Below are 56,589 nucleotides of genomic sequence, written 5' to 3' on the forward strand. Positions count from 1 at the left end.
GGGTTTCGGGGCCCGTGCTTCGAGCGCCGGCGAGGCTGGGTTTCGGGGCCCGTGCCTCGAGCGCCGGCGAGGCTGGGTTTCGGGGCCCGTGCCTCGAGCGCCGGCGAGGCTGGGTTTCGGGGCCCGTGCCTCAAACGCCGGCGAGGCTGGGTTTCGGAGCCTGCGCTTCGAGGGCCTGCGCCTCGAGCGCGAGGCGGGGCGGCCGGGTGCGGTGGGGTACGAAAAGGGGCAGAAGTGCATAATCTGGGGTGATGGGAGTTGACGCGCGACTGCGGGCCGTGGTGGGACTCGCGCAAGCCATGGCGGCCGCGCACGCACCGCGCGACAGCGTGCGCGCGGCGGCCCGGGGCGCACGGGTCGCGATGGACGGCTCCTTCGCCGCCATCTCCGCGTGGGAGCGCGAGCGCGGCCGCCTGCGCGTCCTCGTGAACGAGGGCGAGCTCCGCGACGGCGAGGAGGAGTTCCCCGCCGACGAGTCCTACCCCGTGCACGACTTCCCCGAGATCACCGAGTTCCTGCACGAGCGCTGGGTCGGCGGCGCCGGCCCGCACGCCTGGGTCGAGAGCGCCGTCGGCGACCGCCCCGGCCGCCGCGGCGAGGCGCTGCGCCGCCGCGGCCGCGGCACCTGCGTCGTCGCGCCCATCGTGCTCAGCGGCCGCGCCTGGGGCGAGCTGTACATCGCCCGCGACGAGGGGCTCCCGGACTTCGACGAGGACGACGCCGAGTTCGCGACCGTGCTCGCCGCCGTGGTGGCCGCCGGCCTCGCCCAGAACGAACGCCTCGAAGAGGCCCGCGCACTCGCCTTCACGGACCCCCTGACCGGCCTGGCCAACCGCCGGGCCGTCGACATGCGCCTCGACGAGGCGCTGGAGGAGCACCGCGGCAAGGGCGCCGTGGTCAGCCTGGTGGTCTGCGACCTCAACGGCCTCAAGCGGGTCAACGACACCCTGGGTCACGCCATGGGCGACCGGCTGCTGGAACGCTTCGGGTCGGTGCTGAGCCTGTGCGGGGCGATGCTGCCCGGGGCGCTGGTGGCGCGCCTCGGCGGGGACGAGTTCTGCCTGGTGAGCGTGGGCCCGACGGCCGACGAGGTGGTCCGGGTCACCGAGGAGCTGTGCCTGCGGGCCGCCGAGCTGGAGCTGGGGGAAGGGGTGGCCTGCGGGGTCGCCTCGACCGGGGACGACATCGGCCCGGTGAAGTCCTCGCGGCGCCTGTTCCGGCTGGCGGACGCGGCGCAGTACAAGGCCAAGGCGGCCCGGCTGCCCAAGCCGGTGGTCGCCGGTCGGGACACGGCCGTGATGCGGCTCGCCGACACCCCGCCGGCCGGTTCGGGCGAGCGCCGCCGCTTCCGCGGCAGGTGACCGCGCCGCGACCTAGTGACATGTTGGGATTCAGTCCGTAGGGTGCTGAATATGGATATGCACACTGTCGTGATGGGGACGTCCGGGACCACCGCCGAGGACGTCATCGCCGTCGCCCGCCAGGGCGCTCGCGTCGAGCTGTCCGCCGAGGCGGTCGACGCCCTCGCGCGTGCCCGCGCCATCGTGGACGCCCTCGCCGCCAAGCCCGAGCCCGTCTACGGGGTGTCCACGGGCTTCGGCGCGCTCGCCTCCCGGCACATCAGCCCCGAGCTGCGCGCCCAGCTCCAGCGCAACATCGTCCGCTCGCACGCCGCGGGCATGGGCCCGCGCGTCGAGCGCGAGGTGGTCCGCGCCCTGATGTTCCTGCGCCTGAAGACCGTCGCCTCCGGGCACACCGGGGTCCGTCCCGAGGTCGCCCAGACCATGGCCGACGTCCTGAACGCCGGGATCACCCCGGTCGTCCACGAGTACGGCTCCCTCGGCTGCTCCGGCGACCTCGCCCCGCTCTCGCACTGCGCGCTCACCCTGATGGGCGAAGGTGACGCGGAAGGTCCCGACGGCGTCGTGCGCCCCGCCGGCGAGCTGCTCGCCGAGGCCGGGATCACGCCCGTAGAGCTGCGCGAGAAGGAGGGCCTGGCCCTCCTCAACGGCACCGACGGCATGCTCGGCATGCTGGTCATGGCCATCGCCGACCTGAACAAGCTCTACACCTCGGCCGACATCACCGCCGCCCTCACCCTGGAGGCGCTGCTCGGCACGGAGAAGGTGCTCCAGCCCGAGCTGCACGCCATCCGCCCGCACCCCGGGCAGGGCGCCTCCGCCGCGAACATGGCCGCCGTGCTGAAGGGCTCCGGGCTCACCGGGCACTTCCAGGAGGAGTCGGCGCCGCGCGTGCAGGACGCGTACTCCGTGCGCTGCGCCCCGCAGGTCGCGGGCGCGGGCCGGGACACGATCACGCACGCCGCCCTGGTCGCCTCGCGCGAGCTGGCCGCCGCCGTCGACAACCCGGTCGTCCTGCCGGACGGGCGCGTGGAGTCCAACGGCAACTTCCACGGCGCGCCCGTCGCCTACGTGCTGGACTTCCTCGCCATCGTCGCCGCCGACCTCGGCTCGATCGCCGAGCGCCGCACCGACCGGCTGCTCGACAAGAACCGCTCGCACGGGCTGCCGCCCTTCCTCGCGGACGACGCCGGCGTCGACTCCGGCCTGATGATCGCCCAGTACACGCAGGCCGCCCTGGTCAGCGAGATGAAGCGGCTCGCCGTACCGGCCTCCGCCGACTCGATCCCGTCCTCCGCGATGCAGGAGGACCACGTCTCCATGGGCTGGTCCGCCGCCCGCAAGCTGCGCACCTCGATCGAGAACCTGAACCGGATCATCGCCATCGAGCTGTACGCCGCCACCCGCGCCATCGAGCTGCGCCACGGGCTGACCCCGGCCCCGGCCAGCCGGGCCGCGATCGCCGCCGCGCGGGCGGCCGGCGTCGAGGGTCCCGGGCCGGATCGTTTCCTCGCGCCCGACCTGGCGGCCGCGGACGCGTTCATCCGTTCGGGTGCTCTCCTGGAAGCCGTGGAACCGGTCACCGGCCCCCTCGCCTGAGTGACCTGACCGACCCGACCTGACCGTCGTACGTCAAGGGCCGCCCCTCGGGGCGGCCCTTCGGCGTAAGACGCCCTAGTCCTCCGTGCGGGCCCGGCGCACCGAGAAGGCGACGAAGCCGGCTCCGGCGGCGAGGCAGAGCGTGCCGCCGATCAGGTAGGGGCCGGTGTCCACGCTGCCGGTGTCCGCGAGCAGGAGCTGGGGCCGGGCCTCGGGCGCGGACCGGGAAGCGGAAGCCGCGGCCTCGTCCTCGTCCGGCAGACCCTCGCCGGCCTGCGCGTTCGCGTTCGCGGGGGTGCCCGGGGCGGCGTCGGAGGGGGTGGCGGAGGTGGCGCCCGCGTTGGGGACGAACCAGAGGGCGCCGAGCAGGGTGGTCGCCCCGAGGGCGGTGAGCAGCGGTCGACGTGCGGACACAGTTCGATCCCCCTTGTGGCAGCAGCGAATTGGCCGTGTGGGCAGATGCTAGTTAAAGGGGCGGGTCGTGGGAAACTCGGGGGTTCTTGAGCCTTACCCTCCGTCGTATGAATGCTTCTGAAGAATCACGGTACGTACGGCTTCGGGTTGATTTGGTGCTGGAGGTTCCGGATCCGGAGGCTCTCACCGGAGCCGCCCTCGCGCACATCAAGGCCGACGAGTTCATGCCCGACGAGGAGCGCGGGCACGCGGAGTCGGCGGTGCGCGAGGACGCGTCGGAGGCCCTGGCGTACCTCATCGACCCCACCGACCTGGTCGCGGAGATCCCCGGGGTCGAGCTGGCGCAGGCTTCCTGGAGCACCGAGCCGGTCGAATACGACCCCGAGTCGATGGAGTGGGACATCGACGAGGAAGATGGGGTATTCGACGAAGAGGACGACAACGCCTGACCGTGCGGTGGCCCACATTCGAACGGATGTGGAACCGGACCGGCACGTTAACGCGTTGTATGGATGAGGCAGGGTTTCTGGCAGGGGGGCTTGCCTCCCTGCCCTGCTGATGCTCGGTGATCCGGCAACGATGGAGTGGCGTGTGAGGACGGACAGCAAGCGGCGCAGGCGGGGCCTCGCGGCCGCAGCGGCGGTGCTCGGTGGGGTACTGGTGCTCTCGGCGTGCGGCGGCGGGGACGACAAGGCCGCCGGCAACGGCGACAAGACCAGCAAGTCCCAGGCGGACGTGGACGCGGCGGCCGCGAAGGACACGTCCAAGGCGCGAATAGTCATCGCGCCCAAGGACGGCGCCACCAACGTCGGTCTGAACAACGCCACCGTGACGGTGACCGAGGGAACGCTCACCAAGGTGGAGCTGAAGACCTCCGAGGGCGCCGCGGTCGAGGGCAAGATAGCCGCCGACGGCAAGAGCTGGAAGCCCGAGGGCGCGCTCAAGCGCTCCCAGAAGTACTCGCTGGCCGCGTCCGCGAAGGACACCGCGGGCAAGGAGGCGCACGAGAACGCCTCCTTCACCACGGTCTCGCCCGAGAACAGCTTCATCGGCTCGTTCACGCCGGAGGAAGGCGCGAAGGTCGGCGTGGGCATGCCGGTCTCCATCGACTTCAACAAGCCGATCAAGGACAAGAAGGCCGTCCAGGCCGCCATCAACGTCACCTCCAGCAGCGGCCAGGAAGTCGTCGGCCACTGGTTCGGCGACCAGCGCCTGGACTTCCGTCCGGACCAGTACTGGACCGCCAACTCCACCATCACGATGAAGATGAAGCTGGACGGGGTCCAGGGCGCCCCCGGCGTCGTCGGCGTGCAGGACCGCACCGCGACCTTCCAGATCGGCCGCAGCCAGGTCTCGACCGTCGACGTGAAGACGAAGAAGATGACCGTCACGCGCGACGGACAGGTCATCAAGACCATCCCGATCTCCGCCGGCTCCCCGGCGAACCCGACGTACAACGGCCAGATGGTGATCTCCGAGAAGTTCAAGGAGACCCGGATGGACGGTGCCACCGTCGGCTTCAAGGACGGCGACGGCAAGGGCGAGTACGACATCAAGGACGTCCCGCACGCGATGCGGCTGTCCACCTCCGGCACCTTCATCCACGGCAACTACTGGGGCGACGACTCCATCTTCGGCAGCGCCAACACCAGCCACGGCTGTGTCGGCCTGAACGACGCCAAGGGTGCCAACGACCCGGACCAGCCCGGTGCGTGGTTCTTCGACAACTCGCTCGTCGGCGACGTCGTGAACGTGGTCAACTCCCCGGACAAGACGATCAAGCCGGACAACGGCCTGAACGGCTGGAACCTCAGCTGGGCGGACTGGAAGGCCGGATCGGCCGTCTGAGCCGGCCGGCTGAACCGGACACCGCGAACGGCGGGGGAGCCCCAGGGGCTCCCCCGCCGTTCGCGTTCTCATCCGACTCTTATCCGCCACTTATCCAGCCATCACGGCCCGTGCCTAGCTTCGCCCCCATGTTCTTCACCTACCTCCGGCGCGAGCTGCGCCGCCGCAGGAAGGCGGCGCTCGTCGTCGCCTCCGGGCTCGCGCTGGGCATCGCCCTCGTCATCGTCGTGACCTCCGTGTCCGCGGGCATGGGGCAGGCGCAGGCCAAGGTCCTCCAGTCCCTCTACGGCCTCGGCACCGACATGACCGTCACCAAGGCACAGACCCCGCCGGGCGAGGGGGGCGCGCCGCAGCGCCAGCGCTTCAAGTTCGACGCCAAGGACGGCGCCGACGGCGCCGCCGGTGCCGAGCAGAGCCACGACATCGTGATGCCCCAGGGCTTCCAGACCCTGGACGCGACCACCGTCGCCGAGGTCTCCGGCCAGCGCGGGGTCGCCGACGCCGTCGGCGGCCTCAGCCTCCAGGTGATGAAGGTCAACGGGCAGTTCCGGCGCGGTGAGTTCAAGCGCACCGAGGGCGCCGGCCAGGGCGGCGCGCAGGGCGGTCGCAGCGCGGGAGGCCAGGGTGCCGGCGGCGCGGGCGGCTCCGTCCAGGGCGGCGGCGCCGACTTCGACGTCAACTCCTTCACCGTCTACGGCACCGACGTCACCAAGCCGGAGCTGGGTCCGCTGACCACCTCCAAGCTCACCTCCGGGCGCACCTTCCAGGCCGCCGAGACCAATGCGGCCGTGGCCGTGGTCGACAGCGCCTACGCCACGAAGAACAAGCTGGCCGTCGGCTCCGACGTCACCGTCAAGACCGCCACGTTCAAGGTCATCGGCATCGCGACGGCCGACAGCGGTGACGCGGCCGCCAACCTCTACGTCCCGCTGAGGCAGGCCCAGACCCTCGCCGAATCGCCGGACAAGATCACCACGGTCTACGTCCAGGCCAAGGACTCCCAGGCGATCGACTCGGTCAAGACGGCCATCCAGGCGAACGTCCCCGACACCACCGTCACCACCTCCGCGGACCTCGCCGACACCGTCTCGGGCTCGCTCTCCACGGCCTCCTCGCTCGCCTCGACCGTCGGCACCTGGCTCTCCTACACGGTCCTCGCCGCGGCCTTCCTCGTCGCCGGCCTGCTCACCTCCTCGGCCGTCAGCCGCCGGGTGCGCGAATTCGGCACCCTGAAGGCGCTCGGCTGGAAGAGCAGCCGCGTCACCGGCCAGGTCGCCGGCGAAGCCGTGGTCAACGGCCTCATCGGCGGCGCCCTCGGCATCGGGCTCGGGCTCGGCGCCGCCTACCTGATCACGGCCATCAGCCCCACCCTCACCGCGCAGCTCGGCGGCGGCGGTGGCGGCGGTGCGCGCGGCGGCCGGGCGGGCGGCTTCGGCGGCGGCGGCGGATTCGGCGGCGCCCGCCGCACCGCGGCCAAGGCCCTGGACGTCGCGCTCACCGCGCCCGTCTCCCTGTCCACCATCGGCCTCGCCGTCACCCTCGCGGTGGCGGGCGGCCTGATCGCGGGCGGCTTCGGCGGCTGGCGCGCGTCCCGGCTGCGCCCGGCGGACGCCCTGCGCCGCGTCGAGTAGGCCGGTCGGGCGGGCCCTGCCCCTGCACGGCCCGCCCGACCTCCCGGTCGACGACCGGCCCCGCGCACTGCCGAACGTACGAGAGGAACCCACGCACGATGTACCAACTCACCGGTGTCACCAAGAACTACCGGCGCGGCAAGGACACCGTCGCCGCGCTCGCCGGGGTCGACCTGACCATCGAGGACGGCGGCAGGCTCGTCATCCAGGGCCCCACCGGAGGCGGGAAGTCCACGCTGCTCCAGATGCTCGGCGGCCTCGACCGGCCCACCGCCGGCTCCGTCGTGCTGGACGGCCAGGACCTGGCGACCCTGTCGGAGGCCCGGCTGACGACGGTCCGGGCGCAGAACATCGGCTTCGTCTTCCAGTCCTTCAACCTCATCCCCACCCTCACCGCGCAGGAGAACGTCGAGACGGCGCTCGTCCCGCTCGGCCTCAAGGCGAAGGACCGGCGCGAACGGGCGGCCGAGGCGCTGGATTCGGTCGGCCTGGCCGAGCGCGCGGGCCACCTGCCCGGCGAGCTCTCCGGCGGCCAGCAGCAGCGCGTCGCCATCGCCCGGGCCCTGGTGAAGAAGCCGAAGGTGCTGCTCGCCGACGAGCCGACCGGCAACCTCGACGAGTCCACCCGGGACGAGGTGATGGACCTGCTGGAGGGGCTCTGGAAGGAACACGGCCTGACCTTCGTCATGGTCACCCACGACAGCGCGCTCGCGAAGCGGGCGCCGCGGCTGGCGACGATCCGGCGGGGCCGGGTCACGGTGACGGAAAACGTCTGAGCGCGGCGGAAAAGCCTTGGCGGCCGATCGCGGGCCGGAGCTACGGTCGCCGCATGACCGAACCCCTGCACGCACCCGGCCACGAACCCGCGCCGGCCGCCTCCGCCGCCCCCGTCGTCTTCACCCTCGCCGCACCGCCGACCGATGACGAAGTCGCCGGCTGGGTCGATCTGTTGGGCGCCGTGTACGCCGCCGACCTGCCCGGAGTACCCGCGCCCGGCCCGGTGGAGGTCGCCGGACGGCTGCGGGTCCCGTCGATCCGGGGGCGCTCCGTGCAGTGGGCGGTCCGCGGCGCGGACGGCGGGCTCGACGGGGCCGCGGCGCTCTTGCTGTTCACCGACGAGGGCAACACCCACGGCGCGTACCTGGACGTGCTCGCGGTCCGCCCGTCCGCCCGCGGCCGGGGTCTCGGGCGGGCCCTGTGGGAGGTGGTGCGCGCCGAACTCCTCGCGCAGGAGCGCACGTCGGTGGCCTCCAGCGTCGAACCGGGCACGCCGGCGGCCGAGCTCGCGGCGCGGATCGGCTTCGAGAACGTCCTGCCGATGGGCTGGCACGTGCAGCGGGTTCCCGCCGAGCCGGTCGCGGTCACCGAGGGCGACTCGGGCTACCGGCTGGTGAGTTGGAGCGGTGAGACCCCGGACGCCTGGGCCGAGGCCTCGGCCGTCGCGCACGGCGCGATGGAGGACGCGCCGATGGGGGAGTTGGACGAGCGGGCGCCGACCTGGACCGGGGAGCGGGTGCGCCAGGCGCAGCGGCTGGTCGTGGACCGGGGCGGGGTGATCCTCTCGGTGGCCGCGCTGACCGGGTCCGGCGAGATGGCGGCCTACACGGAGGTGGTGCTCGCCGATCCGGCGGACACCCGGGCCATGCAGTACGACACGGTCGTCGTCCCCACCCACCGGGGCCGGGGCCTCGGGCGGCTGGTCAAGCAGCGGATGCTGGCGGACGTGGCGGCGGCGTACCCCGGGGTGCGGGAGATCGCGACGACCGTCGCGGACGAGAACGGGCCGATGGTCGCCGTGAACGAGGCCCTGGGCTACCGCCGCGAGCGCGACGTGGCCCTGTTCCAGCTCAAGCTCTAGTTCCGGCTCACGCCGTGGCGGAGGGGGACGCGGGCGAGGAGGGGGACGACGACGGCGCGGGCGCGGCCCAGGAGCCGAGCAGGCGCAGCGCGTCCGCCGAGGCCGATCCCGGCTCCGCGTGGTAGGTGACCAGCGACTGCACCGGATTGTCCGGGAAGGTCAAGGTCTCGAAGGAGAGGGTGAGCGGCCCCACGACCGGGTGGCTCAGCTCCTTCGTGCCGTGCGACTTGTCGTGCACGGTGTGCTCCGCCCACAGCTGCCGGAACTCGGCGTTCTTCACGGAGAGTTCGCCGACGAGCGCGGACAGCTGCGGGTCGTCGGGGTACTGGCCCGCATACAGCCGCAGGTTGCTGACCACCTCGCAGGCCCGGCAGTCCCACGCGTCGTACAGCCGCGCGGTCGCCGGGTCGAGGAAGACCATCCGCACCAGGTTCCGTTCCTGGGGCGGCAGCGCGCCGAAGTCCCCGAAGACGGCCGCCGCCATCCTGTTCCAGCCCACGACGTCCTGGCGCCGGCCGAGGATGTAGGCCGGTACGCCGTCCAGCGCGTCCAGCAGCTGCAGCAGCTCCGGCCGGACCTTCTCGGGGCGGTGGCTCTGGCTCTGGCGGCGCTTGCGCGCCTTGGGCCGGGCCAGGTGCGTCAGGTGCGTGTACTGGGTGTCGTCCAGGCGCAGGGCGCGGGCGAGGGCGTCGAGGACCTCCGCCGACACGTTCTGGCCCTGGCCCTGCTCCAGCCGCGTGTAGTAGGCCACGGAGACCCCGGCCAGCTGGGCCAGCTCCTCGCGGCGCAGCCCCGGGACGCGGCGGTGGCGTCCGTAATCGGGCAGGCCCACGTCCTCCGGGCGCAGCCTCGCGCGGCGGGAGCGCAGGAACTCGCCGAGCTCGGTGCGCAGGTCGCTCCGCCGGTCGGGTCGCTGGTCGTCGGCCTGGTCCATCCCTCCAGTATCCCCGGGTCGGGGGGAGGGGGGAGGCCGGGAGCCTGACCCCGCCAGGGGTAGGTTCGCCAGTCCTAGCTCCGACAGGGGTCTGGGTGCGCGGCCGGATGAGAGGCATCGTTTCTGCGGTAACGCTTTCCGCTTTCCGATCCTCCGCTGTTCCCCGTCCAAGGAGCCCTTCCCGTGTCGCACCCCACCGCTGCCGTGTCCGCCCCCACCCGGGTCGCCGCCTACGCGGCCCCCTCGCCGAAGGCCCCGCTGGAGCGCACCACCGTGCCGCGCCGCCCGGTCGGCGAACACGACGTCCTCATCGAGATCAAGTACTCCGGGATCTGTCACTCGGACATCCACCAGGCCCGCGACGGCTGGGGCGAGGGAATCTTCCCGATGGTCCCGGGCCACGAGATCGCGGGCATCGTGACCGCGACCGGCGCCGGCGTGACGAAGTTCGCCGTCGGCGACCGGGTGGGCGTCGGCTGCTTCGTCGACTCCTGCGGCGAGTGCGCGAACTGCGTACAGGGCCAGGACCAGTTCTGCGAGCGCGGGGCCACGGGCACGTACAACGCGGTCGGCACCGACGGCGAGCCGACCTACGGCGGTTACTCCACCCACATCGTGGTCGCCGAGAGCCACACCCTGCGCATCCCGGACGGCATCGCCCTGGACGTGGCGGCGCCGCTGCTGTGCGCGGGCATCACCCTCTACTCGCCGCTCAAGCGCTGGGGCGCGGGCCCGGGCAAGAAGGTCGCCATCGTCGGCCTGGGCGGTCTCGGGCACATGGGCGTCAAGATCGCCGCGGCGCTGGGAGCCGAGGTGACCGTCCTGTCGCAGACCCTGCGCAAGAAGGCGGACGGGCTGGAGCTCGGCGCCGCGCACTTCCACGCGACGAACGACCCGGCGACCTTCACGGAGCTGGCCGGCACCTTCGACCTCATCGTCTCGACGGTCTCGGCCCCGCTGGACCTGGGCGCGTACCTCGGCCTGCTGAAGGTGGAGGGCGCGCTGGTGAACGTCGGCGCCCCCGAGGAGCCGGTCTCGCTCAACCTGTTCTCCGTCATCGGCGGCAACAAGACGCTGGCCGGTTCGATGATCGGCGGGATCCCGCAGACCCAGGAAATGCTGGACTTCTGCGCGGCGCACGGCCTGGGCGCGGAGATCGAGCTGATCGGCGCCGACCAGATCAACGAGGCGTACGGCCGGGTCGAGGCGAGCGACGTGCGCTACCGCTTCGTCATCGACGCGTCGACGATCTGACGTCGTAGATCGACGGGCGGCCCTCGCGAAGCTGGGGGAGGATGTCCTCAATGCCCCATTCAGTCGGGGCAGTCGAGGATGTGATGGACAGTGGTACTGCAGTGGACCGACGCGTTGGACGAGCTTCCGGAGACCGGCTCGGGGGTGTTGGGGGCGGTGGCCGGCCGCTACGCGAGGGGGCCGGGTTCGGACTTCTGGGTGGTGTTGCCGATGAGGTTCCTCGCACACCACGTGAGCGAGCCGGACGGCCGTGAATACCGTGATTGCTTCGTGGACCGGGGGGCCGTGATCCGCTTCCCCTACACGGGGGTCGGCCCGGACCCGGAGGGCGTCACCCACTGGGCCTACCTCCCCGCCCTTCCGGGCACGGCCTTCAACCACCTCGTGGGCCACACGGTGGCCCCCTCCCTCCAGGCGGCCTTCGGCCTCCTGTGAGCCACCGCGCGGCGGCGCCCCCGCCCGCCCCCGCGCCTCAATCGCCGGCGGGGCTGGGTTGGGCCACTGGTCCGGCCCCTTCCAGCCCGCCCGGCGTTTGAGGGCGCCCGCCGGTGGCGGGTTGTGGGGGAGGGGGCTGCGCTGGGCTCTCGGGCTCTGCCCGGACCCGCGCCTCAAACGCCGGCGGGGCTGGGTTGGGCCGCCCCATCTAGCCCGCCCGGCGTTTGAGGGCGCCCGCCGGGGGCGGGTTGTGGGGGAGGGGCTGGGCTGGGCTCTCGGGCTCTGCCCGGGCCCGCGCCTCAAACGCCGGCGGGGCTGGGGTGGGCCGCTGGGCCAGTCCCATCTAGCCTGCCCGGCGTTTGAGGGCGCCCGCGGGGAGTGAGGGTCAGGCGTTCGTCGACGGCGGCTTCGCCGTGCCGATCGGGCAGGAGACGCCCGTGCCGCCGATGCCGCAGTAGCCCGTGGGGTTCTTGTCCAGGTACTGCTGGTGGTACGGCTCCGCGGGCCAGAACGGGCGGTCCGCGGCCGGGAGGACGGCCGTGGTGATCGCGCCGTAGCGGGACGCGGTCAGCTCCTGCTGGTAGGCGTCGCGGGAGGCTTCCGCGACGGCCTGGTGGGCGGGGGAGTGGGTGTAGGCCGCGGAGCGGTACTGGGTACCCACGTCATTGCCCTGGCGGAAGCCCTGGGTCGGGTCGTGGTTCTCCCAGAACACCTTCAGCAGGGACTCGTACGGCAGCACGGCCGGGTCGAAGACGACGCGGACGACCTCCGTGTGGCCCGTGCCGCCCGAGCAGACCTCCTCGTACGACGGGTTCTGGGTGGAGCCGCCCTGGTAGCCGACCAGCGTGGTCCACACGCCCGGGGTCTGCCAGAAGATGCGCTCCGCGCCCCAGAAACAGCCCAGCCCGAAGTCCGCGACCTCCAGGTGGTCCGGGTAGGGACCGGCCAGCGGGTTGCCCAGCACCGTGTGGCGCGACGGAAGGTCGAACTGGGGGGTGGGGCGGCCCTTGAGGGCCTCCTCCGGGGTGGGGAGTTCGGGGCTGCGGCGGTAACTGAACACTGGGTCCTCCTCGGCGGCGGTCGCACAGGGGACAACAGGGCGGGGCGGGCCGGGATTCCCCCCACCTGGAAGGATCCGACCCGCCCCGCCCCCGGGCGAGCGCCCTCAGGCGCCCGGCGTCACCTGGCCCACGCTGTAGTCGCGCGCCTTCAGGTAGCGGGCCGCGGGGTCGCCCGAGTAGGTCCACGGCGCCGTGCCGATGTAGCCGTCGATGTGGTGGAACTGCTCGATCGCCTCCGGGTAGCGGTCCTGCCAGTACAGGAACCACGCCAGCATGTGCCGCAGGCGCAGCGCCCGCCGGTCGTCCGGGGCGGCCGCCGCGAGGTCCGCCAGCGCCGCCGTCGCGGCGGCCACGACCTCCGGCTCCTTGAAGTAGACGTCCGGGTCGAGGTCGTCCTCGTGCGTCTCCTGCTCGAAGTACGCGTACAGCGGCAGCAGGGTCAGCAGGTCGCCGGGCCCGCCGAGCGCGGCCGCCTCCCGCGCGTAGGCCATGGCCTCCTCGTGCGAGCCGTGCCACTTGGCGCACCAGTACTGGAGCGAGCGCACGTGCGCCGACAGGTTCTTCGGGTCCCGCTTGGTGATCTCCGCGGAGAGCGCGCGGTAGCGCTCGTTCGAGTAGCCGAGGCCCAGCGCGATCGGCTGCTCCAGGACGTACGGGGTGGGGTCCGCCGGGTCGGCGAGCGCCTGCGCCTCCTCGACGAGGACCTGCGCCTTGCGCTGGAGCTCGTGGAAGACGCGGAACTGCTCCCGCGAGGTCTGGTTGGCCCGCAGCGCGCCCCGCACGTTCGAGGCGACGGTGAGCGCCGAGTCCGCGTCGATCGCGGCGGCGGCCGGGTCGGCGGGCCGGGCCGCGCGCCAGGCGCGCAGCCAGGCGTCGTCCTCCGCGGCCTCCTCGCCGAGGACGTAGACGCGCGTGTAGCGCTCCTCCCAGTCCTGACCCGCGGCCTCGACCCAGGCCGCGCCCGCCTGCCAGTCGCCGGAGCGGACGGCGGCCAGGACGACGCCGTGCTCGGCGGGTACGGGCCCCGAGCGCTCGGTGTCGAGGCGGTCGGCCGGCAGGAAGCCCTGCGCGGTGGAGCGGGCCGCCGCGCGGGCGCCGATGGCCTCGACCTCGGCGGTCAGCCGCTTGGCCTTGCGGATGTAGTAGACGCCGCGCAGCACGTAGCCGGCGACGGCCAACAGGGCGAGCCCCAGCACGCCGAAGAAGATCATCATGCCTGTGCCAGCTTTCGCAGTGGTGCGGTGTCGCCCTGGTCGGCCACGGCCGCGTCCAGGGCGGTGTCCAGTTCGTCCCGGAAGCCTTCGCGGGAGTAGTCCAACGACGCCGAGTCCGACCACGACAGCTGCCAGCGGGCCGCGCCGCGGGCCGTCAGCTCCACCGTGACCAGCTGGTTCAGCGCGCGCCGCAGCCCCGGGCGGGCGAACTCGCGGGCGGCGCGACCGGTGGCCGCCGCCGCTTCCTCGGACTTCGGCAGCCGGTCCGCGACCCGCCACAGGGCGGCCGGGTCGGTGTCGATCAGGTCCAGGAAGTCGCCCAGGTCGCCCTGGGTCCCGGGGCGCTCGGCGGCCACGGCCGCGCGGATGTCCTCGGCGCCCTGGGCGACGTAGAGGCTCATGCTCTCGTGCACCAGGTCGGACCAGTCGGCGCGGCGCAGGCCCAGCGCCTCGGAGGTGAGGACCTCGTGCTCCAGCGCGGCGAAGGCGCCGCCCGCGGAGACCAGGACGTCCAGCGCGGGACGGGTGGCGGCGGCGCCGCGGCCGTCGTCCGGCAGGGCCTCGATCCGGGCCACCCGGTCCGCGATGGGCGGGTGCGAGTCGTAGGGGGAGGCGGGGCGCTCGGGCAGCTCCTCGCGCATCTCCGCCAGCTCCTCCTCGCGGGCGCTCAGCAGCTCGCCGAAGCCGCCGAAGACCTGGCCGGGGGCGGGCAGCAGGCCCGCGCCGACGCCGAGGGTGGCGTAGGAGTCCATGTAGAAGGTGTGCGCGGAGAGCAGCGCGGGCAGCTCGCGCAGCGCGGACGCGTAGGCGTCGCGGCCGGCGATCCGGGCCGCGGCGAGGTCGGCGGCGTACTCCTGGCGGCGGAAGCCGGAGAGGGTGGCCCGCATGAAGAAGGAACCGTAGGCGGTGTAGATCTTGGCCATCGAGCGGTACATGACGCCCGAACCGGCGGTGTTGACCTCCTTGGCCTTCTTCCCCTTGGCGATCCGCTTGCCGGCCTGCTTCTCCTGCTTGGCGCGTTCCTTGGCGACCGTGTTGTCCGCCCGCTCGTGGAAGTGCGCGATGGTCCGGCCGATCTGGGCCTTGCCGCGCACGATCAGCGGGGTGAAGCGGGTGTCGGCGTTGCTGTAGTGGCCGAGCTCGTGCGCCAGGACGGCGCGCAGCTGCATCTCGTCGAGCCCCGTCATCAGCGGCAGGCCGATGTACATGCGGCGCGGGCCGGGCAGCAGGCCGAGCAGCCGGGGGTCCTCGCTGACGGCCGCGTTGACCTCGTCGGTCAGCACGATCTCGTCCGGTGCGCGGGTGCCGACGGCGGCGGCCAGCTCGCGGACCATGGCCCACAAGTGCGGTTCCTGCTGCTCGGTGGGGCGCAGGCCCGCCATGGGCTCGGCCTTGGGCGTGCGGAGCATGAACATGCCGCGCACGACCGGGAAGGCGAGGACCAGGCTGACGATGACGAGCTTGGCGACGACCGGGCCGTGTCCGCCCGAGGCGATCACGGCGTAGTCGATGCCCGCCAGGACGGCGAGCAGCACGAAGCCGAGCAGATAGAAGCCGGACAGGAGTACGAGCGCGCGCAATGCGCGCAGCGAAGCGCCCATTTGGAAGGATCCCCCCACGGGATGTGACGTGTGGGTCACGTGATGTGACCTGTGTGTGCGAGGCGGTCGTCGCGGGTGCGCAGGAGTCGGCGCGGGCACCGCGGGCGCCTCAAGAGAGAGCAAAGTATGCAGGGTCCGTCGGCCGCGGGGCGGCGTCGGGGTACCCCTGGGGTCCCACGGGCCTCTGGGGCCTCTAGGGCCTCAGGCCCTTCAGGCCCCCAAGACCCCTAGGGCATCGGGCCGCTCAGGCCCGTGAGCCGTACGCCGCGCGCCCGCGCGCGTGGTCGAAGGCGGCCGACGCGCCCGCGTCGTCCTGGGACCAGGGGGCGGCGCCGCAGTAGGGGCCGATCCGCCGGAACTGCTCCAGCGCCTCCCGGTCCATCCCCGCGGCCAGCAGGTGGTGGGCGAGCTTGTGGCGCAGTCGCGCCAGGCCCTCGCGGGTCTCCGGCACGGTGTCCAGGCGCCGGGCCACGTCCTCCAGCCGGGCCTTGACGTGCTTGTCCGCCCGGGTCCCGCGCAGCCCGCCGCGCTTCTCGACCTCGTCGAGGGCGTGCAGGTACAGCCCCGCCAGGGTGCTGCCGGCGGGGGAGGTCCCGACGGCGCGCACGGCGAAGTCGAACATCAGCGTGTCGGAGCCGAACCACTTGTCGCACCAGTACTGCAACGCCTGCCAGTGCGCGGGCCCGTGGTGCGGGGCGCGCAGCTGGAGGTTGCGCCACAGCTCGGCGAACTGGCTGTGCGAGTACTGCATCCCGCGCGCCGCCGTGACCATCACGACCCAGGGGCCCGGGTCGTGCGGGGCGCGGTCCGCGGCCTGCTGGGCCGCGGCCATGGCGGCCGGGAGCAGCTCCTTGAACTGCCGCATCCGCTCGGCCGGGACCTTGTTCGCGTACTCGGTGCCGCGGATCTCCCAGGCGCGGTGCAGGAGCACCTGGGCGTACACCGTGCCCGCGTCGCCGTTGTCGGGCTGGGCGCCGCGCCAGTCGTTCAGCCAGCGGTCGTCGCTCTCGGCGATCTGGATGAGCAGCTCGATCCGCGACCACCGCTCGTCCCAGTCCCGCCCGGCGGCCTCGCAGTACGCGGCGGCCACCCGCCAGTCCCCGTCCCAGGCCGCGTCGGCGACCTCCTGGGCCCGCGCCCGCGCGTCGGGATCGAGGACGGGGCCGCCGCGGCTGGGGTCGAGCTGCTCGCGGGGGACGAGGCCGAAGGCGGCCGGGTCGTACTGCGTGCGTATCCAGCGCTCGGCCCGCGGGCCGGCCGGCTTGCCCTTGGTGCGGGCGAGGTACACGACGACACCGAGCGGGACGAGGAGCATGAGGAGGACGAGTACGAGGTTCACGGCCGGATCATGCGGCCTGAACTGCGCTTATAGCAACCTTATAAGCGCAGGTGGATCCGGTGCGGGTCAGCGCGGCAGGGTCGACGGGGAGCCGCCGTTCGCCTCGTAGCCCGCCACGGCCAGCGCCCGGTAGACCGCGTACTGCGCCGCCGGATCCGCGTTGTGCGACCACGGCAGGGCGCCAACGTACCCGTCGACGTGCCGCACTTGCTCCATCGCCTCGGCCCACCGCTCGCCGTTGACCAGGAACAGGATCAGCAGGTGACGGACGTGCGCCAGCATCGGATCGTCGGCGCGGGCCGAGTGCACGGCGTACAGGGCGCCCTCCACGGCCCGGGTGACCACGGCGCTCTGGTAGAAGCTCTGCACGGTCGTGAACTCCGGCAGGTGCTCGTACACCGCGAACAGCGGCAGCGCGGCGAGCAGCGAGCCCTGCGGGGCGCGCGCGGCCGCGGCGTGCGTGAAGGCGTCGGCCTTCTCGCGGGAGCCGTGCCACTTCTCGCACCAGTAGTGCAGCGCCGCCAGGTGCGCGCCCATGTGCTGCGGCGCCCGGTCGATGATCTTCGCCCACAGGGCGTCGAACTCGGCCTCGGAATAACCCAGTCCACGGGCGACGGCCAACTCGGTGATGTAGGGGACGGGGTCGCCGGGGGCCAGCGGCGCGCTGCCGGCGATCGCCGTACGGGCCTCCTCCAGGATGATCCTGTGGTCCGTCGAACCCACGCCGCCCGACTGCCGCCACGCCTGCTGGACCAGCAGCTCGGCGTGCACCTGCGCGCCGCCCGCGTCCTTCGGGGCCTCCAGCCGCCACGCCTTCAACCACGGCGCACCGATGCCCGGCCGCTGCGCCAGGTCCAGCGCGGCCGCCCCGGCGAAGGCCTGCACGCGCTGCCAGCGCACCTCGCCGTCGCGCGGGGTGCCCGCGAGCAGCATGGACGCCGCCTGCCACTGGCCGCTGCGCTCGACGTTGCCGAGGGCGTCCATCAGGTCCTGGTCGGGTCCGGGGATCCGGATGTCGAGCTCCTCCTGCCGGGCGAAGCCGTATTCGGCGGGGTCGGCGGCGTCGGGGTTGCCGGCCGCGACGAGGCGGACGCCGGAGCGCCGGCGCCGCACGTACGGCCCGACGACGGCGATGAGCATGCCGATCGCGATCAGGAACCACAGAATCTCCATGCACCCAAGCGAACCAGACGCACGCCTCCGGACGCGAATGAGGGGTGCCCCCGGCCACCAGCCGGTTCACCCCGAACAGCGCTTAGGCTCTGCTCATGAGCGACGACAGCCACGAGCACCAGAGCTTCGAAACCCGTGCCATCCACGCGGGGAACAAGGCGGACCCCCTGACCGGCGCGGTCGTGCCCCCGATCTACCAGGTCTCCACGTACAAGCAGGACGGCGTCGGCGGCCTGCGCGGCGGCTACGAGTACAGCCGCAGCGCGAACCCGACCCGTACCGCGCTGGAGGAGAACCTGGCGGCGCTGGAGGGCGGCAGCCGCGGCCTGGCCTTCGCCTCGGGCCTGGCGGCCGAGGACTGCCTGCTGCGCACGCTGCTCTCGCCGGGCGACCACGTGGTCATCCCGAACGACGCGTACGGCGGCACCTTCCGCCTCTTCGCCAAGGTCGTCTCCCGCTGGGGCGTCGACTGGTCGGTGGCCGACACCTCCGACGCGGCGGCGGTCCAGGCGGCCATCACCCCGAAGACCAAGGTCATCTGGGTCGAGACCCCCTCCAACCCGCTCCTCGGCATCACGGACATCGCGATGATCGCCGGCATCGCGCGGGCGGCGGGCGCCAAGCTCGTCGTGGACAACACCTTCGCGTCCCCCTACCTCCAGCAGCCCCTCGCGCTCGGCGCGGACGTGGTCCTGCACTCCCTCACCAAGTACATGGGCGGCCACTCGGACGTCGTCGGCGGTGCGCTGATCACGGCCGACGCCGCCCTCGGCGAGGAACTGGCCTACCACCAGAACGCGATGGGCGCGGTGGCCGGTCCGTTCGACTCCTGGATCGTGCTGCGCGGCATCAAGACGCTGGCCGTCCGCATGGACCGGCACTCGGAGAACGCCACGCGCGTCGCCGACATGCTGACCCGCCACGCGAAGGTCTCCAAGGTCCTGTACCCGGGCCTGCCGGACCACCCGGGCCACGAGATCGCCGCGAAGCAGATGAAGTCCTTCGGCGGCATGATCTCCTTCCAGGTCGTCGGCGGCGAGGAGGCGGCGGTCGAGGTCTGCAACCGCGCCAAGCTCTTCACCCTGGGCGAGTCCCTGGGCGGCGTCGAGTCCCTGATCGAGCACCCGGGCCGGATGACCCACGCCTCGGTGGTGGGCTCGGCCCTGGAGGTCCCGGGCGACCTGGTCCGGCTGTCGGTGGGCATCGAGGCCGCCGACGACCTGATCGCGGACCTGACCCAGGCGCTCGGCTAACCACCGACCGGGAGACGGTCGCCAGGTGGTACCACGACGGACGTGGCTACCAGCCCCGCAGGGGCGGGGCCACGTCCGTCGGCGGTATCTCCCACGGGTGCGCGAGCGAGGCCCACACCGCGAAGGCGACCGCCAGCGCGAACACCACGGCCCACCCCGAGCGGCGCAGCGCCCGGCGCCGCCGCAGCAGCCGCGTGCCGCGGGCGGCGGCGACGGCCGCGAGGTCCACCGGCACCACCGGGTGCGGGCCCTCCAGCAGCCGCCGGACCTCGGCCTCCTTGCGGTCGGGCGCGCCCATCACGCGACCCGCCCGGGCGGCGGCGGACCCGCTGCGGCGGCCGCCCGCAGTGCGGTCATCGCACGGTGGCACACCGCCCGCACCCGGTCCGCGGGGATCCCGAGCAGCGCGGCCGTCTGTTCCTCGGCCACGCCCTCGTACACCCGCAGGACCACGACGAGACGTTCCTGCGGACTCAGCCGGGCGAGCACCCCCGCGTCCGGCCGCGGGCGCCCGTGATGGCGCCAGGCGGAGCGGGCGAAGGCGGCGCACAGTTCGGCGCGGGTGGCGGCGTACGGGTCGTCCCCGCGCAGCCGCCGCCAGTCCGCGAACGTACGCGCCAACGCGCCCGACAGCAGCCGCCGGGCCAGCGGCGCCGCGCCCTGCGGCTCGGCGGTCAGCAGGACGGCGACGTGCAGGAGCCGGCCCGCCGCACCCGCGACGAAGGCCTCGAACTCCGGATGGGAGCGCGTGCGGGAGGCGGGGAGTCCGGCGAACTCCCCGCGTCCGTCAGCCGATTGGTGGTCCACAACCCACATAGTGCGGGCAGTCGGACCACCCTGGTCAAGAGGTCGGACCGCCCTCGGCGACCGCCGCCATGAGTTCTGACAGCGAGAGGTTGAAACGGGTGAGGAGCGAGGTGAAGGCCTCGCGCTCCTGCGGCGACCAGCCCTCCGTGACCCGGGACATCAGCTCGCGCCGCGAGGAGCGGACCTCCTCCAGCCGCGCCAGCCCGCGCGGGGACAGCGCGAGGACCACCGCGCGCCCGTCCTCCGGGTGCGAGGTGCGCTTGACCAGGCCCGTGTCGACCAGCGGCGCGACCTGGCGGGTCACGGTGGAGGAGTCGATGCCCATGCCGCTCGCGAGCGCCTTGACCCCCATCGGGCCTTCCAGGTCGAGGCGGTTCAGCAGCAGGTACGCGGCGCGGTCCATCGAGTTGCGGGCCTGGCCGACCCCGCCGAGGCGGGTCTGCTCCGCCCGCCGGGCGAAGACCGCCACCTGATGCTGGAGCGCGTCCAGGAGACCCGCCCCGGCGGGCGCGTCCGGCGCCGCCGGGAGGTCGGAATTGGCCGGAGTGGAAGGCATGGCCGTGGGCTCTCTTCGCATGGGGGCCGACAAGGATGGGGGACAGAGTACGCGGCTGCGCTGCGGCTCGTACGCCTCGTGCGAGAACTGGTACGGCGGGACGGGGACGGGGACGCGACGCCCTCCGTACGGGTCTCGGATGGCGAGATTTCGCCCCCGCCCCGGATCCGGGACGCGGGCCGTCCGTGGGCCGTCCGCGAGCTGTCCGCCCCGCGGACGGCCCGCGCCTGGCTCCCGCACAACTGCGAGACTGGGAGCCATGAACTACCGCGTGCCGGAGCCCGTCCCCCAGGTCATCCTCGACGACGTCCGGGGGGCCCAGAAGATGCTGTCCGGCGTCTCGCGGGTGACCGCCATGGAAGGCAGCCGGCACCTCACCTCGCTGGTCGGCGCCCCGGTCCACTTCAAGTGCGAGAACCTCCAGCGCACCGGCTCCTTCAAGCTGCGCGGGGCCTACGTCCGGATCTCCTGCCTGCGCCCCGAGCAGCGCGCCGCCGGCGTCGTGGCGGCCAGCGCCGGCAACCACGCGCAGGGCGTCGCCCTCGCCTCCTCGCTGCTCGGCGTCCGCTCCACCGTCTTCATGCCGGTCGGCGCCCCGCTGCCCAAGGTCGCCGCGACCCGCGAGTACGGCGCCGAGGTGCGCATGCACGGGCAGGTCGTCGACGAGACCCTCGCGGCCGCCCAGGACTACGCGGACCGCACCGGCGCCGTCTTCATCCACCCCTTCGACCACCGCGACGTCATCGCGGGCCAGGGCACGGTGGGCCTGGAGATCCTGGAGCAGTGCCCCGAGGTCCGCACGATCGTCGTCGGCATCGGCGGCGGCGGCCTGGCCGCGGGCATCGCGGTCGCCGTCAAGGCGCTGCGCCCCGACGTGCGGGTCGTCGGCGTCCAGGCGGCGGGCGCGGCCGCCTACCCGCCCTCGCTCAAGGTCGGCCACCCCGTCTCCATCGACGCCCCGACCACGATGGCCGACGGCATCAAGGTCGGGCGCCCGGGCGACGTCCCCTTCAAAATCATCGGCGAACTCCTCGACGACGTGCGTACGGTGTCGGAGGACGCGCTCTCCAGCGCGCTGCTGCTCTGCATGGAGCGGGCCAAGCTCGTGGTGGAGCCGGCGGGTTGCAGTCCGGTCGCCGCCCTGATGAGCGAGCCCGAGCGGTACGGCGACGGCCCGGTGGTCGCGGTGCTGTCCGGCGGCAACGTGGACCCGCTGCTGCTCCAGCGGATCCTGCGGCACGGCATGGCGGCCGCGGGGCGGTACCTGTCGCTGCGGCTGCGCGTGACGGACCGGCCGGGGGCACTGGCCGGTCTGCTGGGGGTGTTGTCAGTGGTGGATGCGAACGTGTTGGACGTGAGCCACGTACGGACCGACCCGCGGCTCGGGCTCACGGAGGTGGAGGTGGAGCTGCACCTGGAGACCAAGGGGCCGGAGCACTGCGCGGAGGTCGCGCGGTCGCTGCACGGCGCGGGGTACAAGGTCATGGGCTGAGGGGCGAGCACGCCGATCGCCCGATGTTCGTTCGATCGCCCGATGTTCGTTCGTTCGATCGGTCCATACGGCTGCGCATCGCGATATGACGCGATAGCGTGTGCCCGGTCTCCGCGGGGTCACCCGTTCGGCCGGGCGAGGTCGGCCTGGCGACCCTAGGATTTGCGTAGGAAACATCCTTTTTGCTAGGAGAATCCATATGCCAGGCGCCATCTACGCCGAAGGTCTGGTCAAGACCTTCGGTGACGTACGGGCTCTGGACGGGGTGGACCTCGATGTCCCCGAAGGCACCGTCCTGGGTCTGCTCGGCCCCAACGGGGCGGGCAAGACCACCACCGTGCGCGTCCTGACCACCCTCCTCCAACCCGACAGCGGCAAGGCCGTCGTCGCCGGCATCGACGTCCTCAAGCACCCCAACGAGGTGCGCCGCGCGATCGGCCTGTCCGGTCAGTTCGCCGCGGTCGACGAGTACCTCACCGGCCGCGAGAACCTCCAGATGGTCGGCCAGCTCTACCAGATGAGCGGCAGGGCGGCGAAGGCGCGGGCCGCCGAACTGCTCGAACGCTTCAACCTCGGCGACGCCGCGGACCGCACCGCCAAGACCTACTCCGGCGGCATGCGCCGGCGCCTCGACCTCGCGGCCGCCCTGGTCGTCAGCCCGCCCGTGATGTTCATGGACGAGCCGACCACCGGCCTGGACCCGCGCAACCGCCAGCAGCTGTGGGGGATCATCCAGGAGCTCGTGGCGGGCGGCACCACCCTGCTGCTCACCACCCAGTACCTCGAAGAGGCCGACCACCTCGCCCACGACATCTGCGTGGTCGACCACGGCCGGGTCATCGCCCGCGGCACCTCCGACCAGCTCAAGGCGCGGACCGGCGGCGAGCGCGTCGAGGTGGTCGTGCACGAGCGCGAGCACATCGCCACCGCCCGCGAGGTCCTCGCCGCCTTCGGCAAGGGCGAGACGACCGTCGAGGACCACACCCGCAAGCTCACCGTGCCCGTCACGGGCGGCGCCAAGCTGCTCGCCGAGGTCATCCGCGAACTGGACGGCCGGGGCATCGAGATCGACGACATCGGCCTGCGCCGCCCGACCCTCGACGACGTCTTCATCTCGCTGACCGGCCACGCCGCCGAGCTGGCGGAGGAGGACGCCGAGGCGGACCCCGGCGCCGCCAAGGGCGGCCGGGGCAGTAGGAGCGGCAAGGCCGCCAAGGCGCGGAAGGAGGAGGTCAAGTGAGCATCACCTCCCGCACGCCCGAGCTGGCCGCGCCGCGCCCCCGCGGCGGCATCGTCCAGTCGATCAACGACTCGTTGGTGATCGCCAAGCGCAATCTGATCCGGATGTCCAGGATTCCCGAAATGATCATCTTCGGGGTCATCCAGCCGGTCATGTTCGTGGTGCTGTTCAGCTACGTCTTCGGCGGCTCCATCAGCGTCGGCGGCAACACCTCGCCCGCCGCCTACCGCGAGTTCCTGATGGCCGGCATCTTCGCCCAGACCGTCACCTTCGCCACCGCCGGCGCCGGCGCGGGCATCGCGGACGACATGCACAAGGGCCTCATCGACCGCTTCCGCTCGCTGCCCATGGCGCGCGGCGCGGTGCTCACCGGGCGCACCCTGGCCGACCTGGTGCAGACGGCCCTGACCATCGTGGTGCTGGCGATCGTGGCGGTGATCGTCGGCTGGCGCACCCACGAGAACCTGGGCAAGGTGCTGGCGGGCTTCGCCCTGCTGCTCCTGCTCGGCTACGCCTTCTCCTGGATCGGGGCGCTCATCGGGCTCTCGGTGCGGACCCCGGAGGCGGCCACCTCGGGCGGGTTGATCTGGCTCTTCCCGCTGACCTTCATCTCCAACGCGTTCGTCCCCTCCGACAACATGCCGACCTTCCTGCGGCACATCGCCGAGTGGAACCCCTTCAGCGCGACCGTCCAGGCCGCCCGCAAGCTCTTCGGGAACCTGCCGCCCGGCTACGAGGCCCCGGCCGCCTGGCCGATGCAGCACCCGATCCTGGCGTCCGTCCTGTGGTCCGTCGTGATCATCGTGGTCTTCCGGACCCTGGCGGTCCGCAAGTACCGCTCGGCGACCGCGTAGGGCATGCGCAAGGGCCCCCGCCGGAACGTGTCCGGCGGGGGCCCTTCGGCGTGCGCGACCCGAGGGGTCAGCCGTTGAACGGCGTCACGGCCAGGATCTTGACCAGGGCCTTCTTGCCGTTCGGCAGCTCGTACTCGGCGTCCTCGCCGATCGCCTTGCCCATCACGCCCGAGCCCAGCGGGGACTGGGGCGAGTAGGTCTCGAAGTCCGAGGAGGCGTACTCGCGGGAGGCGAGCAGGAACTCCAGCGTGTCGTCCGGGTCGCCGTCGAAGGCGATCGTCACGAGGGTGCCGGGCGCGACCACGCCGTCGGACGCGGGCGCGGTGCCGACCTTGGCCTTCTCCAGGAGCTGCGTGAGCTGGCGGACGCGCAGCTCCATCTTGCCCTGCTCCTCCTTGGCCGCGTGGTAACCGCCGTTCTCGCGCAGATCGCCCTCCTCGCGGGCGGCTGCGATCTTGACCGCGATCTCCGTGCGTGCGGGACCAGAGAGGTAGTCCAGCTCGGCCTTCAGCTGGTCGTACGCCGCCTGGGTCAGCCAGGTGACGTTCTCGCTCGTCTGGGTCACAGGTGCTCCTCGTCGGTACAGGGGGACTAGGGGGACAACAAAGTCGCCGGCAATGGGCGAAACCACGAGCCTAACAATTCGGGAAGAAAAGAGGGAGGACACCAACTGTGTGAACTGCGTCAGGGCCCGGGAGCACGGTCCTGCGGCCACCCCATGATCACCCGTACGGCGGCCCGCAAGACGGCCGTACGGCGGCCCGTAAGGCTCGGACGGCCGTGAGGCCCGTACGGCGGCCCGGGCGCGTCCCGCGCGTCCCTAGTGCTTGTCGCCCTCGGCCGGCTGGCAGCCGATCAGCTCGATCATCGTGGCGCGGCCGGTGGTCTTCAGCGTCAGCATCTGGTCGACCCGGCTCGACGCCTGGTCGAAGGTGTAGTCCGCCCGGCCGACCTCGCCGTGCTCCTTGTCCTGCGAGCTGAGCGTGCAGATCCCGGTGACGGAGGCGTCCTTGCGGACCTCCAGGTGCACCTGCACCTCGGAGTCCGAGACCACCTGGAACTTGATGATCTCCCCGCTGACGCTCTGCCCGCCGACGTAGTCCCAGCCGATCCAGCCGACCACGCCCAGCAGCACCGCCCCGAGCACCCCGCCCACGATCTTGAGCTTGCGGTCGGTCCGCTCGTCCGCCGACCGGCCGTACCGGCCCTCGGGCAGTCCCTCGCGCACCGCGCTCATGATCGTTCCTCTCGCAAGGGTTCGCCGGGCGGACCCTTCCGGTCCGCGATTCGGCCGCCTGACCATTGGAGGATCCCACGCCCTTCAGACGGGAGCGGAATCGGGGTTCCCGCGCGCCGCTCGCGCGGGCAGGCTGCGAAGGTGGACGAGAAGGCCGCCCGGCAGCGTCAGGACACGGCCCGTAAGTGGGCCAAACGGGTAACGGCCGACTTCGACCGGATCGCGGTGGAGGACTTCCGCCCGAAGTTCCTCGCCAAGACGGCCATGGCCCGCAAGGCGGCCGACGCGGCGATCGCGTCCGCGAAGAGCCAAGCACGCACTACCGTTGTCGGAACGCACGTATACCTGCGATGCGTGCGGAGCGGCCTCTCCGAGGGACCGGAACTCCGCGCGCGTGATGCTCGTCCGGGCTGGTCTCGACCCGGTTGGCGCTGATCGCGTAAGACCCGTTGGACCGCCGGTCCACCGCGCAGCGTGAGCCAGGAATACCCCTCGCAAGACGCTTGCTGAGGGGGAGGAGTCAATATAGAAGGCCACGCCCGACCCAAAGAGGATCCTGTCTTGACCGAGCAGCTTCGACTGATGGCCGTCCACGCGCACCCCGACGACGAGTCGAGCAAGGGCGCGGCCACCATGGCCAAGTACGTGTCCGAAGGGGTGCCCGTACTGGTCGTGACCTGCACCGGGGGCGAGCGCGGCTCGGTCCTGAACCCCAAGCTCCAGGGCGACAAGTACATCGAGGAGCACATCCACGAGGTGCGCGCCAAGGAGATGGACGAGGCCCGCGAGATCCTCGGCATCGAGCAGGAATGGCTCGGCTACGTGGACTCCGGCCTGCCCGAGGGCGACCCGCTGCCGCCGCTGCCCGAGGGCTGCTTCGCGCTCGCGGACGTCGACGAGGCCGCCGGCGAGCTGGTGAAGAAGATCCGCGGCTTCCGGCCGCAGGTCATCACCACCTACGACGAGAACGGCGGCTACCCGCACCCCGACCACATCATGACCCACCAGATCTCCATGGTGGCGTTCGAGGGCGCGGCCGACACCGAGAAGTACCCGGAGGACGAGTTCGGGCCGGCGTACCAGCCGCTCAAGCTCTACTACAACCAGGGCTTCAACAAGCCGCGCACCGTCGCCCTGCACGAGGCCCTCCTCGCGCGCGGCATGGAGTCCCCCTACGGGGAGTGGCTGGAGCGCTGGAAGGAGTTCGAGCGCACCGAGCGGACGCTGACCACGCACGTGCCGTGCGCGGAGTTCTTCGAGATCCGCGACAAGGCCCTCATCGCGCACGCCACGCAGATCGACCCGGACGGCGGCTGGTTCCGCGTGCCCATGGACGTCCAGAAGGAGGTCTGGCCCACGGAGGAGTACGAGCTGGCGAAGTCGCTCGTCGACACTTCCCTCCCCGAGTCCGACCTCTTCGCGGGCATCCGGGAGAATGCGTAGCTATGAGCGCTACGCAGGCAGCACTGACCCAGCTCCTCCCGCTGGCGGGTGACACCTTCGACAAGAACAAGGTGACCCCCGGCCTCCTCGGCTTCCTCGTGTTCGCGGCCCTCGCCGTCGGCGTGTGGTTCCTGATGAAGTCGATGAACCGCCACATGGGGCGGGTGAGCTTCGAAGAGGCCCCCGACCCCGCCGCGGCCGGACCCGCCACCACGGCGACCGAGGCCCCGCGGGCCTCCTAGGCACCGCGCGCCCGCCGCCCGTCCCGCAGGGGGCGGTGCGGCGGGTTCCGCGCGCCCGCGCGAGCGCCCCGCGGCTACGCCGAGGGCGCCGGGACCGCGACGCCCATGATCTCCCGCGAGTGCCGGTCCGGGACCATCGACAGCCGCCACGCCTGCCAGCCCTCCGCCGGGTCCACCCCGCGCGCCAGGATCAGCCCGTACGGCTCCAGGCAGTCCTCCAGCTTCCCGTCCCGCGCCGGGTGCGGCTCCGCCGCCAGGGCGGCCAGCTCCGCGCGGGCCGCCGCCAGGCCCTCGGGGCCCGGGGTCGCGTACGCCAGCATCGTGCACCGCAGGAAGCGCGCCCAGTCCCCGCCGCGCAGGTCCCCGTACGAGGCGAACAGCCGCCCCGCCTCCTCGCACAGCCCGACCGCCTGGGCGAGGCGCCCGTTGCCCGCGTCCACCACGGCCAGCTCCAGGCAGGTCCAGCCCTCCCCGTGGGCCAGCCCGATCCGCCGGAAGTCCGCCCGGGCGTCCACCAGCAGCTGCCGGGCGAAGCCGGAGTTGCGCAGGTTGCCGGTCTGGGCCGCGCGCTGGTCCCGGGTCACCCGCCCCGAATGGTGGCGCGCGCACGCCAGCCCGTACACGTCCCGCATCCGCGAGAACATCGTCCGCGCCCGCTCCAGCTCGCGCACCGCGGGATCGCGCTCCCCGTTCTCCTCCAGCGCCTGCCCCAGGTAGTACAGCGTCCACGCCTCGCCGCGCGCGTCCTCCGCCTCCCGGTGCCGGGCCAGCGCCTCGCGCAGCTGCTCGACCGCCGCCGCCGGCTCGCCGTCCACCACCCGGGCCCGCCCGAGCTGGGTCAGCGCCCACGCCTCGCCGCGGGCGTCGTGCGTGCGCCCGTACAGCTCCAGCGCGAGCCGCAGCTCCGCCTCCGCGCGCGGCACGTCGTCCATCCGCAGGCACACCTGCCCCAGCTGGAAGTGCGCCCACGCCTCGCCGTGCACGCTCTCGTTCTCCCGGTGCAGCACCAGCGAGCGCTCCAGCAGCGCCAGCGCCTCGGCCAGGTGCGCCCGGTCCCGCTCCACCGCCGCCAGCGCGTGCAGCGCCCACGCGCGGTCGCCCGCCAGCTCCGGCGGCTCCTGGAGCGCGATCGCCTGCCGGATCCGCGCCGCGGCCTCCGGGAGGTTCCCCTGGTGGTGCAGGGTGATCCCCAGCGAGACCAGCGCCATCGCCGCGCCCGCCTCCTGGTGCGCCTCCATGTACTGGTCCACCACCGACGTCAGCGTCGTGCGCGCCTTGTCCAGCTCACCGAGCTGGCGGGCCGCGATGCCCGTGCGCCACTGCACCGAGCGCACCAGCCGGCCCTGGTTCACCGCCTGCGCCAGTTCGTTGATCTCGCCGAGGCGGTAGAGGTCCCCGCGCAGCAGGCAGAAGTCGCACAGCGCCCCCAGCAGGTCCAGCACCGCCTGCTGGTCCACCCCCTCCGACTGCCGCAGCGCCGAGGTGATGAAGCTCGACTCCTCCTCCAGCCAGTTCAGCGCCGCGTCCAGGGAGGCGAAGCCGTGCCCGTCGAAGTGGTTCGCCCGGGTCGAGGTCTTCCCGTCGACCATCCGGATCACCGAGTCCGCGAGCTGCGCGTAGTTCCGGATCAGCCGCTCGTGCGCCGCCGTCGCCGAAGCCCGCTCCTCGTCCGCCGCCAACCGGGCCGCCGCGAAGGCGCGCACCGCGTCGTGCATCCGGTACCGCTCCCCGCGCACGTGGTCCAGCAGCCCCGCCTTCGCCAGCTCCCGCAGCAGCCGGACCGCCTCCGCCCGGTCGGCCCCGATCAGCGCCGCGGCCGCGGCCGCGCCCAGCGAGGCCCGCCCGGCCAGCGCGAGCCGCCGCAGCAGGCGCCGCCGGTCCTCGGGCAGCCGTACGTACGCCAGCTCCAGCGACCGGTCCAGCAGCCCCCCTTCGCCGGCCCGTACGCCGCCCAGCGGGGCCAGTACGCGCAGCGCCAGCGGCAGCCCCGCTCCGAGCCCCAGCAGCCCCGCCGTCACCTCGTCCGTGTGCGGCCCGACGCCGGCCGCCTCCGCGCCCGCCCGCACCACCTCCGCGGACTCCGCCGCGCCGAGGCGCTCCACCGCCAGGTGGTGCACCCACGCCGGTGTGTCCGCGGGCAGCTCCAGCGCCTCCCGCGCGGTCACCAGGACCAGGCTGTCCGAACGCTCCGGCACCAGCGTGCGCACCTGCGCCGCGTCCGCGGCGTCGTCCAGCACCACCGTGACCGGCATGCCCTGGAGGTGCTGGTGGTACAACTCCGTCAGTCGGCGCACCTGTTGGTCCGCCGAGGAGCGCTCCCGGAAGAGCAGCTGCTCGCGCGGCGCGCCCAACCGGTTCAGCAGGTGCAGCAGCGCCTCCCGGGTCGGCAGCGCCGCCTCGCCGCCGCTGCCGCTGGCGCCGCTCCCGCCGCTCCCGCTGAGCGCCACCACGCAGGCGCCCCGGTACTGGTCCCGCAGGTGGTGCGCCGCCCGCACCGCGAGCGCCGTGCGCCCCACGCCCGGCTCGCCGTGCAGCACGACGACCACCGGGCGGGTCTGCGTACTGGCCCGCGCCGCCTGCACCCACTGCGCGATCTGTCCGATCTCCGCGCGTCGACCGGTGAACGCGCCGACCGGGTCCGGCAGTTGCCCGAAGGACTGCTCCAGCACCCGTCGCTGGCGCGCCTCGGCGCTGCGGTCCGCCCCGCGCAACTGAGGCGCGCGGGGCGGCCGTTGGGTCCGCGCGGCCGTCGTCACCTGCCGCTGCTGCGCCAGGAAGGGGCGGATGCCCCGCACCTCCAGCGCCGACAGCCACTGGAGCTTCAGCTGCTCGGGGCCGCCCGGCTGGCCCAGGGCGCCGGCCCGGCGGCTGGCCGCGGGCAGGTGGGTGCCGGTCACCTTCGCGACGGTCGCGAGGGCGCCCGCGACCAGTGCGGCGGCCCCCGTGGCCGCCGCCGTCGCCGGCGCCGTGTCGAGCGCCATGTCCATCCCGAAGGCGGCCGCCGCCGCCACCGTGCAGGCCAGTACCGCCGTCGAGGCGCTCTGCCGCCGGAACGCCTCGCGCAGCGAATGCTCCCCGGCGGCGGCCTCGTCCAGGGCGCTCACGTACGCCGCGTACTCCTCGGCGGCGCTGGCGGCCAGCGCGTCTAGGGCCTCCCGCCCCCGCGCGAGCAGCGCGGCCTTGTCCCCGGCCGTTCCGGACCGCGACGACTCCTCGTCGACGGCCCGTTCCAGCAGACGCTCGGCCTCATTGCGATGGCTGACCCGCATCCGCATCCTCCTCCGAAGAGCCCGGCACGAGCCCCAAGTGTCCTTCGCGGTGGGCCCGAGCGCGAGAGAATCTGAGCGAGTTCAGAGCTATCGGCCGCTCTTCGCCACCGAATTGACGACCCGTCGACTCCGCCGATGACCGAGAATCACGTGCATGGAACGACGCGTGAGGGCGGCGACCGCGGTCGCGACGATCCTGCTGACCGGCTGCACCGCCCCGTCCCCCGCCCCGCCCGCCACCCGCACCGGCTTCACCGTCCGCTACGAACCCCCGGCCGCGAACGACCGCACGGAGGCGGCCCGGCTGCGCGCCGGCCGCGGGGCCGAGGACGCGGCCGCCCACCTGAACGCGTTCCTCGACCTGCCCCGCGAGGTGGTCTCCACCGAAACCCTCTTCCACGAGGCGTGCCCCGCCCTCGTGGACCTCCTGGACCCACCGGCCGAGGGCAGGGCCGAGGAGGGCGCGACCCGCGAGGCCCCCCGCTTCCCAGTGCACCACCACCCGCGACGCCTGGCTGTGAAGGGCCTGACCCCGCTGCTGCGGCGATGACCTCCGGACACGGCGGCCTCGTCAGGCCTGGTGACGGGCCAGCAGGGATTCCGGAACGGTCGACAGGATCGCCGGCTCCTGCGGGCCCCGATGGGCCAGGTGGAGATCCTCGCGCGCGCGGGTGCAGAGCACCAGGAGGCGCAGGCGGGCCTCCAGACCGGTCGGGTCATCGGTATAGGAGTCCAGATCCGGCACGAAGACGCTGTCGAACTCGAGCCCCTTCATGCTGGCCGTGGTCACGATCCTGATGGGACGTGTCGAGAAGTCGATCGTCCGCCTGTGACGGTCGTCGTGCACGTAGGCCTGTGTCTGGGCGGCCAACCCCACGCCGGTGAGCCGGCTCTGGATGTCCCGTACGAGGAAGGTCGACCTGCAGATGATTCCGATGGTCCGGTCCCGGTGGGCGTTGAAGTACTGGGACATCCCGATGACGAGATGGGCGAGGGAGGGAATCCTCATCACGACCGGGGTCGGGCCGATGCGCGTCGGTAGCGGGATCTCCGTACGGGTATCGACGCGGAACTCGGCCGCCAGCATCGCGATCTCCCGACTGTTCCTCCGGTTCTCCGGCATGACGAGAGGCTCGTCCGGTGCGTCGAGCGTCCGTCGTATCTCGGACAGCGAGCTCTGTTCGTCGCCGATGCGTTCGTATTCGTCCGCGAAGACCGTGACATCGACGCCGAGGACACGGCACATCCGGTAGAACCCGAGCGGGAGGTTCTGCCCTTCGTCGATCACCAGATGCGCGGTCGTCCGCACGCTCCGGAGGATGCATTGGCGCTGCATCCCGACCCAGTCGGGGCGCCGATCGTCCTCCTCGGACGTCGGAGGATCGGTGCCGAAGCGTGTGCGCCAGAGGTCTCCGATCCAACCTCTGCAGGTGGTGACGACGACGGCTTCGGTGAGGTTCGGTGCCAGCTGTGAGAGATGTTGATGCAGCAGGTTGAAGCGCGTGATGAGGACGACGTCACGCCCTGCGGTCGCCAGGGCCCAGGCGCGATAGACGGCTGCCACGGTCTTGCCGCCGCCGGGCGGTCCCGTGACGATGTGGCGTCCCTGGAAGGGCAGTTCCATGACCTTCTGCTGAGCGATCCCGAGCTCCAGGAGGGACGGGATCCTCACGAAAGGACCACGGTCTCGACCGATTCCTCCTGCGCGGCGCGGAGAGCTTCCTGGAAGAAGCCCGGGACCTCGCCGTCGCCGATGAGCAAAGTCCTGTCCAGGATGGAATTGTCGATCTCGCAGCAGGTCTCGGGGAGAAGGGTGCACGCATGGCAGGCGGCACGGTTGAGATTCGCCAACGAACGCCCGGTCGAATCCGCGCACAACGGGTCCTGGGAACACCATTGGGCCGATTCGAGCAGACGGATCAAGGTCTCGGCGAGGTACGGGGGACGGCCCTGACGGACGAGCCCGCCCAGAGTCCCCTCGGCGTCCCCGGCAGCCGTGTAGACGAACACACCTGCTTGCGGCGGATGCCCACTGCCCGGTGAATGGCTCCTGGCATAGACACGTTCCCGGAGCGAGGCGGCGTTGTACCCGCTGTCGTAGGAGAGCTGCCGGATGAAGTGGTGGGCCAGGGTGTGCAGCATCACGAACCGCGGGAGGAGCACCGGGCCCGACTTGGCCCTCAACCGGTCGACCTTGAAGGAGGCGTCCAGATCTTGCTCGATCCGGCGCGTCCACTCACGTACCGACGGAAGGCTTTCCCAGGCAGTCAGGCGGTCCTCGTCCACGGCGATGAAGATCCCCTCGCCGTAGGTCTCCACGGCGGGGAGCCACTTGGCCCGGCGAGCCGTGTTGACCGATACGAGTCGGCCGCCCTCGCCGTCCTCGTCGGGCGTGGGCTCGTAGCGGGAGAACCCCTCCAGCACGCGGACTTCGCGTACCCGCTCGGCTACGACCACGGCAGAGATGGTCGAGTCCAGTTCCCGCATCGAGCGAGGAGCCGTGTGGTCGATCTTGAGAACCGTCCGACGCACGGAGAACGTCTTCGAGCCGGCTACGGACTCCGGGACGGAGAACGCCGCCCACTCGGCGATACTCAGGTCGTCGGCCGGGTCGAACAAGGGCGTCGAGGCGGCCTGATCGGTTGCGCGGCGGCAGACCGATCGCACGAACTCCGGGTCGACGTTGCACTGCCCGGCGATGAGCTGCGTCAACTGGTCGGCGAACGGGCCGTCAGGGGCGCTGACGAGATCTGGCCAGAGCTTGTGGTCGACGACCGACTGCACGCTTTCGTCTTCGTCGTCCTCATGAAGATCCGCAGGCGCAGGGATGTCGATCGCCGAGTGCGTGACCGGGAAGTAGACATTGGAGGCGCCGCGCTGCACCACCTGTGGAGTCTCCTCGCAGGCGTCTGCTTCATCCCCGTTGTGCCAGGGGTGGGTGCCGGGACACCTCCTCTGCAACTGCTTGAGGACGTTCTTCCGACTGATCCCGGCCAGGCTACGGCCGGCCAGACAGACGACGCAGGTGACCTTCAGCGCCTCGAGGCCGGAGGACTCGGGGCTGGCGACGAATCGGAGCCGACTCACCTGGCATTGGCGTTGGGCATGGCTCTGGCTCTGTGAATGTGCCCATCGGCGCCAGTCGATGTCGGCCATATGGCCCGCGCGGCAGATCTGGATGAAACGCATCGGGGCCGTCTGGGGCTTGCTGGCGCAGCTCCCGCACACGGGATGCTTGCCCTTCTCCTCGCGGATCGCCTGCCAGAGCTCCATTTTTCTGCACTGGGGGCAGAACAGCCACTTGGGGAAGCGCACGTACGACGGGCCGCTGCGGGAGGCGAAGGCGGCCTTTCCGGAGGGGATGACAGGGGCGGAGCGGAAATCCTCGACGCGCAGTTTCGCGGCGAGCCGCGGTGATTCGACCCGTTCGGCATTCTTGGACCAGCTGCGGATGTCGGCAGCCACGAACGATTCGCCACGGAGGTCGATGATCCCGCCGACGCCGAAGGGGACGATGGTCTGCGTCCTGCGGACCTTACGACGGACATCCTTCATGCTGTTCATGCTCCCCTGACGACGATGAGGCATTCGCGGTCGACGTTGCGCATCGATTGCGGCGTCGGCCACCGACCTTCCTGCTTGCCGAAATCGGTGAGGAGCGCGCTCTGTGTCCTCCCCTGGGACTTGTAGTAGAGGCGCTGGCCCTCGCCCCGTGCGACCGTCGCCTCCTCCGTCCATTCCTCGATCAGGACATCCAGGTCTCTGGCCGTCGCCTCGACCTCGTCGGGATCGGCACGTCGCACGTGATCCATCACAAGTCTCCGGACCCGCGCGACGGCGTCCGGGTGGTCGAGAATCTCTCCGGCCTGGTTCTCCGCATTGAGGCCGGCGCCGTGCCGCATGAGAATGGTGAGCACCGCATGGAGGGCCCGGCCGCGGGAGGGCAGGGACCACGGCGTCACGCTCGTGGGCTCGACATGCCGATAGAGCGAACGATGGTAGACACCGAACGATTCGTAGTGGGAACGGTCGCGTGGTTTGCTCGAGCGGAACAGGGCGACGATCAGTCCGGGCACGTCGCGTCGGCCGACACGGCTGGTGGCCTGAATGTACTCCGATGTGGTCTTGGGCTGGCCGTTCATGACCATGAGCCCGAGCCGTGGCACGTCCACGCCCACGGAGAGCATGTTGGTCGTGGCGAGGAAGGAGACACTGCCCGGGTCCTTGAACCTCTTCCCCAGGCGTTCGAGGAGCCGTGGTTGGTCGGCTCGCGGGACGTTGCTGGTGAGCTCGACCACGGAGCCGTCGCCCAGGTCGCGACGTCGGGAATCATCCTTCGTCAGATGTTCGAGACGCGCGGGGATGTCGTCCCTTGCGATCGTGACGGTCCTGCCGAGCTCCCGCAGGCTGTTGTGGTAGGCCACCATGGTCCAGTACGCATCGCGCAGAACCTCGTCGGCACCGAGTTCCATAGGCGCCTGCAACCCCGCAGCACCCACATGGACGGTCGCCGTCGAAGCCGTATGCCCCTGTGCCATGACACCGACGTACAGACGTCCGGGCTTCTCCTTGTCGGGTGAGGCGAAGTACGAATGACCCGCCCTGAGCCCTGCCGGGGGGAAGAGATGTACGGGGCGGCCGTAGAGGCCCCGGATCTGGTCCTCCGAACGGCGGATGGTCGCTGTCGAGGCGATGACCTTCGGTGGGACGCCGCTCCAGCCGCACAGTTCGAGGACGGCCGACTCGTAGAGGCCCACCGTCGTCCCCAGGGGGCCGGAAAGGAGATGCAACTCGTCCTGGATCACCAGCGAGGGTGCGAGCCTGCCGTGTGCACCGAAGAGGCGCCCCGCCTCGGGTTCCCACGCCAGCCGTGCGAACTTGTCGACCGTGCCGAGCACGAAGGTCGGAGGGTTCTTGTAGATCTCCTGGTCCACGACCGCCACCGGAAGTCGCTCGTGGAAGTCGCAGCTGCCACGAGGGCAGAAGAACGAGGTGTCGACCCCATCGGCCCGAATGCCGAAGTCCCTCTCCCGCCCGCCCCGTTCCGGAACGATTTCGGTGCCGCACCAGGGGCACCTTTCCAGCAGGAACCGATCATCGGGCTCGTTCATCTGTTTCAGGGCGTCGAGCTCCGTCTCCGCGACGGCGGTCTTGTTCGGAGTCGTCTCCTGGCCGACCCACAGTCCGATCGAGATGGGCTCGTCGCCCAGATCCGAAGTCGGTTGATGATCCTTCCCGGACCTGATGTATTCGAGGGCACAAATCGCCGTGGCGGTGCGCTGGAACTGCTGGGTGGTCAGCAGGCTCAGGGTGTAGCGGCTGAGTACGGCTGTGCCGCCGCCCTGTGCGCCGAACCGGAGCCGACGCAGGAGGATCTCGAAGCAGGCGGTGAGCAGATAGGCCTCGGTCTTGCCACCACCGGTGGGGAACCAGATGAGGTCGACCGTGCGCCGGTCCTCGTGCCCGGGGTTCATCAGACTCTCGACGACGAGCAGGAAGTAGGCGAGCTGGAACGGATGCCATGCGTGATGGTCGGGCGGTTCTGTGAGCTCGACCAGCTCGCTGTCCCTGCGGCGACGGCTCCCCGCCAGCTCCGGGATGCTGTGCAACATCTGGAGGGCCATGGCCCGATTCGCCAGGCGGAATGCCTCGCGCGCCTTTGCCGCGACCGGCGTCGACGCGGTCAGGGCCTCCACACCGGAGGTCAGGCGGTCGAGCGTGGTCCCGATCCTGTCGAGGATGCGCCCGGCGGGCGCGGTGGCCCATGGCCGGAGGGAGTCGGCCTCCGACTGTTGGGTCTCGAACCACTTGCGATATCCGAGGACGAAGGAGTGCAGACCGGATCGGAGCTCGTCCAGAGCGAGTTCCGGCCTCGACAGGTGGGCGAGGTTGAGCACCGGGAGGTCCCGGGGTCCGTCAGGTCTGATGTGCTCGACCACCTGCTGGGGCATGACCTGTGCCCGCACGGTGGTCACCGGGTCGGAGCCTTCGTCCCAGTCGACGGCACACCCGTGTCCGACGGCCCTGTTGACGATGTGTCGGTACTGGACGCGGAGCTCCTGCTCCTCCTCGTCACGGCTGTTCAGACGAGTGCTCGGGTATTCGAGGACGGTGCCGTCCTCGGTCGTCGCCCGGAGCTCCACCTGGAAGAGCATCAGGTCCCGGTCCTTGTGCGGGCTCTCCTCCTCGCGATGGTCGTTGGCCAGCACGCAGGTGACGAGATGGCCGTTGCCGAATGCTCGCCACCGGACGTGGAGGCGGCCGTGCCCGTCCAGACAGGAAATCGGTGTCGGCATACCGAGGTCGACGGTCTTCGTCGTGGAGAGACGTGGTTGCCTCTGCCAGCTCCGGCGTCCGCCTTCGCGGAGCGTCAAGTAGCGGGAGGCCCCGCAGGAGACCTCGATCCGGCGGGCGTCGGTGAAGAAGGAGAAGCCGAGGGAGGAGGGGAGCCAGGCATTCGCCTCCGCCACGGGATCCTCGGCGAAGCCGTCCTCCTCCCCACTGCCGGCCGCTGCTTCGCCGAAGGCCTCCTCGCCCTCCTCCTCCATGTGCTCCAACATGGAGGTTCCGCGCGGATACAGCGTGCCCATGAGGTAGCGCCGGTCGGGCGGGTCGACGAGGGTCTCCTCGTCGTCCGGCCGGGGGCCGACCAGTTGTCGGTGCAGGTAGCCCACGTACTCGTCGCGATGGGTGGCGAGTCGCGCTGAGACGGCGGCCATCTCAGGCCCCCCGCTTCTGGTGCACTGCGTCCGCAGCCAGGGTCTTCAGCTTCTTCCGGACGTCCGGGCCGCACGAGACCCAGAGCTGGGCGCGCGCCCTGGTCCAGGCGACGTAGATCGCATCCAGCCGGCCTTCCAGGTGCTCAGGTTCGAGATCGATCAGGCAGAGGATGTTGCTCTCATGGCCCTTGAAATCGGGGATGGACGACCAGGTGAGCCGCTGCCTGGCACGTCCTGAGCCGACGACATCGGTGAAGCGCTGTATCTTGGCCGCGCGTCGTGACAGACGTGCGGAGCTCGTCTCCCAGTCGCCGGACGCGGAAAGCAGCGTGATGTCTCGCAGCGAGACGTCCTGTTGAACCAGTTCGTCCACGTAGGTGTCGAGCAGCTCGGCCTCGTGGGAGGCACCCTGCGGATAGACGAACCGGGCAGGTTCACCCTCGCCGGCAGAGGCGGTGCCCAGGTCGGCACCGGTGAAGAGCTGGACCTGCCTGACGATCTGCACGGTGTTGCGGCAGTTGCGCTTCATGGGTCCGTACACGGAGCCCAGCGAGCGCAGGTATTCCCAGGCATCCGAGCTGTAGGCGTCCGGCGCCAGCACCTGGTTGTTCTGATCCAGCATGAAGATCCAGCGGCCGTGCTCGAGGCCGCCCGAGACCAGTTTCTCCAGGACGTCGAGATTGTCGTAGGTCATCAGATCCTGGGCCTCGTCCACGATCAGGTGGTCGAAGGACTGGAGTGAGACCTCGTTCAGCCGCTCGAAGGGAAGGACCGTGATCGCATCGTCCGTGAGGACGCCGACCATGTGTCTGGCCAGGGTGTCGCTCGCGCAGGTGAACAGCACGTTGCCCACGGCGGACTTGCGGCGGGCCGCTTCGGCGGCGAGGAAGGTCTTTCCCGTACCGGCGCCACCGGTCCAGATGAGGCGTGGGTTGGATTCCAACTCATCCAACCGGTCCATCTGTTCGTTCGTGAGGCGCTCGAACGCGACGTCCAGATCGGTCAGTCGTGACTGCAGATTGGGTACGAGGTCGAAGTCCGGGCGGATCGCGTCGAGCATCCTCCGACGGACATCGCCAGGGATGGGCGTACGTGCCCCCCTGCTGCGGCCCAGCCAGAAGCGGGTGGCCCGCTCGATTCCTTGCGCGAGACCACGGCCGCCGTCGTAGGCAGTGCCTCCCAGGTACTGCTCGGCCTCGAACTCCGTGGTGACGTCCAGGTCGACGTCCGTGGTGATCACGAGGTATCCGCTGGGGACTCCCAGAGCCCTGAGGTCGCCGACGAGTGTGCCGAGCTTTCGCTCGAACGCGTGCATACCACCGCTGGCCTGAGCGAAGGGGCTCTCCCTCGGCCCGTCCTCCTGACCGGCCGGACCGTAGTACCACTTCCCGTCCTTCTGGACGACCCGGCCGCCCTTGACCTCGATGAAGAGGAGGATGTCGGGAGTGATGACGACGAAGTCGATCTCGCCCACACGCTTGGTGCCGTGGCGGCCGAGATGGACCGAGTGCAGCGCGACGCTCTGTCGGTCGGGTAACGCCTTCAGCGCTGTGAACACACTGCGTTCGGCCCGACTCCTCGTGCTGCTCGAGATCTCGCTCGGGATGATCCGCATCAACTCTCCCCCACCGTCACGCCAAGATATCTTCAACATACCGAGTCCCAGGGCCTCGGTGGGTTGCCCCTGGCGAGAAGGCGCTGGCAGGAGCGGTGGGATGGATGATGGACTACGCGCCGGCACAGGTGTGATGCAGCTGCAGATGTGGGGTGGCCATGGCGTGGGGCGCAACGTCCGGCGAGCAGATGGATGATGCCGGCCGGGACCTGCTCCTTCGACTCGTCCGCAGGTTCACAGCCGAAGGAGTCGACCAGCGGTCGGCCCTCGTACATGTGGCGAAGGCCGCCCGACTCGACGGGATCGGGGCCCGGGTCCTGGCCGAGGCGGCCGAGGAGGAGCGTCTGCACCACGATGCGGGCGCGTCGTCCGGGTCGGGTACGGCTGTCGACCATGATGTCGCCGCCGACGAGGATCGTGATGTTCCGGGCTTCCCCGATGCGGAGGAAGTCGAAGAGCTGCCGGATCCGGCCGAGTTCCGGGGTACGGTCCGGATCCACGACCTGGGGGCCGCTCGTGCCGCGGGGCGGCTCGTGCTCGAGGCCGATTGCCGGCGACGGGATCCAGGACGAACCGTGCTCAGCGCCGAGGAGGAGGTGGGGCTCGTCCTGCTGTTCCGCGGAGCGATGACGGCGACGGAGGAGTTACCGGACCGGTACGTGGTGAATCTTGAGCGTGCCGGTGAGCCGTACCGGGCGTTCTCGGCGATGCTCGCCCACAATCAAAGACTGGTCCACAAGGCCGTCGGCAACCTGGGGTACCGGGACCATCCCGACTACGAGGACCTCGTACAACACGGCATGCGCGGCCTGATCCGTGCGGTGGAGAAGTTCGATGCCTCGCGGGGCTACAAGTTCTCCACGTATGCCACCTGGTGGATCCGTCAGAGCACCACTCGTGCGATCGCCGATGAGGGCTCGGCCATTCGGATCCCGGTGTACCTCCGGTCCGAGATCGAGAGGGTGCGACGGAAAGAGCGGGACTTCCTCGCCAGGGGGGTGACCCCCAACCTCGACGATCTCGCTCTTGCCTGTGGGCTGAGCCCTGAGAAGGTCACCGAGTGCCTCCGTCTGGGTCGCCGGATCGTCTCGCTCGACCAACCCGCCGGCGAGAACGTCACGCTCGGAGAGCTGGCGCTCGGCGATGTCGGCCTAGTACCTGGCCCGGAGCAGACGTTGCGGCCCGTATTCGAGCGCCAGGAGATATCCCAATGGTTCGATGCGTGCGGTCTCACAGCGAGGAAGCGCGAGATCCTGCTGCTGCGCCATGGGTTCGTCGACGGGCGGTTCTGGACCCTGGACGACATCGGCACCAGGTTCGGCGTCACACGTGAGCGCATTCGGCAGATCGAGCGACAGGCCTTGACGGACATCAAGATCCTCCTGGGGCTTGCGCCGGACACCGCCGCTGCCGAACGACGTCGCGAGAAGGCGGCCCGCGCCCTCGCCAGGGAGGCCGCCGCGCGAGCCCCGCGCGGGGGGATCCCGGGTCAGCGGGCGGAATCGGGTTCGGCCGCTCCGTCACCGGTGGGTGGGCCGGGCGTGCGGAGGTCAGAGAAGAGTTTCGACGGAGGAGGAGAAGCGGTGGCCTCGAACGAGAGGGAGCCGGGCGTGGGGATGGCCGGGCCGGAGGCGTCGGTCAGGTGGTACCACCGCCCCGGTCACGACGACGGTGGGCGGGAATTCGGGAATGCGGCGGCCTTCGCCTTCGAGGCCGATCTGGAGGTGCTGGCGCGAGAGGCGACCCAGAACAGTCTGGACGAGCGGGTCAGGCGGAACGACCGTCCGGTCCGGGTCCGTTACACGCTGCACGAGCTGAGCGGTGAGCATCTGACCCGGTTCCGCAGCGCGATCCGCTGGGACGACCTCCGGCCGCACTTCGATGCGGCCGCAGTGCAGGACCAGAAGGTCGGACGTGTCATCCGTACCGGCCTGCGCGAGATGGCCGAGCAGGAACGGCTGGTACTCCTTCGTATCGACGACTACAACGCCCATGGCCTCACCGGGGACGACTATGAGGACGGTCGGTTCGCAGCGGTGGTCCGACGTCAGCTCGACAGTCGGAAGTCCGACGCATCGGCGGGGGGCTCGTACGGTCTGGGAAAGGCCACTCTGTGGGCCACCAGTCGTCTGGGGCTGGTACTCATGAATTCGACCCTCTCCGAGCCGCACGAGGGATGTACCCGGGGCCGAGTGGTCGGTCGGCTCGATCTGCCCTGGCGGGAGGTGAACGGCAGGCGGTATGCGGGGCCCGCATGGTTGGGGCGGCCGGATCCGCAGGCCGCGAAGTCGGAGGTCGTCCGTTCCTGGTGGGCGGACGAGGAGACGGTCGAGGGTCTGCATCTCACGAGGGAGGGGGACGAGCCCGGCACGTCCTTCCTGATCGTGGGAGCACATGATGTGGCCAGCCTGGCCGAGGCAGGGCAGGACGTCGACGGCGATCCGCACGAGGACGAGGACAGCCTGGAGCGTATGCACCAGCGCCTTGTTCGGGCGCTGGGGCGCAACTTCTGGGCCGCGATGACGTCGGGTGGAGAACGGCAGCCCTTACTGGAGGCCTCTGTCCGGATGCTCCGCAACGGCGTGGAGCTGAAGGAGGAACGGGTGGACCCGGAGGTGCATCAGCCCGCTCGCTCACGTGCCCTTCGTGCATTCCTCGCCGGGACCACGGTGGACCGCCTCACCGAGGCGGGGCAGGTGGCCCTCACCACCGTGCGGCTGAGACTGCCCGAGCGCGAGGGGATTGCCGCCACGGCAGGTGAGCACCGGGCGGTGCTCCTTGTCACCGAGGCCACGGACGCCGATGGCAGGATCAATCAGGTGACGGCCATGCGGGGCAGTCGTATGACGGTCAGAACCAGTCGGGTACCCGGTCTCCCCGTCGGGACCAACCCCTTCCAGGCCGTTCTGCTCGCCGGTCGAGCGGCCGGTGACGACGCACCTTTCGCTGCGGAGGCTGAGGAATTCCTCCGGGCGTCGGAGCCGCCGGAGCACAATAAATGGAGCCAGACCGAGGAGTTGAGGACGCGCTACTCGCCGTCCGCCCATCGGCGGATAGCGACGATGACCTCGGAGATCAACAAGGCTGTGCACCGGCTCGTGGCGATCTCGAGGAAGGAGGGGAGCGGCGGCAGGAGCAAGGTGGCCAGGCGACTCAAGATCTCGGGCAAGCCGGCCGCCAAGCTCAGGGGGGTGGTGACGCCTCCGGAACTGGATGATCTGAAGGCCGTGATCGATCCCTCCGGCGCATGGCAGATCACCGCCGTGGTCCGGATGGCGCCCGGGAGCGAGTCCTGGGCGATGGACCCCGTTGCCAAGCTCGACGTGCGCTCCGGCCCACGCCCGTCCGTCGGGTGGGCCGAACTGGCCGCGGTGAGCGGCTGCGAACTGGTCGGCGGGGTTCTGCATTTCGCGCCGGGCGTGCGCCGTGCCGTCTTCCAGGGTGTCACCGATGTCTCCACTCATCCGGTACGAGCAGCGCTCACGGGCCTCGTCGTCGAGCTCCGGGAGAACAAGGAGGCCATCGCGTGAAGGTCTACCCGTACCCCCGGCTCGCCGGCGCGGTGACCGCCCGCGTCACGGCAGTCCGCCTGCGCGGGCCCGGCGGCAGCCGCGAACAGCTGGACTCCCGCGGCTGCTCGGTGGTCGAGCAGGTGGTGGCACTCGGCATGGCCGAACGGGACGACTGGCAGACGGCACGGCTCGCCGTGACGGCTTCGGTACCCTCACGTGAGATCGGGTCGACGGGCCCCTGGTCCGAGGTCGCGGTCGTCGCCGTTCTGGCGGAGGGGGCGACCAACACTCGGACCGTGATCCGATTGGAGCCCTCCCCGGAGGGGGGCCGGGAATGGTCCGGGGAGATCGAGATCGACCGTAATCTCCACGTCGATCGAGCTGCTCTCGCCGTGCACGTCGTGGCGACGGTGGGGGGCGTGGCCGGTCGGATCATCGGCTCGACCGACCGGGAGTGGCTGATCGACGTGACGTCCGACCATCCGCTCAGGGATCGGCAACTCGATTTCAGTGTGGTCAGTTTCGCCCGTGGCGCGGAGTGGCTGCGCAACTTCCGGGATGCGCCCTGGACGGTGGACACCTCGGGAAGGATGCCCGCCGTACGTCTGAACTCGGATTTCGAGGGGTTCGCGGCGCTCGTCCAAGAGCCTCGCTCGACGATGGAGGCGGTGGTGAGCGAGATGGCGCAGGCCCAGATGTGCGCCGATGTCTGGACTGCCGTCTTCCACACCGCTCTCGGTGATCTGGAGGTCGAGGACGACGGAACGCCGCTCTTCCCGCCCGATTGGCGGGGGGCGGTGCTTCGAGAGATGCTCCCCGACGTCATCCCCGGTCGTTCGGCGGACGATGCTCTCCGCGAGGTGCACACCCGGCGCAACGGCGGGGGGAGTTGGACGGATCTGCAACCGCGCATCCAGTACGCCGCTGCTCGGCGTGCCGAGATTCCCAGGGCATTGGCCTCCGCTGTCCGCGACATCGAACGATTCGACCAGGAGACGCACGCGTGACCTCACGACCCGAATACCTGCCGGAGCGGCTGGCCCTGCTCTCCGACGTACAGGCCGCCGAGTTCCTCTCCACGGGGCTGCTCGAGGGCCACGGCGACGTGCCGTCCATAGCGTTGAACAAGGTTGCCGAGCCCCTGGAGGGTGACGACGGGCGACTGGATCTGCATAGGGTCCGTGACCTCGTCGACGACGTGCTGAACAGGTTCCGCGCCGAGCGCCCCACCGCCGCGGACGCCTGGTTGGCGCCGCGCCTGCACGAGACGCTCCGGCTGACACGCAGGGAGGCTGCCGAGAAGCGGGTCTGGACGTATCTGGCCCTCGGAGTCGCTCCGGACTACGTCGTCTGGCGCCACCTGCCGGAGCCGAAGGCCGACGGGTCACGAGGACGCGTGGCCCGCGACAGGTTCGTCGGTCCGCACTACAAGCAGGCGTTCGCCAGGCTCTGGTGGGCTGCGGAGCTCTTCCGGGACGGCTCGGACTACCGACCGGTCGTCGTGGCCTGCGGCAATCAGGACATGCTGAACTCGGCACTTAGGCTCGACATCATCGATCACCGACCGACGGCCCAGGCACTCGTCAGGTTGCTGGAGCGAGGAACCGTGCGTACCGGTCGCGAGGTCAATGCCCTGACACCTGCGGTCAACGCCGCTGCGGCAACCCTGATGTACGACGTCGTCGCACCGGACGTGGAACGCGACGGCGAGGCCGCGCGTGACTGGATCGCAGGGGCCGCATCGGCCGTTCCCTCACCCCGGAACCGGCTTCCCGACGGCCCGGAGGAGGAGCGGACCCCCGAGGGCGCGGTGCAGAGCCTTGTGGCCCACTTCGAGGAGCTGTTCGCCGACGCGCCGATCAGGGGGCGGACTTCGGAGCGGCCCGAGTGACCTTGTGCCCGTCCCGCGGGCACTTGCTCCGATCACCGCATCCGATGGCGCGCAGCTCATCGGCAGTGGCGTCGGGCACGGCCGGCCAGCTCGCCGAACGCGTCAATTCGTCGTCGGTCGGGGCGGTGCCTCGGAGCGCCCTGCTGAGCACATGCATGCCGAGCCGGGGCGGTACCGCATTGCCCACCTGCTGCGCCTGGTGGTGCCCCGACCAGGGGAAGTTGTGCGGAAAGGTCTGGAGCACCCCGGATTCGGCGATGGTGAAGCGGTCCCATCTGCCTGCATCGTGGTCCTCCGTGCTCTTGTACACCTTGTTCCGGGACACCTTGCCGGTGACCGTGAAGGCGGGCTCGGAGGACTTGCGCCGGCCCCGGTTCTTCGGATCACCGTTCGATCCGTAGTTCGAGACGACGAAGAATTCCGTCTTTCCTCCTGTTCGCAGCCGGGAGATGTCGATCGAACCCCCCTTCGGTGTGCTCGCGGCGTCGAGCGCCTGCGCCATCGACAGCCAGGGGGCCTGGGCTCCGCGGCTGTTCGGAAGCATCTGTGCCTGAGCGGCGGAGCTCTGCCCGCGACGCAGGTCGAAGGGCAGGTGCGTCGGCTCGGGTCGCTCGATGGCTCCTGACCCCACAAGTCGGGCGACGAGTACGGCGCGTGTGCGGGTCTGGGGGACCCCGAACTGCTCGGTCTTCAGCTCCCAGCAGTCGGCCTCGTACTTGACCCCCTGGAGGCGTCCCTCGCCGCTGCGCAGGAGCTGGGCATAGACCTCCCACAGAGGTAGGACCGCGGGGACCTGTTCCAGGACGATCACCCGGTACGGGTCGCGGCCCTCAGTCTCTATCGCCTTGAGGAGCCAGCGGAGTGGCTCGAGCACCAGAGCGGTGCGTGGGTCGACCCCCAGGGCATGCAGGTCCTTGTCGATCTGCGCTTCGCTTTTCCCGCTCACCAAACGGTGGATGAACTTTTTCACGGTGTCGAGTGCCGCCCGGCCCGCGCCGTGCCCCGCGACGGAGAACGACTGGCAGGGAGGACCGCCGGCGAGCACGTCGACCGACGGGGGGATCTCGTCGAAACGGCTCTCGCGCATGACGCTGACGTCGGCATGGTAGGTCGGCAGGCCCGCTGCGTAGCGCGTCTCGCACGCGTTCCGGTCCCACTCGATGCCGATGCTCTTGAAACCCAGGAAGTGCGCGGCCACGTCGAGTCCGCCGGGGCCCGCGAACAGGTCCAGGATGCGGACTTCATCAAGAGGGTGCTGGCTTCCTGGGCTGCTCATGGAGCCGAAGTCTAGCCGGCCTCGGTGACACGACTGCCTGTGCGGTTCGAACTGCGGTGGCCTCGGGAGCGCTGACCGCGGGGAGCGTCCCCGGCCGCCGCCTCGTCCGTTCCACCGCCTCGGCCACCGCTCGTGCGACGGCCTCCGGAGACTCGTGCTCCCAGAAGCGGAGGACCGTCCATCCCTCGGAGCGGAGTTGTGCGGTGGTCCCCAGATCCCGCTCGATGTTGCGGTCGAGCTTCTCGCGCCACCAGGATGCGTTCGCCTTGGGACTGGTTGCATGCTCCGGACAGCCGTGCCAGAAGCAGCCGTCGATGAGGACAGCCAGTTTCACGCGCGTGAACGCTACGTCGATCTTGCGCCTGGGCATGCCCGGGACCGGGAAGTGGACGCGGTAGCGGTAGCCGGAGGCATGGAGAAGCCGTCGCACGGCCCGCTCGGCACCTGTGTCCCGGTTGGGCTGTCTGCTCATCCTGGCGGACACCTCAGGACTGGAGGGCGGGGCGGCTCGCATCATCCCAGTGTCCCGATTTCCGGCGCGGTGGGAAATCGTCACGTGTCACCGGATTCCGAACGGGCATCCCGCACCCTCCGTGAGGTGGTGGACAGCCCTCTGGCACCGGTTCGCCAACAGAGCGAGAGGCCTTGGACGATCGCCCATGAGCGGCGCTTGCTGGACCAGCCGGCGACGAAGCGGGACACCTGGAGCAGAGCACTGAACAGCTTCCTCGCACAGTGAAAGCGGCCGCAGTCCCTGTCGAGGAGGTTGCGACAGGTGCCGTCGCTCCGGGTGGCTCAAGGGCGCTCGCCGGGGCGACTGTCGGTTGTGCGCCGGTCCGCCACCGCATGGGCCGTCCTGCCCGCAGGCGATGCCGGTGGGCCTCTCGGGCGCCGCGTGTCCGGATCGGCTGCTCATCGGTGTGTCGTGCCCGGCCGTACCCGCGGGGTCGGCCTGCCCGGGTGCGGCCGGCACCCGGACGCGTCGGGCCGCTGTTTCGTCTGCCGTCCCGCTGCTCGCCATGAGTAGGGTGACGGTGTGAATCGTCTCGTGGGCGCGACGTCGCCGTATCTCCAGCAACACGCCGAGAACCCGGTCGACTGGTGGCCCTGGGGGCCCGAGGCATTCGAGGAGGCGCGACGGCGTAACGTGCCCGTTCTGCTGTCGGTCGGTTACTCCGCGTGCCACTGGTGTCACGTCATGGCTCATGAGTCCTTCGAGGACGAACTCACCGCCGCCTACATGAACGAGCACTTCGTCAACATCAAGGTCGACCGCGAAGAGCGTCCCGACATCGACGCCGTCTACATGGAGGCCGTGCAGGCGGCCACCGGGCAGGGCGGTTGGCCCATGACCGTCTTCCTCAACGCCGAGGCCGAGCCGTTCTACTTCGGGACCTACTTCCCGCCCGAGCCGCGGCACGGGATGCCCTCCTTCACGCAGGTGCTGGAGGGCGTGCGGGCCGCCTGGGTCGGGCGGCCCGAGGAGGTCGCCGAGGTCGCGCGGCGGATCGTGGGGGACCTGGCCGGGCGGACGTTGGACTACGGCAAGGCCGACCTGCCCGGCGCCGAGGTGCCCGGGCAGGCGCTGCTGGGGCTGACCCGGGAGTACGACGAGGCGCACGGCGGCTTCGGCGGGGCCCCGAAGTTCCCGCCGTCCATGGTCATCGAGTTCCTGCTGCGCCACCACGCCCGCACGGGAGCCGAGGGCGCGCTGGAGATGGCCGAGCGGACCTGCGAGGCGATGGCCCGCGGCGGGATCTACGACCAGCTCGGCGGCGGCTTCGCGCGCTACTCCGTGGACCGCGAGTGGGTGGTCCCGCACTTCGAGAAGATGCTCTACGACAACGCCCTGCTCTGCCGGGCGTACGCGCACCTGTGGCGCACCACCGGTTCCGCGCTGGCCCGGCGGGTGGCCCTGGAGACCGCTGACTTCATGGTCCGGGAACTGCGCACCCGCGAGGGCGGCTTCGCCTCCGCGCTGGACGCCGACAGCGAGGACCCGGCGACGGGCGCGCACGTGGAGGGCGCGTACTACGCCTGGACCCCCGCGCAGCTGACCGAGGTGCTGGGGCAGGAGGACGGCGCGTTCGCGGCCGCGCTCTTCGCGGTCACCGAGGAGGGGACCTTCGAGCACGGGACGTCCGTCCTCCAGCTCCCCGAGGACGGGGAGGAGTCCGACGCCGACCGGATCGCCGGGATCAAGGCGCGGTTGCTCGCCGCCCGCGTCCAGCGCCCGGCGCCCGGCCGGGACGACAAGGTCGTGGCCGCCTGGAACGGGCTGGCCGTCGCCGCCCTCGCCGAGTGCGGGGCGTACTTCGACCGCCCCGACCTGGTCGAGCGGGCCACCGAGGCCGCGGACCTGCTCGTCCGGGTGCACATGGACGGCCGCGCCCGCCTCGCCCGGACCAGCAAGGACGGCACGGTCGGCGTCAACGCCGGGGTGCTGGAGGACTACGGCGACGTCGCCGAGGGGTTCCTCGCGCTGGCGGCGGTCACCGGCGAGGGGGTGTGGCTGGAGTTCGCCGGCTTCCTCGTGGACCTGGTGCTGGACCGGTTCACGGCCGAGGACGGGTCGCTGTACGACACCGCGCACGACGCCGAGCAGCTGATCCGGCGCCCGCAGGACCCGACGGACACCGCGGCGCCCTCGGGATGGACGGCGGCCGCCGGGGCGCTCCTGTCGTACGCCGCGCACACCGGCTCGGAGGCGCACCGGACGGCGGCCGAGCGCGCGCTCGGGGTGGTGGGGGCGCTCGGGCCGCGGGCCCCGCGCTTCATCGGGCAGGGGTTGGCGGTGGTCGAGGCGCTGTTGGACGGGCCGCGCGAGGTGGCGGTGGCCGGGCACCCGGAGGACCCGGCGACGGCCGCGCTGCACCGGGCCGCGCTGCTGGGGGCGGCCCCCGGCGCGGTGGTGGCGGCCGGGCTGCCGGCGAAGGCGGACGGCGGCGTCGGGGAGTTCCCGCTGCTGGCCGGCCGGACCCTGGTGGGGGACCTGCCGACGGCGTACGTGTGCCGGCACTTCGTCTGCGCGCTGCCGACGACGGACCCGGCGGAGCTGGCGGAGCAGTTGGCCACGGCCCGCCCCTGAGCCAGGCCCGCCCCCGAGCCCGGCCCGCCCCGAGCCCGGCCGGCCCGGAAACCGACGGCGCCCCGGACCCCCGCGAGGGGTCCGGGGCGCCGTCGCGCTGCCGCTACGCGTGCTGGGCGGCGGCCATCGCGATGCCGACGAAGTGGGTGACGAAGGCGACCAGGGTCAGCGAGTGGAAGACCTCGTGGAAGCCGAAGTAGCGGACGGAGGGGTTGGGGCGCTTCATCCCGTAGATGACCCCGCCCACGCTGTAGAGCAGTCCGCCGACGATCACCAGCACCAGGACCGCGATCCCGCCCGTGCGCATGAAGTCGGGGAGGAAGAAGACGGCCGCCCAGCCCATGGCGATGTAGCAGGGCGTGTAGAGCCAGCGCGGGGCGCCGACCCAGAAGACCCGGAAGGCGATCCCGGCCGCGGCGGCGATCCAGACGGCCCACAGGAGCGTCCGTCCGGTGGAGGCCGGGAGCAGGAGCACCGTCAGCGGGGTATAGGTCCCTGCGATGATCAGAAAAATGTTGGCGTGGTCGAGGCGGCGCAGGATGGCTTCGCCGCGCGGACCCCAGGTGCCCCGGTGGTAGACCGCGCTCACGCCGAACAGCAGGCACGCCGTGAGGATGTACACGCCACAGGCGACCCGCGCCTTGGTCGACTCGGTGAACGTCATGAGGGCCAGGCCCGCGACCACCACGGCGGGGAACATCCCGGTGTGGAGCCAGCCGCGCATCATCGGCTTGGCCTCGGGTTCTGCCGTGGATACGGCCACGGCGGCGGCGTCAGAAGTCATGGTCCTCATGCTACCTACGGGTGCGTAGGTTTCAGTTAGTGCGCTTTGCCGAAGATTGACACGAGTGGTGATGCTCACGTGAGAGGCCCCCTGGACATATGCGCACACGCACCCGATGATCAGATGAGTGCGGTCGGCACCGGATGAGCGGAGCGCGAAGCATCCGGGTCGCAGCCCCCACGGGGCAAACACCAAACAAACCCCTCAACAAGGAGCAATCGTGGCGCGCGACAACGCGGCTCCCACCACCCACCCGACGGTCCTCCCCACTGATCACGCCGAACTGATCGCCTGGGTCGACGAGATCGCCGCGATCACCGAGCCGGACCGGATCGTCTGGTGCGACGGATCCGAGGCCGAGTACGAGCGCCTGTGCGAGGAGCTCGTGGCCCAGGGCACGTTCAAGAAGCTGGACCCGGCCAAGCGCCCGAACTCGTACTACGCCGCCTCCGACCCCTCCGACGTCGCGCGCGTCGAGGACCGGACCTTCATCTGCTCCGAGAAGGCCGAGGACGCGGGCCCCACGAACCACTGGAAGGCTCCTTCGGAAATGAAGGAGATCTTCGCGGGGGAGAAGGGGATCTTCCGCGGCGCCATGAAGGGCCGGACGATGTACGTCGTCCCCTTCTGCATGGGCCCGCTCGGCTCCGAGCTGTCCGCGATCGGCGTCGAGATCACCGACTCCGCCTACGTCGCCGTCGCCATGCGCACCATGACCCGCATGGGAGCCCCCGTCCTCGCCGAGCTCGGCACCGATGGGTTCTTCGTCAAGGCCGTCCACACCCTCGGTGCGCCGCTCGCCGAGGGCCAGGCCGACGTGCCGTGGCCCTGCAACACCACCAAGTACATCTCGCACTTCCCCGAGACCCGCGAGATCTGGTCCTTCGGCTCCGGCTACGGCGGCAACGCCCTGCTCGGCAAGAAGTGCTACGCCCTGCGCATCGCGTCCGTCATGGCCCGCGACGAGGGCTGGCTCGCCGAGCACATGCTGATCCTCAAGCTCACCCCGCCGGCCGGCGAGTCCAAGTACATCGCCGCAGCCTTCCCCTCCGCCTGCGGCAAGACCAACCTCGCCATGCTGGAGCCCACGATCCCCGGCTGGACGGTCGAGACGGTCGGCGACGACATCGCCTGGATGCGCTTCGGCGCCGACGGTCGCCTGTACGCGATCAACCCCGAGGCCGGCTTCTTCGGCGTCGCGCCCGGCACCGGCGAGCACACCAACGCCAACGCCATGAAGACGATGTACGCCAACACCGTCTTCACGAACGTCGCGCTCACCCCGGACGGCTCCGACGTGTGGTGGGAGGGCATGACCGAAGAGGCGCCCGCGCACCTCATCGACTGGAAGGGCAACGCCTGGACCCCGGAGAGCGAGACGCCGGCGGCCCACCCCAACGCCCGCTTCGCCGTCCCGGCCTCCCAGTGCCCGACGATCGCCCCCGAGTGGGAGGACCCCAAGGGCGTCCCGATCTCCGCGATCCTCTTCGGTGGCCGCCGCGCCTCCGCCGTGCCGCTGGTCACCGAGTCCTTCGACTGGAACCACGGCGTCTTCATCGGCTCGAACATCGCCTCCGAGAAGACCGCCGCCGCCGAGGGCAAGGTCGGCGAGCTGCGCCGCGACCCCTTCGCCATGCTGCCGTTCTGCGGCTACAACATGGGCGACTACATGGGTCACTGGGTCGACGTGGCCAAGGACAAGGACCAGTCCAAGCTCCCGAAGATCTACTACGTGAACTGGTTCCGCAAGAACGACGCGGGCAAGTTCGTGTGGCCCGGCTTCGGGGAGAACAGCCGCGTCCTGAAGTGGATCGTCGAACGCCTCGACGGCACCGCCGAGGGCGTCGAGACCCCGATCGGCATCCTGCCGACCGTGGCCTCCCTCGACACCGACGGCCTGGACCTGCCGGCCGAGGACCTCGACTTCCTGCTCACCGTCGACAAGGAGATCTGGCGCGACGAGGCCGCACTGGTCCCCGAGCACCTGAACACCTACGGCGACCACACTCCCAAGGAGCTGTGGGACCAGTACCACGCACTGGTCGAGCGCCTCGGCTAGTCACCCCGGCCACCCCGTGGCCCCCACCGGCCACCTCGTGGCCCCAAGAACCGCGGCCGGCTGTCCCCGGCCGAGGACCGACGCGGGATGTCCCGACTAGGATTCCCTGCGACCTTCCAAATAGGTCGTGTGCGTCTGCTGACGGCGGGCCTCCGTTTCTCGGAGGCTCGCCGTCATGCGTTCCGCCTCGTCGCGGAGCGCCGACAACTGCCGCTCCAGGTGCCGTTCCGGCGGATCCCCGCCCGGCGTGAGCCGGGTCCACCAGCGGGTGCGGTTGTAGCTGTCCACGCACTCCGGCACGTCCTGCCGGATCCCCCGGGACAGCGCGTGCACCGTCTCCGCGTCGCCCACCAGGACGTCCGCGACCCAGCCGGGGTCGAGCATCGCCCCGTACAGGTCCATCAGCTCGGTGAGCCGGCCCCCGGCGGCCGGCGTCAGCTCCACCTCCGCCAGGTACTGCCGCAACCGCTCGAAATCCGCGCGCAGCGTGCCCAGTTCCTCGGCCGCGTCCGGGACCGGCGGGAGGGCCGCCACCTCCGGCGGGGCGATCAGCGCGCCCGCGCCGTACAGCCCCGCGACCACCAGCGGCCAGAACGTCCCGGCCACCCCCGTCACGGTCAGGGTCAGCCCGGCCAGCCCGCCGGCGCAGCCCGCCAGGTTCTTCCTCGACTCCAGGTAGCCGAGGATCCGGGCCCCCGCGCCGCCGCCGCCGTTCCCACCCCTACTGGTAGCCACGGATCTCCTCGAAGGCGCCGTTCAGCGAACCGCCCCCATCGGTCGCGTCGAAGAGCCGCCCGCCGGTCAGCTCCGTGATGCGGGAGAGCTCCTTGCGGGAGGAGTCGCCGAAGAGCACCGCGAAGACCGGCGTGTGCTTCTGGGCGTCCGGCAGCCCCGCGTAGAAGGACTCGAACTCCTTCGCGCTGTCCCCGCTCTCCCCGTCGGTCATCAGCACGATCGAGGTGAAGGCGTCGGCGTTGCCCTTCCCCAGGTGCTGGTAGGCGGCCTTGAGGCTGCCGTAGACCGCCGTGCCCCCGTCCGCGTCCAGGGACTTCACGTCCCCGCGGATGGCGTCCAGGGCGCTGCCCGGGTTCCCCGGTTCGACGACGTGCGTCAGGACCTTCTTCACCCCGTCGCCGAAGGGCAGCAGCGTCACCTCCTCGCGGTCGCGGAAGCGCTGCCCCGTCCCCGAACTCCCCGTGCCCGTCAGCTCGGTGAGCGCGGCCTTCAGCCGCTTGATCCGGTCCCCGGCCATCGAGCCCGAGGTGTCCAGGACGTACACGGTCCGCGAGGGGCGGCGCAGTACGTTCTCGTACGAGCCCAGCAGCCCGTCCGCGACCGCCAGGCTGCCCGGGAACGGCAGCTCGCGCCGCTTGTCCGCGGCCAGGCCCGCCGCGGGCGCCACCGCCGGGGCCACCGGGCGGCGGAAGGTCCGCTCGGTGATCTCCTTCTGCGCCGCGTCGCCCCGCAGGTACCCGGTCAGCGCCCGGCCCGACTCGCGCGCCCCGGCCGGGGCCGAGGTCAGCAGGGTCAGCGGATAGCCGGCGGTGACCACCCCGTCGCGCGGGCGGATCACCGTCAGGCCGGCCTTGTCGTCCCGGTTCATGGACAGCAGCACCGACTCGTAGTTGACGAGGGCGTCCACGTCCGGCCGCTTGGCGTAGGCGGTGGCGAGCCAGCCCGAGGACCCGGACGTCAGCTTCTGGCCGGTGAAGAACTCCTTGAGCCGCGGGGCGGCCTTGGCCACGTCCGCCTCGGTCAGCGCGGACTGGGCCCCGGAGAGCCCGGAGGCGACCGAGACCAGCGCGGCGAAGCCCGAGTTGGAGCGCACCGGATCGGTCATCCCGTACGACAGCTTCCCGGCGGCCACCGCCTGGTGCACGGCCGACCAGGTCACCTCCTCCGGCTTCCAGCCGAGCCGGGCCATCGCCTCGGGCCGCACCCCCAGCGCGACCGGCGAGGACATCACCGGCGTCTCGGAGCTGAGCCGCTCCGCCGCCCCGGGCCGCAGCCGCAGGTAGTCGTTGGAGGAGAGCCAGATCGCGTCGTACTTCCCGTCGGCCTTGCCGGAGGCGACCTGCTCGGCCGCGTCCAGGGTGCCCGACCAGGTCAGCTCGACGGTGACCCCGGTGGCCTTCTTCGCCTGTTCCAGGACCGGACCCAGGTCCGCCAGCTCGCTGGAGGCCAGCACCCGCAGCTTGCCCTCCTGGTACCTGCTCTCCTTCGGCCGGTCCGGTCCGTCGGAGCCGTCCGAGGAGCAGGCGGTGGCGCCGAGCAGGGCGGCGGTCAGGGCGACGGCGGCCGCGAGCCGTCTGCGGAGCACGGCGCGGCGCCGGCTCATCGGGCGCCCCCTTCGAGGGCGCCCGCGGACCGGGTGCGCTCCAGGTAGCCGGAAGCGGCCCGGAGTTCGCCGGTCAGGGACTCGATGGTGGCGGCCATGTTCTCGGTGGCCTGCACCTTGAAGGTGTCGATGGTGTCGAGGGTCTGGTAGATCTGCGCGAACGCCGTGCGCAGGGTCTCCGCCCCCACGGCCGGATCGGCGGCGATCCGCTGGATCTCGCCGCTCTGCGTGGACAGCATCTGCGCGTTCCCGCGGATCAGCTCCTCGGTGGTGTCGCGCAGGGTGGTGACCTGCTCGATCACCTTGCGCTGGCTGTCGAGCGCGGAGGCCAGCATGACGGCGATCCGCAGGGCCGAGACCGTCGTGGTCGCGGCCCGGTCGACGCCCTTGACCAACTCGTCGTTGGTGCGCCGCACCACGTCCATCGCCAGGTACCCCTGCGCGCAGACGGCGAGCTGGGTCAGCAGGTCCTGGTGCTTCTGGCGGACCGGGAAGAGGACGTCCGCGCGCAGCGCGTCCGCCTGCGCGGGGTCGGTGTGCTCGGCCTCGGCGATCCGCTGCCCGATCGCCCCGTCGAGGGCGTCGGTCAGGACGACGTACTCCTGGAGCTTGCCCATCGTCTCCCAGAGCCGGGCGCGCTCGGTGTGCAGCGCGGCGTTGTCGCGGCGCAGCTCGTCCTGCCCGCCGCGCAGCGCGCCGACGATCCGGTTGAGGGTGGCCTGCGAGGAGGCGTACTTCGCCACGTGGTCGCGGAACCTGTTGCCGCCCGGGAGCTTGGCCAGGAGGCGGCGGGCTCCCTTGGCCGGGGTGTCGCGCGGATCCAGGTCCTCGACGGTGCGCCGCAACTCGACCAGCGAGCCGGCGACCCGGGCCTGCGCGTCCCCGCCCTCGGTGCTCAGCGAGCGCACGGCCCGCTCCAGCATCCGGTTGGACTGCTGGGAGGCGCCCCGGATGTCGGCGGCCCCGAGGCCGGCGATCTCGCCGATGCGCTGCGCGAACTCGGGGGAGCGGGCGTCGAGCCCCGCGAGCGAACCGACGTACTCCCCGGCCCGGCGGGCCATGTCGTCGCGGACCCCGTCCCGCAGCGGTACCAGGCCCGCGGCCTGTTCCGTGCGGATCGCGGCGACCGGTTCGGGCGCGGTCAGGACCAGCGGGCCGTCCCCGGAGGATCCGGGCCCCTCGGGAGGTGTCAGTGTCATGGCGTGTCCCCCTGCGCCTTGGCGCGCGCCGCGAGCGTCATCAGGATCTTGACGGTGGGCGTGTTCACCTGGCGGATTCCGGTGAGCTTCTGGTTGAGGTGGTCGGTGTGCGGGGCGGTGGCGGCGGTGAACTCGGCCATGCCGTCCTGCGGGCGCAGCCCGTGCTCGACCGCCAGCCGACGCAGGGTGGGATCGGTGGCCAGCAGGGCGCCGAGGTCCTTGGCCTTGTCGTTCAGCGGCACGAAGGTGTGCGCGGAGTTGACGGTGGTGTCGGGGTAGAGGACCACCACGCCGTCGACGTCGGCCGGCTGCTTCTGCAGCAGCAGCGCGGCCACCTGGGACTCGTACACCAGGATGAGCGGATCGCCGGCGCCGCTGATGAAGGCGCGGAAGGGATCGTCGGTGGAGGGCGCCAACGCGCCCTGTACGGCGATCAGCTTGCGCAGCAGCGGTGCGGTGCGCTCGATGCCCGCGTCGTCGGAGACGACCGTGCCGCTGTTGGCGACGTTGGAGGCCGCGGCGAGGAAGAGGGCGCCGGAGTTGGACGAGGCGGGGTCGGTGGTCCTGATGAACACCGTCCCGCTCAGGGCGGCGTCGGCGGCGGATCCGGGCAGCTGCTGCCAGGTGCGGTCCTCGGCGGCGGCCTTGAGGTAGGGGCCCATGAGGAGGGTGCCGGTGTGCTTGCCGGTCATCGTGACGAGCTTGTTGTCGGCGAGCACCTTGGCGGCGCTCGCCCGGGCCACGACGACGAGCGGCGAGTAGAAGGGACGGGTGGTCTGCGCGCCCTGGAGCTTGGCCTTGGCCTCGATCTCGCGGGCGGGCTCGCTGCTGCTGGGGAAGGCGAAGTCGTACTGGTCCAGGGGCAGTTTGTCCATCGCCCAGGACCCGGAGGTCTCCGTCTTGACGGTGTAGCCCTTGCCGGACAGGGCCTTCACCACGTCGGGATCGTCGAAGAACTCGGCCTTCTCCGAACCGATGACTCCCCGCACGGTCTTCGTTGCCGTGCGCTCTGTGCCCCGGTCTCCGTGGCCCACCAGGACGACGGCTATGACGCCGCCGATCAGGAGGACCGCCAGGGCGATTCCGAAGATGCGTCTCACGAGGGCAGCGTGCTCACGGAAACCCACATTCCGCGCGCGGTTGAGTGAACGTCAGGTGAGCAGGTGGTCCCACTTCGACCGCGGGTGAATCATCGGTGCATGAAGCGGGGCTCGGGCAAGGAACGCGAGGGCATGGGGCGACCATGAAGCAAGTGAGCGGGTGGCTGGCGGCGCTGGTGATGGTGGCCGCGGGGATGGTCTTCGTCCCCTTCGGCCTGTACGTGTGGGCGAGCAGCGGGCCCGACCCCGCCGGGGTGGCGGCGCGGCCGGTGGCCGAGGACGTGGCGGTGACGGGCTGCCGAATCGATCCGGCAAGCCATCGGGTGCTGGCCCGGGTCGAGGCGGTGAGCCGGACGGCGCGGGCGGGCTCGTACGCCGTGACCGTCGAGTTCCGCCGGGGCGCCGCGGGTGCTACGGGTGTCGCCGAAGCCGCCGACGTACCGGTGCGGTCCCTGGTGCGGGTCGCCGCCGTACGGCCGGGTGAGGTCGGCCGCGGCGAGGCGATCGGTCCGGCCTGGCCCGCCGGCGTGGTGCCCTGGTGCGGGGTGGCGGGGGTGGAGCTGGTCGCACCGGGCGGCTGAGCGGGGGCGAAGGGCGCGGGGGCGAAGGGCGCGGGCGCGAAGGGCGCGGGGAAGGAGCATGGCACCCGGTCCGAGGCCTCCGCGGCCCCGGACCGGGGCCGTCTAGAGGGCGCCTGCCGGGTCGGCGGCGGCGGAGTGCGCGTCCATGCGCTCGGCGGCGAGGATCGCGACGGCGGTGTCGGCGCGCGAGGCGGCGACGAGGAGCGCGCGGGCGGCGAGGTCGTGGGCGCGCTGGTGCAGGGCCCCGCGGTCGGCGTCCCCTGCGGCGGCGGGCCTGCCCTTGATCCGCGCGGGCACGCGCCCGCGCAGCCG

46 protein-coding genes and 2 pseudogenes (1 of these 48 only partly in view) are annotated in these 56,589 nt (G+C 71.4%); 23 read left to right on the top strand and 25 right to left on the bottom strand.

All coding sequences use genetic code 11. The annotated features are described in order from the left end of the window. Positions 1-251 precede the first annotated feature (251 nt). Positions 252-1,361: a GGDEF domain-containing protein gene (locus ACZ4UB_RS33465; RefSeq protein WP_354379755.1), complete on the top strand. Its 1,110-nt coding sequence runs from the start codon at positions 252-254 to the stop codon at positions 1,359-1,361. 57 nt (positions 1,362-1,418) lie between these two features. Further along, positions 1,419-2,960, top strand: a complete 1,542-nt coding sequence (gene hutH / locus ACZ4UB_RS33470) for a histidine ammonia-lyase (protein ID WP_354379902.1) — start codon at positions 1,419-1,421, stop codon at positions 2,958-2,960. Between the two features lie 75 nt (positions 2,961-3,035). Here the strand turns inward: hutH and ACZ4UB_RS33475 are convergent, their stop codons facing one another. After that, positions 3,036-3,374 (bottom strand): hypothetical protein, encoded by a 339-nt coding sequence (locus ACZ4UB_RS33475; protein ID WP_468076112.1) that lies wholly within the window; start codon positions 3,372-3,374, stop codon positions 3,036-3,038. A gap of 107 nt (positions 3,375-3,481) precedes the next feature. Between ACZ4UB_RS33475 and ACZ4UB_RS33480 the strand changes: the two genes are divergently transcribed. The 5 genes from ACZ4UB_RS33480 (at position 3,482) to ACZ4UB_RS33500 (ending at position 8,711) form a co-directional block, all read left to right on the top strand. Next, positions 3,482-3,823, top strand: a complete 342-nt coding sequence (locus ACZ4UB_RS33480; protein WP_468076114.1) for a hypothetical protein — start codon at positions 3,482-3,484, stop codon at positions 3,821-3,823. Positions 3,824-3,953: 130 nt separating this feature from the next. Continuing rightward, positions 3,954-5,222, top strand: a complete 1,269-nt coding sequence (locus ACZ4UB_RS33485; RefSeq protein WP_468076116.1) for a L,D-transpeptidase — start codon at positions 3,954-3,956, stop codon at positions 5,220-5,222. Between the two features lie 128 nt (positions 5,223-5,350). Next, the gene (locus ACZ4UB_RS33490; protein ID WP_468076118.1) at positions 5,351-6,853 is read left to right on the top strand and encodes an ABC transporter permease; all 1,503 of its coding nucleotides are present in this window, start codon (positions 5,351-5,353) and stop codon (positions 6,851-6,853) included. A gap of 98 nt (positions 6,854-6,951) precedes the next feature. Next, a complete protein-coding gene (locus ACZ4UB_RS33495; protein WP_468076120.1) occupies positions 6,952-7,629 on the top strand; it encodes an ABC transporter ATP-binding protein in 678 nt (225 codons plus the stop codon). Between the two features lie 53 nt (positions 7,630-7,682). After that, positions 7,683-8,711, top strand: coding sequence for a GNAT family N-acetyltransferase (locus ACZ4UB_RS33500; protein ID WP_468076122.1), 1,029 nt, complete (start codon positions 7,683-7,685; stop codon positions 8,709-8,711). 7 nt (positions 8,712-8,718) lie between these two features. Here the strand turns inward: ACZ4UB_RS33500 and ACZ4UB_RS33505 are convergent, their stop codons facing one another. Next, positions 8,719-9,645 carry a helix-turn-helix domain-containing protein gene (locus ACZ4UB_RS33505; RefSeq protein WP_468076124.1) on the bottom strand — a complete coding sequence of 309 codons (927 nt, stop codon included), beginning with the start codon at positions 9,643-9,645 and terminating at the stop codon, positions 8,719-8,721. A gap of 183 nt (positions 9,646-9,828) precedes the next feature. On the opposite strand from ACZ4UB_RS33505, the gene ACZ4UB_RS33510 reads away from it, so the two are divergent. Further along, entirely contained in the window at positions 9,829-10,899 is a 1,071-nt protein-coding gene (locus ACZ4UB_RS33510; protein ID WP_467965978.1) for an NAD(P)-dependent alcohol dehydrogenase, read from the top strand. A gap of 90 nt (positions 10,900-10,989) precedes the next feature. Next, positions 10,990-11,334 carry an AQJ64_40280 family protein gene (locus tag ACZ4UB_RS33515; protein ID WP_468076126.1) on the top strand — a complete coding sequence of 115 codons (345 nt, stop codon included), beginning with the start codon at positions 10,990-10,992 and terminating at the stop codon, positions 11,332-11,334. Positions 11,335-11,719: 385 nt separating this feature from the next. Here ACZ4UB_RS33515 and msrA read toward each other — a convergent pair whose 3' ends face one another. From msrA to ACZ4UB_RS33540, 5 genes are all read right to left on the bottom strand, one after another. Continuing rightward, positions 11,720-12,394: a peptide-methionine (S)-S-oxide reductase MsrA gene (gene msrA / locus ACZ4UB_RS33520; RefSeq protein ID WP_468076128.1), complete on the bottom strand. Its 675-nt coding sequence runs from the start codon at positions 12,392-12,394 to the stop codon at positions 11,720-11,722. A 105-nt stretch (positions 12,395-12,499) separates the two neighbouring features. Next, positions 12,500-13,609: a hypothetical protein gene (locus ACZ4UB_RS33525; RefSeq protein WP_468076130.1), complete on the bottom strand. Its 1,110-nt coding sequence runs from the start codon at positions 13,607-13,609 to the stop codon at positions 12,500-12,502. Beyond that, positions 13,606-15,210: a M48 family metalloprotease gene (locus tag ACZ4UB_RS33530; protein WP_468076132.1), complete on the bottom strand. Its 1,605-nt coding sequence runs from the start codon at positions 15,208-15,210 to the stop codon at positions 13,606-13,608. Before ACZ4UB_RS33530 ends, ACZ4UB_RS33525 begins: the two co-directional genes overlap by 4 nt. Before the next feature lie 244 nt (positions 15,211-15,454). After that, on the bottom strand, positions 15,455-16,549 hold the full coding sequence (locus ACZ4UB_RS33535) for a hypothetical protein (protein WP_468076134.1): 1,095 nt from the start codon (positions 16,547-16,549) through the stop codon (positions 15,455-15,457). A gap of 66 nt (positions 16,550-16,615) precedes the next feature. After that, positions 16,616-17,722 carry a hypothetical protein gene (locus tag ACZ4UB_RS33540; protein WP_468076136.1) on the bottom strand — a complete coding sequence of 369 codons (1,107 nt, stop codon included), beginning with the start codon at positions 17,720-17,722 and terminating at the stop codon, positions 16,616-16,618. A gap of 95 nt (positions 17,723-17,817) precedes the next feature. Here ACZ4UB_RS33540 and ACZ4UB_RS33545 point away from each other — a divergent pair, with 95 nt between their 5' ends. Beyond that, positions 17,818-18,975: a cystathionine gamma-synthase gene (locus ACZ4UB_RS33545; RefSeq protein ID WP_354379740.1), complete on the top strand. Its 1,158-nt coding sequence runs from the start codon at positions 17,818-17,820 to the stop codon at positions 18,973-18,975. A 46-nt stretch (positions 18,976-19,021) separates the two neighbouring features. On the opposite strand, the gene ACZ4UB_RS33550 is transcribed toward ACZ4UB_RS33545, so the two are convergent. Genes ACZ4UB_RS33550 through ACZ4UB_RS33560 form a run of 3 tightly spaced genes read right to left on the bottom strand, consistent with a single transcriptional unit; the run spans position 19,022 to position 20,338 of the window. Beyond that, complete coding sequence (locus ACZ4UB_RS33550) at positions 19,022-19,273, bottom strand: hypothetical protein (RefSeq protein WP_468076138.1); 252 nt, start codon at positions 19,271-19,273, stop codon at positions 19,022-19,024. Then, entirely contained in the window at positions 19,273-19,782 is a 510-nt protein-coding gene (locus ACZ4UB_RS33555) for a sigma factor-like helix-turn-helix DNA-binding protein (protein WP_468076140.1), read from the bottom strand. The genes ACZ4UB_RS33550 and ACZ4UB_RS33555 overlap by 1 nt, the downstream gene beginning before the upstream one ends. Before the next feature lie 34 nt (positions 19,783-19,816). Further along, entirely contained in the window at positions 19,817-20,338 is a 522-nt protein-coding gene (locus tag ACZ4UB_RS33560; protein ID WP_354379737.1) for a MarR family winged helix-turn-helix transcriptional regulator, read from the bottom strand. A gap of 259 nt (positions 20,339-20,597) precedes the next feature. Here ACZ4UB_RS33560 and ilvA point away from each other — a divergent pair, with 259 nt between their 5' ends. The 3 genes from ilvA to ACZ4UB_RS33575 all read left to right on the top strand — a co-directional run bounded on the left by ilvA (position 20,598) and on the right by ACZ4UB_RS33575 (position 23,924). Next, positions 20,598-21,830, top strand: a complete 1,233-nt coding sequence (gene ilvA, locus ACZ4UB_RS33565; RefSeq protein ID WP_354379736.1) for a threonine ammonia-lyase — start codon at positions 20,598-20,600, stop codon at positions 21,828-21,830. 199 nt (positions 21,831-22,029) lie between these two features. Beyond that, a complete protein-coding gene (locus ACZ4UB_RS33570) occupies positions 22,030-23,070 on the top strand; it encodes an ATP-binding cassette domain-containing protein (protein ID WP_468076142.1) in 1,041 nt (346 codons plus the stop codon). Then, the gene (locus tag ACZ4UB_RS33575) at positions 23,067-23,924 is read left to right on the top strand and encodes an ABC transporter permease (RefSeq protein WP_467968947.1); all 858 of its coding nucleotides are present in this window, start codon (positions 23,067-23,069) and stop codon (positions 23,922-23,924) included. Before ACZ4UB_RS33570 ends, ACZ4UB_RS33575 begins: the two co-directional genes overlap by 4 nt. A 67-nt stretch (positions 23,925-23,991) precedes the next feature. On the opposite strand, the gene greA is transcribed toward ACZ4UB_RS33575, so the two are convergent. Together greA and ACZ4UB_RS33585 are read right to left on the bottom strand one after the other, a co-directional pair. After that, a complete protein-coding gene (greA, locus tag ACZ4UB_RS33580) occupies positions 23,992-24,489 on the bottom strand; it encodes a transcription elongation factor GreA (RefSeq protein WP_468076144.1) in 498 nt (165 codons plus the stop codon). 255 nt (positions 24,490-24,744) lie between these two features. Further along, on the bottom strand, positions 24,745-25,161 hold the full coding sequence (locus ACZ4UB_RS33585) for a DUF4307 domain-containing protein (RefSeq protein WP_468076146.1): 417 nt from the start codon (positions 25,159-25,161) through the stop codon (positions 24,745-24,747). Positions 25,162-25,239: 78 nt separating this feature from the next. Between ACZ4UB_RS33585 and ACZ4UB_RS33590 the strand changes: the two are divergent. From ACZ4UB_RS33590 to ACZ4UB_RS33600, 3 genes and pseudogenes are all read left to right on the top strand, one after another. Then, positions 25,240-25,652, top strand: a pseudogene (locus ACZ4UB_RS33590) (RNA-guided endonuclease TnpB family protein); the annotation flags it as partial. 70 nt (positions 25,653-25,722) lie between these two features. Beyond that, positions 25,723-26,604, top strand: coding sequence for a mycothiol conjugate amidase Mca (gene mca / locus ACZ4UB_RS33595; RefSeq protein ID WP_354379731.1), 882 nt, complete (start codon positions 25,723-25,725; stop codon positions 26,602-26,604). A gap of 2 nt (positions 26,605-26,606) precedes the next feature. Beyond that, positions 26,607-26,846: a hypothetical protein gene (locus tag ACZ4UB_RS33600; RefSeq protein WP_467966786.1), complete on the top strand. Its 240-nt coding sequence runs from the start codon at positions 26,607-26,609 to the stop codon at positions 26,844-26,846. Between the two features lie 74 nt (positions 26,847-26,920). On the opposite strand, the gene ACZ4UB_RS33605 is transcribed toward ACZ4UB_RS33600, so the two are convergent. Then, on the bottom strand, positions 26,921-30,115 hold the full coding sequence (locus tag ACZ4UB_RS33605; RefSeq protein ID WP_468076148.1) for a tetratricopeptide repeat protein: 3,195 nt from the start codon (positions 30,113-30,115) through the stop codon (positions 26,921-26,923). Positions 30,116-30,269: 154 nt separating this feature from the next. On the opposite strand from ACZ4UB_RS33605, the gene ACZ4UB_RS33610 reads away from it, so the two are divergent. After that, entirely contained in the window at positions 30,270-30,665 is a 396-nt protein-coding gene (locus ACZ4UB_RS33610) for a hypothetical protein (RefSeq protein ID WP_468076150.1), read from the top strand. 21 nt (positions 30,666-30,686) lie between these two features. Here the strand turns inward: ACZ4UB_RS33610 and ACZ4UB_RS33615 are convergent, their stop codons facing one another. The 4 genes from ACZ4UB_RS33615 to ACZ4UB_RS33630 are packed head-to-tail and all read right to left on the bottom strand — an operon-like array spanning position 30,687 to position 38,449. Continuing rightward, positions 30,687-31,739 (bottom strand): DEAD/DEAH box helicase, encoded by a 1,053-nt coding sequence (locus tag ACZ4UB_RS33615; protein WP_468076152.1) that lies wholly within the window; start codon positions 31,737-31,739, stop codon positions 30,687-30,689. Between the two features lie 44 nt (positions 31,740-31,783). Further along, the gene (drmB, locus tag ACZ4UB_RS33620) at positions 31,784-33,679 is read right to left on the bottom strand and encodes a DrmB family protein (RefSeq protein WP_468076154.1); all 1,896 of its coding nucleotides are present in this window, start codon (positions 33,677-33,679) and stop codon (positions 31,784-31,786) included. Further along, complete coding sequence (locus ACZ4UB_RS33625; protein ID WP_468076156.1) at positions 33,676-36,834, bottom strand: helicase-related protein; 3,159 nt, start codon at positions 36,832-36,834, stop codon at positions 33,676-33,678. Before ACZ4UB_RS33625 ends, drmB begins: the two co-directional genes overlap by 4 nt. Before the next feature lies 1 nt (position 36,835). Continuing rightward, on the bottom strand, positions 36,836-38,449 hold the full coding sequence (locus tag ACZ4UB_RS33630; protein WP_468076158.1) for an NERD domain-containing protein: 1,614 nt from the start codon (positions 38,447-38,449) through the stop codon (positions 36,836-36,838). Positions 38,450-38,724: 275 nt separating this feature from the next. Here ACZ4UB_RS33630 and ACZ4UB_RS33635 point away from each other — a divergent pair, with 275 nt between their 5' ends. Genes ACZ4UB_RS33635 through ACZ4UB_RS33645 form a run of 3 tightly spaced genes read left to right on the top strand, consistent with a single transcriptional unit; the run spans position 38,725 to position 43,852 of the window. Continuing rightward, on the top strand, positions 38,725-41,979 hold the full coding sequence (locus ACZ4UB_RS33635; RefSeq protein ID WP_468076160.1) for a sigma-70 family RNA polymerase sigma factor: 3,255 nt from the start codon (positions 38,725-38,727) through the stop codon (positions 41,977-41,979). Next, positions 41,976-42,968: a hypothetical protein gene (locus tag ACZ4UB_RS33640; RefSeq protein WP_468076162.1), complete on the top strand. Its 993-nt coding sequence runs from the start codon at positions 41,976-41,978 to the stop codon at positions 42,966-42,968. Before ACZ4UB_RS33635 ends, ACZ4UB_RS33640 begins: the two co-directional genes overlap by 4 nt. Continuing rightward, positions 42,965-43,852, top strand: coding sequence for a DUF6339 family protein (locus ACZ4UB_RS33645; protein WP_468076164.1), 888 nt, complete (start codon positions 42,965-42,967; stop codon positions 43,850-43,852). The genes ACZ4UB_RS33640 and ACZ4UB_RS33645 overlap by 4 nt, the downstream gene beginning before the upstream one ends. On the opposite strand, the gene ACZ4UB_RS33650 is transcribed toward ACZ4UB_RS33645, so the two are convergent. Both ACZ4UB_RS33650 and ACZ4UB_RS33655 read right to left on the bottom strand, forming a co-directional pair. Further along, positions 43,821-45,128, bottom strand: a complete 1,308-nt coding sequence (locus ACZ4UB_RS33650; protein ID WP_468076166.1) for a DNA cytosine methyltransferase — start codon at positions 45,126-45,128, stop codon at positions 43,821-43,823. The two genes, ACZ4UB_RS33645 and ACZ4UB_RS33650, sit on opposite strands and share 32 nt — an antisense overlap. Before the next feature lie 100 nt (positions 45,129-45,228). After that, a pseudogene (locus ACZ4UB_RS33655) lies at positions 45,229-45,642 on the bottom strand (very short patch repair endonuclease); the annotation flags it as partial. A gap of 522 nt (positions 45,643-46,164) precedes the next feature. Between ACZ4UB_RS33655 and ACZ4UB_RS33660 the strand changes: the two are divergent. Then, entirely contained in the window at positions 46,165-48,216 is a 2,052-nt protein-coding gene (locus tag ACZ4UB_RS33660) for a thioredoxin domain-containing protein (protein WP_468076168.1), read from the top strand. Between the two features lie 103 nt (positions 48,217-48,319). Here the strand turns inward: ACZ4UB_RS33660 and trhA are convergent, their stop codons facing one another. Next, a complete protein-coding gene (gene trhA / locus ACZ4UB_RS33665) occupies positions 48,320-49,000 on the bottom strand; it encodes a PAQR family membrane homeostasis protein TrhA (RefSeq protein WP_467966764.1) in 681 nt (226 codons plus the stop codon). Positions 49,001-49,220: 220 nt separating this feature from the next. Between trhA and ACZ4UB_RS33670 the strand changes: the two genes are divergently transcribed. Then, positions 49,221-51,059, top strand: a complete 1,839-nt coding sequence (locus ACZ4UB_RS33670; protein WP_468076170.1) for a phosphoenolpyruvate carboxykinase (GTP) — start codon at positions 49,221-49,223, stop codon at positions 51,057-51,059. 96 nt (positions 51,060-51,155) lie between these two features. On the opposite strand, the gene ACZ4UB_RS33675 is transcribed toward ACZ4UB_RS33670, so the two are convergent. Genes ACZ4UB_RS33675 through ACZ4UB_RS33690 form a run of 4 tightly spaced genes read right to left on the bottom strand, consistent with a single transcriptional unit; the run spans position 51,156 to position 55,696 of the window. Further along, positions 51,156-51,794 (bottom strand): hypothetical protein, encoded by a 639-nt coding sequence (locus ACZ4UB_RS33675; protein WP_468076172.1) that lies wholly within the window; start codon positions 51,792-51,794, stop codon positions 51,156-51,158. Next, entirely contained in the window at positions 51,781-53,397 is a 1,617-nt protein-coding gene (locus ACZ4UB_RS33680; RefSeq protein WP_468076174.1) for a substrate-binding and vWA domain-containing protein, read from the bottom strand. The genes ACZ4UB_RS33675 and ACZ4UB_RS33680 overlap by 14 nt, the downstream gene beginning before the upstream one ends. Further along, on the bottom strand, positions 53,394-54,596 hold the full coding sequence (locus ACZ4UB_RS33685; RefSeq protein ID WP_468076176.1) for a toxic anion resistance protein: 1,203 nt from the start codon (positions 54,594-54,596) through the stop codon (positions 53,394-53,396). Before ACZ4UB_RS33685 ends, ACZ4UB_RS33680 begins: the two co-directional genes overlap by 4 nt. Continuing rightward, positions 54,593-55,696, bottom strand: coding sequence for a hypothetical protein (locus ACZ4UB_RS33690; RefSeq protein ID WP_468076178.1), 1,104 nt, complete (start codon positions 55,694-55,696; stop codon positions 54,593-54,595). Before ACZ4UB_RS33690 ends, ACZ4UB_RS33685 begins: the two co-directional genes overlap by 4 nt. 143 nt (positions 55,697-55,839) lie before the next feature. Between ACZ4UB_RS33690 and ACZ4UB_RS33695 the strand changes: the two genes are divergently transcribed. Then, positions 55,840-56,277 (top strand): hypothetical protein, encoded by a 438-nt coding sequence (locus ACZ4UB_RS33695; protein ID WP_468076180.1) that lies wholly within the window; start codon positions 55,840-55,842, stop codon positions 56,275-56,277. A 102-nt stretch (positions 56,278-56,379) separates the two neighbouring features. Here ACZ4UB_RS33695 and ACZ4UB_RS33700 read toward each other — a convergent pair whose 3' ends face one another. Further along, positions 56,380-56,589, bottom strand: partial view of an SCO4983 family protein gene (locus ACZ4UB_RS33700; protein WP_354379718.1) — the 3' portion only. 183 nt of this gene lie beyond the right edge of the window; only the last 210 of its 393 coding nucleotides appear in the window; its start codon lies beyond the right edge, outside the window — the gene reads right to left on this strand; its stop codon occupies positions 56,380-56,382.

The sequence above is a fragment of the Streptomyces sp. NPDC028419 genome, assembly GCF_055565515.1.

Excerpts from the sequence above, each read along its gene's own strand:
- ACZ4UB_RS33465 (WP_354379755.1), top strand. The coding sequence starts at position 252 with ATGGGAGTTGACGCGCGACTGCGGGCCGTGGTGGGACTCGCGCAAGCC.
- hutH (WP_354379902.1), top strand. The coding sequence starts at position 1,419 with ATGCACACTGTCGTGATGGGGACGTCCGGGACCACCGCCGAGGACGTC.
- ACZ4UB_RS33480 (WP_468076114.1), top strand. The coding sequence starts at position 3,482 with ATGAATGCTTCTGAAGAATCACGGTACGTACGGCTTCGGGTTGATTTG.
- ACZ4UB_RS33485 (WP_468076116.1), top strand. The coding sequence starts at position 3,954 with ATGGAGTGGCGTGTGAGGACGGACAGCAAGCGGCGCAGGCGGGGCCTC.
- ACZ4UB_RS33490 (WP_468076118.1), top strand. The coding sequence starts at position 5,351 with ATGTTCTTCACCTACCTCCGGCGCGAGCTGCGCCGCCGCAGGAAGGCG.
- ACZ4UB_RS33495 (WP_468076120.1), top strand. The coding sequence starts at position 6,952 with ATGTACCAACTCACCGGTGTCACCAAGAACTACCGGCGCGGCAAGGAC.
- ACZ4UB_RS33500 (WP_468076122.1), top strand. The coding sequence starts at position 7,683 with ATGACCGAACCCCTGCACGCACCCGGCCACGAACCCGCGCCGGCCGCC.
- ACZ4UB_RS33505 (WP_468076124.1), bottom strand. The coding sequence starts at position 9,645 with ATGGACCAGGCCGACGACCAGCGACCCGACCGGCGGAGCGACCTGCGC.
- ACZ4UB_RS33525 (WP_468076130.1), bottom strand. The coding sequence starts at position 13,609 with ATGATGATCTTCTTCGGCGTGCTGGGGCTCGCCCTGTTGGCCGTCGCC.
- ACZ4UB_RS33530 (WP_468076132.1), bottom strand. The coding sequence starts at position 15,210 with ATGGGCGCTTCGCTGCGCGCATTGCGCGCGCTCGTACTCCTGTCCGGC.
- ACZ4UB_RS33540 (WP_468076136.1), bottom strand. The coding sequence starts at position 17,722 with ATGGAGATTCTGTGGTTCCTGATCGCGATCGGCATGCTCATCGCCGTC.
- ACZ4UB_RS33545 (WP_354379740.1), top strand. The coding sequence starts at position 17,818 with ATGAGCGACGACAGCCACGAGCACCAGAGCTTCGAAACCCGTGCCATC.
- ACZ4UB_RS33550 (WP_468076138.1), bottom strand. The coding sequence starts at position 19,273 with ATGGGCGCGCCCGACCGCAAGGAGGCCGAGGTCCGGCGGCTGCTGGAG.
- ACZ4UB_RS33560 (WP_354379737.1), bottom strand. The coding sequence starts at position 20,338 with ATGCCTTCCACTCCGGCCAATTCCGACCTCCCGGCGGCGCCGGACGCG.
- ilvA (WP_354379736.1), top strand. The coding sequence starts at position 20,598 with ATGAACTACCGCGTGCCGGAGCCCGTCCCCCAGGTCATCCTCGACGAC.
- ACZ4UB_RS33570 (WP_468076142.1), top strand. The coding sequence starts at position 22,030 with ATGCCAGGCGCCATCTACGCCGAAGGTCTGGTCAAGACCTTCGGTGAC.
- ACZ4UB_RS33585 (WP_468076146.1), bottom strand. The coding sequence starts at position 25,161 with ATGAGCGCGGTGCGCGAGGGACTGCCCGAGGGCCGGTACGGCCGGTCG.
- ACZ4UB_RS33600 (WP_467966786.1), top strand. The coding sequence starts at position 26,607 with ATGAGCGCTACGCAGGCAGCACTGACCCAGCTCCTCCCGCTGGCGGGT.
- ACZ4UB_RS33605 (WP_468076148.1), bottom strand. The coding sequence starts at position 30,115 with ATGCGGGTCAGCCATCGCAATGAGGCCGAGCGTCTGCTGGAACGGGCC.
- ACZ4UB_RS33610 (WP_468076150.1), top strand. The coding sequence starts at position 30,270 with ATGGAACGACGCGTGAGGGCGGCGACCGCGGTCGCGACGATCCTGCTG.
- ACZ4UB_RS33615 (WP_468076152.1), bottom strand. The coding sequence starts at position 31,739 with ATGGAACTGCCCTTCCAGGGACGCCACATCGTCACGGGACCGCCCGGC.
- drmB (WP_468076154.1), bottom strand. The coding sequence starts at position 33,679 with ATGAACAGCATGAAGGATGTCCGTCGTAAGGTCCGCAGGACGCAGACC.
- ACZ4UB_RS33625 (WP_468076156.1), bottom strand. The coding sequence starts at position 36,834 with ATGGCCGCCGTCTCAGCGCGACTCGCCACCCATCGCGACGAGTACGTG.
- ACZ4UB_RS33630 (WP_468076158.1), bottom strand. The coding sequence starts at position 38,449 with ATGCGGATCATCCCGAGCGAGATCTCGAGCAGCACGAGGAGTCGGGCC.
- ACZ4UB_RS33650 (WP_468076166.1), bottom strand. The coding sequence starts at position 45,128 with ATGAGCAGCCCAGGAAGCCAGCACCCTCTTGATGAAGTCCGCATCCTG.
- trhA (WP_467966764.1), bottom strand. The coding sequence starts at position 49,000 with ATGACTTCTGACGCCGCCGCCGTGGCCGTATCCACGGCAGAACCCGAG.
- ACZ4UB_RS33680 (WP_468076174.1), bottom strand. The coding sequence starts at position 53,397 with ATGAGCCGGCGCCGCGCCGTGCTCCGCAGACGGCTCGCGGCCGCCGTC.
- ACZ4UB_RS33685 (WP_468076176.1), bottom strand. The coding sequence starts at position 54,596 with ATGACACTGACACCTCCCGAGGGGCCCGGATCCTCCGGGGACGGCCCG.
- ACZ4UB_RS33695 (WP_468076180.1), top strand. The coding sequence starts at position 55,840 with ATGAAGCAAGTGAGCGGGTGGCTGGCGGCGCTGGTGATGGTGGCCGCG.